At 44.8% G+C, this 57,671-nt stretch carries 51 protein-coding genes (2 of these 51 running past the window's edge); 26 read left to right on the plus strand and 25 right to left on the minus strand.

Features of this window, described 5'->3' with window-relative positions:
• Together R8G66_03575 and R8G66_03580 are read right to left on the minus strand one after the other, a co-directional pair.
• A protein-coding gene (locus tag R8G66_03575) for a carboxypeptidase-like regulatory domain-containing protein (GenBank protein MDW3191411.1) crosses the window boundary here: on the minus strand, positions 1–1,007 show its 5' portion. It extends 406 nt beyond the left edge of the window; only the first 1,007 of its 1,413 coding nucleotides appear in the window; it begins with the start codon at positions 1,005–1,007; its stop codon lies beyond the left edge, outside the window.
• On the minus strand, positions 1,004–1,558 hold the full coding sequence (locus tag R8G66_03580; protein ID MDW3191412.1) for an RNA polymerase sigma-70 factor: 555 nt from the start codon (positions 1,556–1,558) through the stop codon (positions 1,004–1,006). The genes R8G66_03575 and R8G66_03580 overlap by 4 nt, the downstream gene beginning before the upstream one ends.
• 13 nt (positions 1,559–1,571) lie before the next feature.
• Between R8G66_03580 and R8G66_03585 the strand changes: the two genes are divergently transcribed.
• Together R8G66_03585 and R8G66_03590 are read left to right on the plus strand one after the other, a co-directional pair.
• The gene (locus R8G66_03585; GenBank protein ID MDW3191413.1) at positions 1,572–2,606 is read left to right on the plus strand and encodes an AMP-binding protein; all 1,035 of its coding nucleotides are present in this window, start codon (positions 1,572–1,574) and stop codon (positions 2,604–2,606) included.
• Positions 2,599–3,282, plus strand: coding sequence for a hypothetical protein (locus tag R8G66_03590; protein ID MDW3191414.1), 684 nt, complete (start codon positions 2,599–2,601; stop codon positions 3,280–3,282). The genes R8G66_03585 and R8G66_03590 overlap by 8 nt, the downstream gene beginning before the upstream one ends.
• Positions 3,283–3,742: 460 nt before the next feature.
• On the opposite strand, the gene R8G66_03595 is transcribed toward R8G66_03590, so the two are convergent.
• The 4 genes from R8G66_03595 to R8G66_03610 are packed head-to-tail and all read right to left on the minus strand — an operon-like array spanning position 3,743 to position 7,922.
• A complete protein-coding gene (locus R8G66_03595; GenBank protein ID MDW3191415.1) occupies positions 3,743–5,920 on the minus strand; it encodes a molybdopterin cofactor-binding domain-containing protein in 2,178 nt (725 codons plus the stop codon).
• A 3-nt stretch (positions 5,921–5,923) separates the two neighbouring features.
• Positions 5,924–6,397 (minus strand): (2Fe-2S)-binding protein, encoded by a 474-nt coding sequence (locus R8G66_03600; protein MDW3191416.1) that lies wholly within the window; start codon positions 6,395–6,397, stop codon positions 5,924–5,926.
• A 4-nt stretch (positions 6,398–6,401) separates the two neighbouring features.
• On the minus strand, positions 6,402–7,022 hold the full coding sequence (locus R8G66_03605) for a hypothetical protein (GenBank protein ID MDW3191417.1): 621 nt from the start codon (positions 7,020–7,022) through the stop codon (positions 6,402–6,404).
• A gap of 42 nt (positions 7,023–7,064) precedes the next feature.
• Positions 7,065–7,922 (minus strand): AraC family transcriptional regulator, encoded by an 858-nt coding sequence (locus tag R8G66_03610; protein ID MDW3191418.1) that lies wholly within the window; start codon positions 7,920–7,922, stop codon positions 7,065–7,067.
• 759 nt (positions 7,923–8,681) lie between these two features.
• Between R8G66_03610 and gltB the strand changes: the two genes are divergently transcribed.
• Both gltB and R8G66_03620 read left to right on the plus strand, forming a co-directional pair.
• Positions 8,682–13,166 carry a glutamate synthase large subunit gene (gltB, locus tag R8G66_03615; protein MDW3191419.1) on the plus strand — a complete coding sequence of 1,495 codons (4,485 nt, stop codon included), beginning with the start codon at positions 8,682–8,684 and terminating at the stop codon, positions 13,164–13,166.
• Positions 13,167–13,168: 2 nt separating this feature from the next.
• Complete coding sequence (locus R8G66_03620) at positions 13,169–14,611, plus strand: glutamate synthase subunit beta (protein ID MDW3191420.1); 1,443 nt, start codon at positions 13,169–13,171, stop codon at positions 14,609–14,611.
• A 489-nt stretch (positions 14,612–15,100) separates the two neighbouring features.
• Here the strand turns inward: R8G66_03620 and R8G66_03625 are convergent, their stop codons facing one another.
• The gene (locus R8G66_03625) at positions 15,101–15,439 is read right to left on the minus strand and encodes a TIR domain-containing protein (protein ID MDW3191421.1); all 339 of its coding nucleotides are present in this window, start codon (positions 15,437–15,439) and stop codon (positions 15,101–15,103) included.
• 110 nt (positions 15,440–15,549) lie between these two features.
• On the opposite strand from R8G66_03625, the gene R8G66_03630 reads away from it, so the two are divergent.
• The 4 genes from R8G66_03630 to R8G66_03645 all read left to right on the plus strand — a co-directional run bounded on the left by R8G66_03630 (position 15,550) and on the right by R8G66_03645 (position 17,060).
• Entirely contained in the window at positions 15,550–16,083 is a 534-nt protein-coding gene (locus R8G66_03630) for a sigma-70 family RNA polymerase sigma factor (GenBank protein ID MDW3191422.1), read from the plus strand.
• 41 nt (positions 16,084–16,124) lie between these two features.
• Positions 16,125–16,406, plus strand: coding sequence for a hypothetical protein (locus R8G66_03635; GenBank protein MDW3191423.1), 282 nt, complete (start codon positions 16,125–16,127; stop codon positions 16,404–16,406).
• A gap of 223 nt (positions 16,407–16,629) precedes the next feature.
• Positions 16,630–16,923, plus strand: coding sequence for a hypothetical protein (locus tag R8G66_03640; protein MDW3191424.1), 294 nt, complete (start codon positions 16,630–16,632; stop codon positions 16,921–16,923).
• The gene (locus R8G66_03645; GenBank protein MDW3191425.1) at positions 16,920–17,060 is read left to right on the plus strand and encodes a hypothetical protein; all 141 of its coding nucleotides are present in this window, start codon (positions 16,920–16,922) and stop codon (positions 17,058–17,060) included. Before R8G66_03640 ends, R8G66_03645 begins: the two co-directional genes overlap by 4 nt.
• A gap of 73 nt (positions 17,061–17,133) precedes the next feature.
• Here the strand turns inward: R8G66_03645 and R8G66_03650 are convergent, their stop codons facing one another.
• Both R8G66_03650 and R8G66_03655 read right to left on the minus strand, forming a co-directional pair.
• Positions 17,134–18,051, minus strand: a complete 918-nt coding sequence (locus R8G66_03650) for a DUF5996 family protein (protein ID MDW3191426.1) — start codon at positions 18,049–18,051, stop codon at positions 17,134–17,136.
• Positions 18,052–18,167: 116 nt separating this feature from the next.
• Positions 18,168–18,869, minus strand: a complete 702-nt coding sequence (locus R8G66_03655) for a VOC family protein (protein MDW3191427.1) — start codon at positions 18,867–18,869, stop codon at positions 18,168–18,170.
• Between the two features lie 75 nt (positions 18,870–18,944).
• Between R8G66_03655 and R8G66_03660 the strand changes: the two genes are divergently transcribed.
• The 3 genes from R8G66_03660 (at position 18,945) to R8G66_03670 (ending at position 22,762) form a co-directional block, all read left to right on the plus strand.
• Positions 18,945–19,991 (plus strand): adenylate/guanylate cyclase domain-containing protein, encoded by a 1,047-nt coding sequence (locus tag R8G66_03660; protein ID MDW3191428.1) that lies wholly within the window; start codon positions 18,945–18,947, stop codon positions 19,989–19,991.
• 59 nt (positions 19,992–20,050) lie between these two features.
• Positions 20,051–21,355 (plus strand): DUF4249 domain-containing protein, encoded by a 1,305-nt coding sequence (locus tag R8G66_03665; GenBank protein MDW3191429.1) that lies wholly within the window; start codon positions 20,051–20,053, stop codon positions 21,353–21,355.
• Positions 21,356–21,451: 96 nt separating this feature from the next.
• Positions 21,452–22,762: a DUF4249 domain-containing protein gene (locus tag R8G66_03670; GenBank protein ID MDW3191430.1), complete on the plus strand. Its 1,311-nt coding sequence runs from the start codon at positions 21,452–21,454 to the stop codon at positions 22,760–22,762.
• Positions 22,763–22,843: 81 nt separating this feature from the next.
• Here R8G66_03670 and R8G66_03675 read toward each other — a convergent pair whose 3' ends face one another.
• The 12 genes from R8G66_03675 to holA all read right to left on the minus strand — a co-directional run bounded on the left by R8G66_03675 (position 22,844) and on the right by holA (position 35,311).
• Complete coding sequence (locus R8G66_03675; protein MDW3191431.1) at positions 22,844–23,044, minus strand: hypothetical protein; 201 nt, start codon at positions 23,042–23,044, stop codon at positions 22,844–22,846.
• A gap of 326 nt (positions 23,045–23,370) precedes the next feature.
• Positions 23,371–23,847 carry an FKBP-type peptidyl-prolyl cis-trans isomerase gene (locus tag R8G66_03680; GenBank protein MDW3191432.1) on the minus strand — a complete coding sequence of 159 codons (477 nt, stop codon included), beginning with the start codon at positions 23,845–23,847 and terminating at the stop codon, positions 23,371–23,373.
• 13 nt (positions 23,848–23,860) lie between these two features.
• On the minus strand, positions 23,861–24,325 hold the full coding sequence (locus tag R8G66_03685) for an FKBP-type peptidyl-prolyl cis-trans isomerase (protein MDW3191433.1): 465 nt from the start codon (positions 24,323–24,325) through the stop codon (positions 23,861–23,863).
• A 10-nt stretch (positions 24,326–24,335) separates the two neighbouring features.
• Positions 24,336–24,989: a tRNA (guanosine(46)-N7)-methyltransferase TrmB gene (trmB, locus tag R8G66_03690; protein MDW3191434.1), complete on the minus strand. Its 654-nt coding sequence runs from the start codon at positions 24,987–24,989 to the stop codon at positions 24,336–24,338.
• Positions 24,986–26,269, minus strand: coding sequence for a folylpolyglutamate synthase/dihydrofolate synthase family protein (locus R8G66_03695; protein MDW3191435.1), 1,284 nt, complete (start codon positions 26,267–26,269; stop codon positions 24,986–24,988). Before R8G66_03695 ends, trmB begins: the two co-directional genes overlap by 4 nt.
• Positions 26,270–26,282: 13 nt before the next feature.
• Entirely contained in the window at positions 26,283–27,158 is an 876-nt protein-coding gene (locus tag R8G66_03700) for a hypothetical protein (GenBank protein MDW3191436.1), read from the minus strand.
• A 5-nt stretch (positions 27,159–27,163) separates the two neighbouring features.
• Positions 27,164–27,553 (minus strand): biopolymer transporter ExbD, encoded by a 390-nt coding sequence (locus R8G66_03705; GenBank protein MDW3191437.1) that lies wholly within the window; start codon positions 27,551–27,553, stop codon positions 27,164–27,166.
• Positions 27,550–28,209: a MotA/TolQ/ExbB proton channel family protein gene (locus R8G66_03710; GenBank protein ID MDW3191438.1), complete on the minus strand. Its 660-nt coding sequence runs from the start codon at positions 28,207–28,209 to the stop codon at positions 27,550–27,552. Before R8G66_03710 ends, R8G66_03705 begins: the two co-directional genes overlap by 4 nt.
• 81 nt (positions 28,210–28,290) lie before the next feature.
• Complete coding sequence (locus R8G66_03715) at positions 28,291–29,403, minus strand: SPOR domain-containing protein (protein ID MDW3191439.1); 1,113 nt, start codon at positions 29,401–29,403, stop codon at positions 28,291–28,293.
• 98 nt (positions 29,404–29,501) lie between these two features.
• Positions 29,502–31,163, minus strand: a complete 1,662-nt coding sequence (locus R8G66_03720) for a hypothetical protein (protein ID MDW3191440.1) — start codon at positions 31,161–31,163, stop codon at positions 29,502–29,504.
• 5 nt (positions 31,164–31,168) lie between these two features.
• Positions 31,169–34,216, minus strand: a complete 3,048-nt coding sequence (locus tag R8G66_03725; GenBank protein ID MDW3191441.1) for a tetratricopeptide repeat protein — start codon at positions 34,214–34,216, stop codon at positions 31,169–31,171.
• A 78-nt stretch (positions 34,217–34,294) separates the two neighbouring features.
• Entirely contained in the window at positions 34,295–35,311 is a 1,017-nt protein-coding gene (gene holA / locus R8G66_03730; protein MDW3191442.1) for a DNA polymerase III subunit delta, read from the minus strand.
• Between the two features lie 104 nt (positions 35,312–35,415).
• On the opposite strand from holA, the gene R8G66_03735 reads away from it, so the two are divergent.
• The gene (locus R8G66_03735; GenBank protein ID MDW3191443.1) at positions 35,416–36,234 is read left to right on the plus strand and encodes a redoxin domain-containing protein; all 819 of its coding nucleotides are present in this window, start codon (positions 35,416–35,418) and stop codon (positions 36,232–36,234) included.
• 57 nt (positions 36,235–36,291) lie between these two features.
• Here R8G66_03735 and R8G66_03740 read toward each other — a convergent pair whose 3' ends face one another.
• Positions 36,292–37,392, minus strand: a complete 1,101-nt coding sequence (locus tag R8G66_03740; protein MDW3191444.1) for an OmpA family protein — start codon at positions 37,390–37,392, stop codon at positions 36,292–36,294.
• A 370-nt stretch (positions 37,393–37,762) separates the two neighbouring features.
• Here R8G66_03740 and R8G66_03745 point away from each other — a divergent pair, with 370 nt between their 5' ends.
• The 4 genes from R8G66_03745 to R8G66_03760 all read left to right on the plus strand — a co-directional run bounded on the left by R8G66_03745 (position 37,763) and on the right by R8G66_03760 (position 42,967).
• Positions 37,763–39,196: an MFS transporter gene (locus R8G66_03745; protein MDW3191445.1), complete on the plus strand. Its 1,434-nt coding sequence runs from the start codon at positions 37,763–37,765 to the stop codon at positions 39,194–39,196.
• A gap of 195 nt (positions 39,197–39,391) precedes the next feature.
• Positions 39,392–39,706: a PadR family transcriptional regulator gene (locus R8G66_03750; protein MDW3191446.1), complete on the plus strand. Its 315-nt coding sequence runs from the start codon at positions 39,392–39,394 to the stop codon at positions 39,704–39,706.
• Positions 39,703–42,369 carry an FtsX-like permease family protein gene (locus tag R8G66_03755; protein MDW3191447.1) on the plus strand — a complete coding sequence of 889 codons (2,667 nt, stop codon included), beginning with the start codon at positions 39,703–39,705 and terminating at the stop codon, positions 42,367–42,369. The genes R8G66_03750 and R8G66_03755 overlap by 4 nt, the downstream gene beginning before the upstream one ends.
• Entirely contained in the window at positions 42,362–42,967 is a 606-nt protein-coding gene (locus tag R8G66_03760) for a hypothetical protein (GenBank protein MDW3191448.1), read from the plus strand. Before R8G66_03755 ends, R8G66_03760 begins: the two co-directional genes overlap by 8 nt.
• Positions 42,968–43,067: 100 nt before the next feature.
• On the opposite strand, the gene R8G66_03765 is transcribed toward R8G66_03760, so the two are convergent.
• Positions 43,068–43,430, minus strand: coding sequence for a hypothetical protein (locus R8G66_03765; GenBank protein ID MDW3191449.1), 363 nt, complete (start codon positions 43,428–43,430; stop codon positions 43,068–43,070).
• Between the two features lie 102 nt (positions 43,431–43,532).
• A complete protein-coding gene (locus R8G66_03770; protein ID MDW3191450.1) occupies positions 43,533–44,966 on the minus strand; it encodes an NADP-dependent isocitrate dehydrogenase in 1,434 nt (477 codons plus the stop codon).
• A 147-nt stretch (positions 44,967–45,113) separates the two neighbouring features.
• On the opposite strand from R8G66_03770, the gene R8G66_03775 reads away from it, so the two are divergent.
• The 6 genes from R8G66_03775 to R8G66_03800 all read left to right on the plus strand — a co-directional run bounded on the left by R8G66_03775 (position 45,114) and on the right by R8G66_03800 (position 50,272).
• Positions 45,114–45,881: a GNAT family N-acetyltransferase gene (locus tag R8G66_03775; GenBank protein ID MDW3191451.1), complete on the plus strand. Its 768-nt coding sequence runs from the start codon at positions 45,114–45,116 to the stop codon at positions 45,879–45,881.
• Between the two features lie 124 nt (positions 45,882–46,005).
• On the plus strand, positions 46,006–47,223 hold the full coding sequence (locus R8G66_03780; GenBank protein ID MDW3191452.1) for a T9SS type A sorting domain-containing protein: 1,218 nt from the start codon (positions 46,006–46,008) through the stop codon (positions 47,221–47,223).
• A 123-nt stretch (positions 47,224–47,346) separates the two neighbouring features.
• A complete protein-coding gene (locus R8G66_03785) occupies positions 47,347–47,793 on the plus strand; it encodes a nuclear transport factor 2 family protein (protein ID MDW3191453.1) in 447 nt (148 codons plus the stop codon).
• Positions 47,790–48,287, plus strand: coding sequence for a DOMON domain-containing protein (locus R8G66_03790; protein MDW3191454.1), 498 nt, complete (start codon positions 47,790–47,792; stop codon positions 48,285–48,287). Before R8G66_03785 ends, R8G66_03790 begins: the two co-directional genes overlap by 4 nt.
• A gap of 177 nt (positions 48,288–48,464) precedes the next feature.
• A complete protein-coding gene (locus R8G66_03795) occupies positions 48,465–49,520 on the plus strand; it encodes a histidine kinase (GenBank protein MDW3191455.1) in 1,056 nt (351 codons plus the stop codon).
• Positions 49,517–50,272, plus strand: a complete 756-nt coding sequence (locus R8G66_03800) for a LytTR family DNA-binding domain-containing protein (protein MDW3191456.1) — start codon at positions 49,517–49,519, stop codon at positions 50,270–50,272. Before R8G66_03795 ends, R8G66_03800 begins: the two co-directional genes overlap by 4 nt.
• An 81-nt stretch (positions 50,273–50,353) precedes the next feature.
• Here R8G66_03800 and R8G66_03805 read toward each other — a convergent pair whose 3' ends face one another.
• Positions 50,354–50,734 (minus strand): hypothetical protein, encoded by a 381-nt coding sequence (locus tag R8G66_03805; protein MDW3191457.1) that lies wholly within the window; start codon positions 50,732–50,734, stop codon positions 50,354–50,356.
• Between the two features lie 226 nt (positions 50,735–50,960).
• Between R8G66_03805 and R8G66_03810 the strand changes: the two genes are divergently transcribed.
• The 4 genes from R8G66_03810 to R8G66_03825 form a co-directional block, all read left to right on the plus strand.
• Entirely contained in the window at positions 50,961–52,022 is a 1,062-nt protein-coding gene (locus R8G66_03810; GenBank protein MDW3191458.1) for an Mrp/NBP35 family ATP-binding protein, read from the plus strand.
• Positions 52,023–52,053: 31 nt separating this feature from the next.
• Positions 52,054–52,332, plus strand: coding sequence for a NifU family protein (locus R8G66_03815; protein ID MDW3191459.1), 279 nt, complete (start codon positions 52,054–52,056; stop codon positions 52,330–52,332).
• Positions 52,307–55,255 (plus strand): choice-of-anchor J domain-containing protein, encoded by a 2,949-nt coding sequence (locus R8G66_03820; protein MDW3191460.1) that lies wholly within the window; start codon positions 52,307–52,309, stop codon positions 55,253–55,255. The genes R8G66_03815 and R8G66_03820 overlap by 26 nt, the downstream gene beginning before the upstream one ends.
• A 161-nt stretch (positions 55,256–55,416) precedes the next feature.
• Positions 55,417–57,671, plus strand: the 5' portion of a protein-coding gene (locus R8G66_03825) for a hypothetical protein (GenBank protein ID MDW3191461.1). Its footprint extends 1,777 nt past the window's final position; only the first 2,255 of its 4,032 coding nucleotides appear in the window; the start codon lies at positions 55,417–55,419; the stop codon falls past the right edge of the window.

The following is a 57,671-nucleotide window of genomic DNA, read 5'->3' on the forward strand; positions in this document are numbered from 1 at the left end:
AACCCTTGTCGGTGCAGATTCCCATGCACCATCGACTTCAGGAAATGCCGAAGCGAACCCCGATAACTGCTTTTGCGATTTCTTCTCCAAAGCTTACGCTGCTTTTGATTTGTAACGGGTAATTGTTCAAATCTCACCTTACCATAATAGACCAAACGCTGCTCGAAGTTCTCAAAGTATTCCAACTCATAGATGATCATGTACCCCAGGGCTTCATTTCTGATTCTCAATGGGCCCGTGGCTTCCGCATAGAGTACGTCACCGCCATCCACTGTGTAGAATTGTAATACTTCGGGATTTAGAATGGAACAACGACGGGCATTGAATGATTCACCAAAAAACTCTCTCTTAAAGACGGCATAAGTCTTTTCCCAGTCCTCAGGTGTGACCAGTCTGCTGGAGGAAACTTCAATCTCTGAAAGTTCATTGGTCTTGAACTTCATGTTACCATTGACCACAATGGAGCCTGTTCCCCCCACATTCACTTCAAATATGGATTTCTCATAGCTCACATGTGAAAAAACAAGTTCGTAGGTACCAAATGGCACATTCTCAAATTTGTAAAATCCATTGGCGTTGGTAACGGCTCCAATTGAGGTGCCATTCAGAAAGACATTGACTCCAGGGACTGCTTCTCCTGTATCTGACTCCCTTGCCAGCCCCGAGATGACAAAGCCCGTAGGTCCTGTGGGGAGTTTTACTTTATCAGGAGGAATACGCTTTAAGATAATTTGATCGCCCTGAAATTGATAAGCAATCTCTGTACCTATCAGCAGGCGGTCCAGAAATTTGGATAGTCGTTCGTTTGTTGCTTCACATGAAAACAAACTTCCAGCAGGAATCAAACTTGAATTATAGGCGAAATAGTAACTGGTCTTGACACTTATACTGTCCAGGATAACCTCCAGCGGCTGATCTACCACTTTGAGCGTGATCGTGCGGTTGGATTGTTGACCATACAGCACCGTACAACAGCACAGCAGCACAACGACGCACAGGTTCCTCATTCACGATCAAGTTTGTAATCCTTGAATTTTTCCCTGAGCACACGCAGGGCTTTGCCCATTTGAACTTCCACGGTTTTCACGGATATATCCAGATGTTCAGCGATCTCCTGGTATTTTAAGCCTTCATATCTGCTCAATTTGAAGATCTCACTACAACGTGGGGGCAAATTATTTACCTCATCGAGGATTCTTTCCTGAATGTCATCGGCATTCTTATGGAAGTATTTATCCTCCGCAGACTCTTCCATGTAATGCACCACATATTGACGATAAGCATCTTTGACTTTCTCATGCTTGAGATGATTCAAACAGGTATTGTGAACGGACCGATACAAATAACTTTTGATGGAAGAATCCAGGGCTAGTTGTTCGCATTTTTCCCAAAACTTCACAAAGACTTCCTGAACGATCTCTTCGGCATTTTCGCGCATGTCCATGAACCGCATGGCATAGGAGACCATGATGCCATAGTATTCATTGAAGACAAGTTCGAAAGCACGCTTATCTTTGTTTCTGAGTCGTTCGACTATTATCGCTTCTGTTTCCGCCAAAATTTATGGTACAATGATTATCACCATTCAGGGCCAGCAACTGACATCCGATCAAATAGGTAATGGAAGGTTCGAAAAAAAAGAATTTTCGCAAGATTCACAACACCTGTTAGACTTCATTCAGTCTTGGACAAAAGGAAAAAGAGTTTTCACCTTTGAAACTTCTGGCTCCACAAGCAAACCTAAGAAAATCCAACTTACAAAGGAAATCCTAGTATATAGCGCCAAGGAGACATTGAAATATTTAAATTTTGATGATCGGCAATCCAATGCGTTCCTCTTACCTATTTCGCCGAAATTTATTGGTGGTATGATGGTGGCAGTCAGGGCGTTGGTGAGTAATTCCGACTTGACTGTGATAGATCCTCAACTGACCGCCTGGCCCGAAGGATCGTACTTTACCGGTTCTTTTGTGCCTTTACAAATTCAAAAAATTTTACAATCTGAAAACCGGATACTGGAATCCATTGACAACATACTTATTGGAGGTGCCGCTTTAGATCCCGCATTGGAAGAAAGACTACTAGCTGTCGGAACCCGATTTTATCACACCTATGGCATGACAGAAACAGCTTCTCACGTAGCGCTCAGGCGGCTTGGCGAAAGTGCTTTCCGAGCCATTGGCGACGCACAATTTGAGCTGAATAACGAGCAACAGCTCACCATATCAGGTACGGTTACCGGGAAGGCACCTCTTACCACCAATGACCTGGTTGAAATTCAGGACAAACAAACCTTCATTTGGAAAGGTCGTGGAGATTTTGTGATCAATTCCGGCGGATTTAAAATTCAACCGGAACGAGTTGAAGCTATACTGTCAGAACAATTGGATGTGCCCTTTGTGATTTCTTCCATTCCAGATGCTAAATTTGGCCACAAAGTGGTGTTGATTGTCGAAGGCCATGAACAACCCCTTCATTTTGATGAGCTACATTCGTATGAAAAACCCAAAGCCCTGTTTTTTGGACATCAGATTGCCCGAACAGCCTCCGGCAAACTGGACCGCAATCAAACCAGAGCAAATCTTTTGAAGCAAATCAATGCGTGATCTCAACATATCCTTTCTAACCCAACAAGTACCCCCTCCTTTCGCTCACGGATACACCATACACATCTACCAAAAGGGCAAGGCCTGGGAAGTCCGGTTCCAACTGGAGTACGTTCAACGAGAATCGCTATCTGAAGAAGAAATCCTGGAAGAAGGATTCACCGGTGAAGATGATTTTGAGTGGTCAGGAATACTGCCTGAAGTTTGGGTTCAAGTGCTGGACCGGTTGCTAAAAGCCACTGAATTTAAAGCCGCACAACCTGAAGAAGCATTGAATCACCTGTTTCTGGAATATACCAACAATGGAAAGTCAGGTTTTCCGACCAATTTTTCAGATTGGGAATACATGCTTGAAGAGTTGATACAGGCCATATATGAACTGGCCAAAAGAGAGCATCCTTTCTTTTTAAAGTTAATCAATACCAAACAAGGAATCGACCTACAACTACATGCCAAGTTTGCCACCCGAAGTTTTGTCCTAAAAGGAAATAAGCGTCCTTTTCCCTGGGAACAATTAAAAGCAGTGCTGGGACAAATAGAAAACCTGGACATCAATGAAGTACCGAAAGCTAAAGCCGGTAAGAAAGGCTATTGGCTCACTTTTGATAACGAGCAGTTCTTCGAAATTCGATCGGAAGCCGGGGCACAGGAGTTTGTGGAAATGTTGAGGGGCTAAGGCTGTTTCCAACTTTGTAGCTGTCAATCACCAATCTTCTACTGCGCTGATCCATACCTGAGCACAGGTGCAAGAGCGTTTTGCTAACTTACAGAAGCCCCAAACATACGTGCAAAAGCCTTTTGCAGACCTGCAGAATGCCCAAACACGGATGAAACAGCGTTCTGCATGTCTACAGAACCGTGAAATATTCGCGCTCACTTCTGTCATGCTAGGAAAGGGTGTGAAAAACAATCAATGAGTATAAAAAATCCCTGTTAGGGGCTTAGAGCCCTAACAGGGATGAATATCGCATTTCGATAAATAAAGTTGTCAGGTTGAGCCTGATGTATTCTAATCTCTTTGTTTAGATCTAATCAAGACAATTCCGGCATCTACTAATCACGTAAAAGAGATTCCGGTATTTTTTGACCTCATCTATAAAACTTAAGATCAAAAAAACCGGAATGACGTGATTTTATTATGACAACTTCAACGGCATATCCGTCAGGCGCTGGCCGGTAATTCGATATACCGCATTCGCAATTGCTGCTCCAATTGGACCTAGAGGCGGCTCTCCAACGGCACCAGGCTTGCCTGTTCCGTTGATGATCTCCACATCGATTTCCTTCGGCGTATCACGCATCAAAGCCATACGATACGGACCATAGATCACCGGACGAAGTTCACTTCGCTCTACCTGCATCTGCTCAAACATCGATGCACTGATTCCCATATTGATGGAACCTTCGCATTGTGCTTTCACCTGGTCAGGGTTTACTGCGAATCCTGGATCCATGACGCAAGTCACTTTCTCCACTTTGATCCGTTTTCCTTCAACAGACACCTCGGCTACCTGCGCACAAGGTGTACCGGCATCCGTAGAAGCCGCAAAACCCATTGCCCGATTCCCAGAAGCTTTATCCTGGTAACCGGATTTTTCAGCAGCGACCTGGATCACTTTCTTCAATCGACGGCCTCTTTCATCATCACCGATATGTGCCAGGCGGAAATCAACTGGATTTTTACCCGCCTGTTGGGCCAGTTGATCCATGAAGCTCTCGATAGCAAACGTATTGGCCAGTAAGCCCAAACTTCTCCACCAGCTCGTCGCAAAAGGCAAGTCCGTATGCCAGGACACGGTCTGTAATCCAGGAATGTTTCGATACTGAATCATGCCCCCTCGAATTGCACCCATATCCGTACCAATGATCGAATTGGCGAACCCTGGCAACAAAGCGGAATTATAGGCCACATCTCCACTCGAAAACTGATGTTCCAATGCTTCTATACTTCCCGAATCATTCAATTTGGCCCGCATGACGTGATGGGTCGGCGGACGGAATGTATCATTCTGAAATTCCTCCTTGCGGTCAAAAAAGCACTTTATGGGCTTTCCTACTGCTTTACTCATGACCGCTGCCTGCACCGCATGTGGCGTATGCAATCGGCGGCCGAATCCTCCTCCAAGGTAAGTAGGAATGACATTTACATTTTCTTCGTCTATGCCCAATCGACTGGCGACCTCCTTACGGGTCATGGCTACCACTTGCGTAGACATTTCGATGGTGGCTTTATCACCTTCTACTGAGGCAACCGCTCCATTCGGCTCAATTTGCGCATGCGCACCAATAGGGCTGGAAAATTCCAACTTCAGGAAGCCATCCGCATTGGTTTCCTCGGCATCATCCAGGGTAGAAGCCGCGCTTCCCTCTTTCTGAATGACCATGGACTCTCCTTTACCCACCTTCGTCATTTCAACGATATCATCGGTTGCCCAGTCCTTCTGTGTCACCCAATCTACTTTGATCTTGCGTTTGGCATTTTCTGCCTGGATCAAGGTTTCTGCTACCACACCCACAAAATCGTCCTCGAGCACCACTTTCACGACACCAGGCATGTTCTCAGCGCCCCCTGTATCAGCCCCGTTGAACTTAGATCCAATCTTTGAAGGCCTTACCACAGCCCCATAAAGCATATCAGGCATGGACGCATCCATTCCAAACATGGGCGTACCGATCACCTTATCTACCAAATCAACCCTCGGTACAGGTTTTCCCACGTATTTGTATTGGCTAACGTCTTTCAAGGGTGGTGTATCAGGCACATCCCATTCGGTCACCCCTGCTACCGTTTCACCGTAGGTCATGGTTTGATCACCTGATGAGAAAACACCGTTTTTGTTGGTCACACCGTGGGTCTCTACGCCCATCTTTTTCGCTGCCTCCGCTCTGAGCATTTCACGTAGCGTTGCCGATAGCTCTCTAATTGGTTGAAAAAGACCTGCAACAGTAGTACTTCCTCCGGTACTCAATCCATCGATATTTCCAGTCTCCGTGGCCGCATGTTCAATCTTGATCATCTCCATGTCCACCTCCAGCTCATCTGCTGCAATCTGAACCAGGCTAGTGAATGACCCTTGCCCCATTTCAACCTTTGGACTGAACAGTTTGATGGTGTTGTCCGCCATGACCTCAAACCACATGGAGGGTGAAGAAACATCTCCCAGGTAAGAAAGCATGTCCGGATCTTCCAACACTTCATACAACCCTCTTCGGATACCATTTCTACCGAGATAAAGCCCTCCCAGGGCCACACCCGTTCCGCCAAGCAATGTCCTGACAATGAATTTCCTTCTTGAAAACTTCTTTTCTCCCATGACTTAGCCGATTAAGGTGTTTGATTTGATCTCTGCCGCTCTTTTGATGGCTTTTCGCATACGATAGTAAGTCCCGCAACGACACACATTGATGATGTGATTATCAATGTCCTCGTCCGTCGGATTCGGTATTTTCTCCAAAAGTGCTGCAGTGGCCATCATGAATCCAGGTTGGCAGTATCCACATTGGGGTACGATTTCCTCGATCCACGCTTGCTGTACCGGATGCAAATTATCCGCATCCCCCAGCCCTTCCACCGTGGTGATCTCTTTGCCTTCGGCATACTTGACCGAATAAGAACACGACCTTACCGCTTCTCCATCCACATGGAGGGTACAGGCACCACAGGCCGCTTTTCCACAGCCAAACTTGGTTCCTTTCATGTCCAACACATCACGAACCACCCACAACAGTGGCGTGTTTCCGTCTACATCTACAGATTGTGATTTGCCATTGAGGCGAAATGATACTTTCATCGTCTTAGTCCTTAGTATTTTCATCTGGAATGATGGCTCCGGCATCAATCCATGTTTTAACAGCTTCTATATATTCTTCCTTACCTACTGGTGGGATTTCACGTGGATTCCCTTCCGAATCCACCCCTGGTTCCCAGGCCCACAAAACCAATTCATGTTCGGTGAGGTGGTGCATGATGTCATCCGCTGACCGGTTACCATTTTTGGATCGGTCCATCATCGAGCGGGCGATCTCATAACGATTGAGTCCTTCCCAGGCCATGCTAGGTGGTGCCAGCGCCCAGTGGGGTGCACCAGGTACACCCGAATACTCATTGTTGGAATCCGCATGACATTGCTGACAATTGGTGGCTGAACCTGTTCCATTGGTACGTGTGATCCCCAAATGATGCGGATGCCGGTCATCTGACTGCTTGGGCACATTGTCTGAAGGGTGGCAATTGACACAACGCTGGTGTTCCAACACATCCATCATTTTATGGAAAGCTTCATCCGCCTCCGGGATTTCCATGGTCATTTCCGGTTCCGCTGGCGTAACTGGTTCCTCCGTGATGTGGATCCCAATGGCCGAGGAAAACAGAACCACCAATCCAAACAGGGTGATCCAAATGGTTTTATGTTTCATAGATTTGATTTGAGAGGTTAGCAAATTCAATTTAATCAATACTTATGGTTGGAAAGTCGCTTGACCCAACTTTTCAGGTGAGGCCTTCACCAGAGAAGGCACCATCCCAAATTCTTTTTTGAATGCTCTACTGAAGTGTCCCAGGTCTTCAAAACCCGTTTGCACATAAATATCACTGGCTTTCTTGCCAGATGACAACAAGTCAAAAGCAAATTGCAATCGCTTTTTCATGAGCCATTTACGTGGTGTTTCCTTAAATATCTTCCGGAACTCTCGATTGAACGAAGACAGACTCCTACCCGACTGACGCGCAAACAACTCCAATGGCATATTGTACATGAAATTGTAATTCATATAGGTAAGGAGATCCGCTGCTTCATAGATCGCATATTCACGAAAAGCCATGGCCGCGTTCTCATCAGAATTCAGAATAGCCACGAGTGCTTTGTAGGTCTGTTCTTCAACTTTTTGTCGGTCAAAATCCTCATCCTGTTCAATGGAAGTAATGACGCCCTCTATAAAAGCATTCAAATCAGGCGTTGCCGGCAAAGACAACCACTCTTGAGTAAAAGGTGGCACTTTTGATGATAATAACAGGTCCTTTACAATCCTTTCCACAAACACATTGGTCAGCATAAAGGTGTATAGGTTCGCTTCCTTCTCAGCAGGCGCAAAGGTTTTGTGCATGGTACCTTCGGAGAACTTACGGAGAATTCCAAATTGTCCGGGCCCAAGGTTATAGTTACCATCTTTTGACTCAACATGCAGCGTTCCGGTCTTCATGTAGACCAGTGCATTTCCCGGTAAATAGAACGGTACTTTTTCGTCAGATGTCGCATGGCATGATGCAGCAATGGTGATCTCACCACACTGCATCAATTTCATCACGTGATCACTCATGCTACGAAAATATGGTACTCCGTCCGCCTTTACTTGTCTGTGCGTGTCAAAAAGAAATTCATTTCAAAATTTGATTACTGCTCTTCGTTACAAATACCTTATAAATTCAGCGTTAGAAGACCAGATTGGCACCCTACCATTTAACTAGCGTTGAAGTTTAACTCGGCATTAACCACAGCTTGCTTGCACATCAAATAATACTAGAAAATACTCATGAGGATTAATCAGATGGGAATGTCTATTTACCAAAATATATTCCCCGAAGTGACGTATTGCAAAACATGAAATGAACAAAAATGATTTAAACTTATTCTACAGAAAAGATGATTGATTATCAAAATTCAATTTGGATAATACTTATGATAAAAAAATACGTTTTTTCATAATTTAAAATACAAAATACTGATTTTCAGTTTATTATAAAAATAAATTTGACTGTGAAAAATTACGTTTTTTCATTTTGCTCAAAAAAACCATCTACTTATAGAATTTAATTAATCACAAATTAACCAAGCTTACTAACCCGTTAAAAACACGATTAAATCAACTTTTTGAAAAGTTTTAAGAATGCGGATTTTTTCAAAATATTTCTTAGAAATCGATATCTTATTGAAAGAATAGCATTTTCCATCCATTTAGTTTCTCTGAATTACCAATCTTTCAAAAATTCCCTTTCCTATAGGGCTTATAGCCAATTATTCATTGGTGAAACGTCTATAATTTAGCTATTCATTCTGTGCTTAATACACCTGACTGAATATGGAGAGTAACCAAGGACAAGGGCTTTACTGCGAAAAATTAGAACATGATGCCTGTGGTGTCGGCTGTGTCGTAAACATCAACGGCAGAAAATCTCACAAGACCGTCAAAGATGCCCTGACCATGTTGAAAAACATGGAACATCGAGGAGCGACTGGAAGTGATCCCGAAACTGGTGATGGTGCAGGCATCCTTATCCAGATACCTCACACTTTTTACAAACAAGAATTACGTGAGTTGGCGATTAACCTTCCCGACGAAGGTGAATATGGTGTTGGGATGATCTTTTTTCCGCAGCACTACCCTACTCGCGATCAATGTCGCAAAGTGATGAACAATGCGATCCGTAAGCTGGGTTTTCAGCTACTGGGTTATCGACCTGTACCCGTAGACGGCAATGTTCCAGGCCATGAATCCAAGTCGGTGGAGCCATTTGTGGAGCAAATCTTTCTACAAAGCAAAGATCACCAACTCCAACAAGAAGATCTGGAACGAAAGCTTTTCGTATTGAGTCACCTGATCACCAACGAAGTAAAAAAGGAAGTTCCGGCTGCTAACGATGAATTTTGCATCACCAGCTTATCGACCCGGACGATCATTTATAAAGGACAGTTGAAAACAAACCAGGTAGAAACATACTATCATGATCTGGTCAATCCGGAACTGAAATCTGCCCTGGCCATCGTTCACTCTCGTTTCTCAACCAACACTTTCCCTAACTGGAAACTGGCTCAGCCTTTCAGTCACATCGCCCACAATGGCGAGATCAATACCATCCGGGGGAATGTGACGAAGATGCAGTCCAAAGAAGCTTTGATGAGTTCTCCGTATTTCACGGAAGAAGAACTCTCCTGGCTTTTGCCCGTCACTGATGCTGGCAATTCGGATTCGGCGAATTTGAACGCACTCGTGGAATTACTAACGCTTGCTGGCCGGTCTCTACCACACGTGATGATGATGATGGTACCGGAAGCCTGGCAGGATAATGAACGCATGCACCCGTTGCGCAAAGCGTTTTACAAGTACCACGCCGCCTTGATGGAGCCCTGGGATGGTCCTGCCGCATTGTTTTTCACCAATGGTAAACAAATCGGCGCTACGCTCGATAGAAATGGCCTGCGTCCCGTAAGGTTCTGCATCACGACCGACAAGCGACTGATCATGGCATCAGAAGCGGGTGCTTTACAGGTGAAAGAAGAACAGATCTTACAGAAAGGTCGATTGCAGCCAGGTAAGATGATCATGGCTGATCTGGATGAGCAAGAAGTACTGTTCGATAATGAGATCAAGAAAGCCGTATACGAAGGCAAACCTTACTTCGACTGGATCAAAGAAAACCGGATCAAACTTCGGTTGATGCCGATTCCTGATCTGGAACCCAAAGTCATTGAGCCACATCGCTTGCTTACCCGACAGATCTCTAACGGGATCACTGAAGAAGATGTCAAGCACATCATACTTCCTTTCTCACGCACAGCCTCCGAACCACTTGGTTCTATGGGAGCAGATATTCCGTTGGCCGTTCTGTCTAAGCAAAGTCAGCATGTGGCGAACTATTTCAAGCAATACTTTGCGCAGGTAAGTAACCCTCCGATCGATCCTATTCGGGAACGTCTGGTGATGTCGCTTTTCACCCGTATTGGTGAATCACAGAACATTCTGGATGAAACGCCGGAGCACTCCCGACAAGTACACATTTCTCAGCCCATTCTTTCCAGAGACGATTTCTATCGCATCAAGGCACTGGAAAAAGAAGGGTTTTACTACCAGGTCATTGATGCTACGTTTGATGTCGATGGTGGTGAAAGTCTCTTCCATGCAGTCAATCGCATCTGTGAAGAATCGGAACGAGCCATCAGCGAGGGGATCTCGGTATTGATCATCTCCAACCGAAAAGAAACGGATAAACGTGCACCAATTCCAGGCTTGATCGCCATTGGCGCCATCCATCATCACCTGGTTGATCAGAAACTTCGTACGAAGGCAGGACTAATCGCCGAATGCAGTGATACCTGGGAAACTCACCATTTTGCGACGATCATTGGTTATGGTGCCAGCGCGGTATATCCTTATTTGGCCTACGATACCATTCGAAATGCGCATGATGAAGGTCAACTAGATAATGAACATCCGGTTGAGCATTATTTCGAGAATTACATCAAGGGCGTTGGCAAAGGCTTATTGAAGATCCTTTCTAAAATGGGGATCAGCACCTTGCAGTCTTATCAGGCGGCTCAAATTTTCGAGTGCGTTGGTTTGGGAGAAGAAGTCATTGCCAAATGCTTTAAAGGCACCATCAGTCGATTGGATGGTCTTGAATTTGCGGATCTGGAAGAAGAGGTACTGGTCAAACACCGCGCTTCATACGCAGCAAAAGGCGCATTGCTTGAGACAGGTGGCGTATATCAGTGGAAACGCAAGGGTGAAAAGCACCTGCTCAACCCCAAGACAATCCACTTGTTGCAGAAATCTACGAAGCTGAAGGATTTCGCCCTTTTCAAAGAATACACGGCCAGTGTCAACGATGAAAGCGCGGAGATCATCAATATTCGGGACCTCTTTGAGTTCAAGAAAAGAAGGTCGGTTCGGCTGAGCGAGGTAGAACCTGCCGCCAACATCCTAAAACGTTTCGCGACAGGCGCCATGTCTTTTGGTTCCATTTCACATGAAGCGCACTCCACCCTCGCCATTGCGATGAACCGTATCGGTGCAAAAAGCAACAGCGGCGAAGGCGGTGAAGATGTGGCTCGCTTCGAGAAGAAACCCAATGGCGATTGGGAACGATCCGCCATCAAGCAAGCAGCCTCCGGGCGATTTGGGGTAACCATCGATTACCTCAATAATGCCGAGGAATTGCAAATAAAAATCGCGCAGGGTGCCAAGCCCGGTGAAGGTGGCCAATTGCCCGGCCATAAGGTCGACGAATGGATCGCCAAGGTGCGTCACAGTACGCCAGGCGTTGGACTGATCTCTCCTCCTCCACACCACGACATCTATTCGATCGAGGATCTGAAGCAGTTGATCTATGACCTGAAAAACAGTAATCCTGATGCGAGGATCAATGTTAAACTTGTTTCTGAAGCAGGCGTTGGCACCATTGCTGCTGGCGTGGTAAAAGCCAAGGCAGATGTGGTACTCATCTCTGGTGCCGATGGTGGCACAGGCGCAAGTCCATTAAGCTCCATCAGACATGCAGGTCTTCCGTGGGAAATCGGCCTGGCAGAAGCACACCAGACACTGGTAAAGAACAACCTGAGAAGCCGCACGGTAGTGCAGACGGATGGTAAGATTATGACGGGCCGAGATCTGGCCGTAGCAACGTTATTGGGTGCAGAAGAGTATGGCATCAGCACCGCAGCTTTGATTGTTGAAGGCTGCATCATGATGCGTAAATGTCACTTGAACACTTGTCCGGTTGGAATTGCTACACAAAAACCAGAATTGCGAAAGCTTTTTACCGGTGATCCGGACCATGTCGTGAATTTCTTCGAGATGCTGGTAGAAGAATTCCGTGAGATCATGGCGACCCTAGGTTTCCGAACCGTGAACGAAATGGTAGGCCACTCAGATGTCTTGAAGCTGAGAAAAGACATTGATCACTGGAAGATCAACAAACTGGACCTTACACCTATCTTACACTACGAGCGGGCTCCTTCTCATGTGGGCACATATCGACAAATCGATCAGCATCATGGGTTGGAAAAAGTACTGGATCAGCGAATGATCAAAGACTTGAAAAAGTCCTCTCCTCCTTTCGAATTGAAATACCCGATCAAGAACACGGATCGATCCACCGGAACCATGCTTTCTGGCTTCCTGACCAAAAACAAGGTCATTGGCGATCCGATCAACATCCATTTCGAAGGTTCAGCTGGTCAGAGTTTTGGTGCATTCCTGGCTCCTCGATTGCAATTTGTATTGGCCGGTGAAGCCAACGATTATGTAGCGAAAGGACTATCTGGAGGCCGGATCGTGATCAAGCCACATGCTGATTCGAAATTCGTACCGCATGACAACATCATCATTGGTAACGTCTCACTGTATGGCGCGACCTCCGGTGAAGTTTACATCAATGGTCACGCGGGAGAACGTTTTTGTGTTCGAAATTCCGGTGCTGAGGCGGTCGTAGAAGGCATTGGCGATCATGGTTGTGAATACATGACGGGTGGCCTGGCCATCATACTGGGTCGCGTAGGCAACAACTTCGGAGCAGGCATGAGTGGTGGTATTGCTTATGTGCTGGACACAGACAATTCCTTCGATCAGCGGGTCAACCCTGAAATGATTGGAATTGAGTCATTGACAGAAGAAGACATAGCACTGGTCAAAGGAAAGGTAGAAAAGCACCTGGAATTGACTGGAAGCCCATTAGCCGGGCAATACCTGAATGATTGGTCTGAGATTGTGACCCAATTCAAGAAGGTGATGCCAAATGACCTGAAAAGAGTATTGGAAAGTAAGAAACTGAAAGATAAAGTAGCGTAATCATGGGAAGTATTGACGGATTCATCAAAGTAGACAGAAAACTCCCCGAATCAAGGAATGTCGAGGAAAGGGTATCGGACTATAAAGAATTGTATGTTCCGCATTCCGATGAGCTGACCAAAGAGCAAGCCAGCCGGTGCATGGATTGTGGCGTTCCTTTTTGCCACAGTGGCTGTCCATTAGGCAATTTCATTCCTGATTTCAATGATGCGGTCTATCAGGAAGATTGGGCCAAGGCTTTAGAGATCTTGCTTTCGACGAATAACTTCCCGGAGTTCACGGGACGTATTTGCCCGGCTCCTTGTGAAGGTTCCTGCGTCCTTGGCATCAACAAGCCTCCGGTAGCGATTGAGCACATCGAAAAGTCGATCATCGAGAAGGGTTTTGAATTGGGTCTGGTCACTCCTAACCCACCGACAGAACGCATTGATAAGAAAGTAGCCATCGTGGGTTCAGGTCCGGCTGGATTGGCAGCAGCGGATCAGCTGAACAAATCAGGCTATCATGTGACCGTCTACGAAAGAGATCCCAAGCCCGGAGGACTCCTGCGATTTGGTATTCCGGATTTTAAACTGGACAAGTCCGTGGTGGAGCGACGTGTCTCCATCATGGAAGCAGAAGGCATTGCATTCGTGACCAATTGCCATGTTGGATTTGACATCACCGCAGCAGAATTGAACAGCCAACACGATGCGATTCTGTTGGCGGGCGGTTCTACCATACCTAGAGATCTTCCCATTCCTGGCAGAGACCTGGCAGGCATTCATTACGCCATGTCCTTCCTGACGCAGCAGAACAAGCGCGTATCAGACATTGATTTTCAAGAAGCTGATATTTCCGCCAAGGACAAGCATGTGATCGTGATTGGAGGTGGAGACACAGGAAGTGACTGTATTGGGACCTCCAATCGTCACGGCGCCAAGTCCATCTTACAATTCGAATTACTGGATAAACCTCCAGTTGAAAGAGCGGTGTTGAATCCCTGGCCTGAATGGCCGATGGTCCTAAGGACTTCCAGTTCACATGAAGAAGGTGTGGATCGATCCTGGTCCATCATGACCAAAGAATTCATCGGTGAAGGGGGTAAGATCACCGGCCTGAAGACGGTCAAGATTGAATGGAAAGACAGTCGTCCCGTAGAAATTGAAGGTACAGAAGAAGTACACCCTTGCGACCTGGCATTGCTGGCCATCGGTTTTGCGCACCCACAAAAAGAAGGTTTGATCGAGCAATTGGGTGTAGAGCTGGACCCACGTGGCAATGTCAATACCAGAGGGTATGAATCTTCCGTGAAGAGTGTATTTGCAGCTGGTGACATGCGTAGAGGTCAGTCGCTAGTTGTATGGGCTATCTCTGAAGGTCGAGAAGCTGCTCGCAACATGGACCTGTACCTGAAAAAGACCAGCAATCTCCCGTCTAAGGAGCTGAGCGAGTATCAGTTGTAGGATTTATAAACCTCATAGGTTTATCGGAAAGACGCAGTTTAAAACCTATGAGGTTTTATCGTTTCCTGAAGTTGCAAATTTCAGGCAGTGTAGAATTTCCCATGGAGACCTTCTGTGATGGCATGGAGTGCATTATTATCACCATAAAGACTTAATAACTCCCATGGAGACTTTCCAGGGTGGTATGGAGCCATTTGGTGTAGTTATGAAGGGTTTGATAGCGTGAATGAGCGTTTAGGAATAATAATGGTTGCCAACTTTCTATTTTCCTTCCTTCCAAGTAGAAAGATTAGCCCTTAGTCAATTAATTTATCTTGGTTCTTATTGCCATCCAATACCTGATCTGTTTTTACCAAAACTTAGATAGGAATTATCAGGATTTACTTTATCCCTATTAAGAAAAGCTGTGTGTATCCATTGTTGTACATGATTAGGATTAGTGCTCCAATGATAAAGCCTCCCATATTTATTTTTGACATTATCACACAATCATGGTGGTATCAAGTTGCCTCTGACGTTATCCTTAGCATAATCAGGATGTGACGGCAAAAATATTCCAAGAAGACCTGACCGTGAATTATATAGAAACCTTCGAATTGAGGCGCCGATTTCCCAATCCACATGCTTTCTTGCCCAGGTTTCTTTTCCAATTAGTACAACAGTAACTGTACTATCTCTCAGATATTCATCTCTTATTTTTTGCCGAACAGTTTCTACCTTCAAATTGCTATCAATATCTCCGATTTGTACGGATTTAGATATCATATCTCGATATGCCTGGTCATTATCATGATGATAACTTACGAAAACCTTATGTCGATTACTCATAAAAACAACATTTATTAAAGCTACCGCTTTTACAAAATGATTCCAAAGATTCATTCTTGGCTCGTATCATCATTACATTTCTTATTTGCCAAATCCCCTATCTTACCCTCATGTCCACGGGACGAAAAACATCCATTACTTCGGTCATTAAATCCTACAGCAATCGGCTGTTTGGGTTCATTCGGGGGCGTGTGCGCTCGGAAGAGGATGCCGAGGATATTTTGCAGGATGTTTGGGTATCACTCAATAATGTGATCGACCTGGGGGGCATTGAGAATATCGGGGCGTGGCTGTTTCAAAATGCAAGGAACCGGATCGTAGACGGCTACCGAAAGCAAAAGGAAGATACATTGGATGATCCCCTATCGGAGGAACTGGATGCACTTTCGATCATGCCGGATGAATTTCCGGATGATGAATTCTTTACTGATTTATTCTGGCAAGAGTTGATGGCCGCGCTGGATGAGTTGCCTGAAAAGCAGCGAGATGTCTTTGTTTTAAATGAACTGGAAGGCCTGACGCTACAAGAAATCGCAAATAGTAAAGGAGAAAGCCTGAAAACCGTCATTTCTCGAAAGCGCTATGCCGTGCAAGCCTTGCGAAAGCAATTACAAAATTTTTATGAAGAACTTAACGACCTTTGAATATGCCTGGATCTAAACACTGGAGAAAAAGAATCCCTTTCATGATTGTCTTCGTCCTGGGTTTTGCTGCGTTGCTGTCCTTTTTGGTCATGTGGTTGTGGAATCAGGTTTTGGTGCCGGTCACAGGCGTAAGTGTGGTCACTTATTGGCAAGCGGCCGGGCTGTTACTATTGAGCAGGATCTTGTTTGGTGGATTCAAAGGTGGCCCCTGGAAAGGTGGACCGGGTCGGCGTGGTGGGCCGGGTCGTTGGAAGGAGAAATGGCAAAACATGAGCGAGGAGGAAAGGGAACAGATGAAAACGAAGTGGAAGGAGAAGTGTTAATCCCTCACGAAATTCTCACAAAACGATAGTAGGTAATCCTTTGTTTGAGATTCCCTGGTCGGGCACCCCGCCTGCGCGGGAATGACGGTTAAATGAATATGACCATATCATTCATCAAACCTTCATTCAAAAAAATAAAAAAAATTCCTTGCATTTAAAGTAATCCAATTTCTGGTTCGTCTTCCTGTTTGATAATCATTTAAAAAGTGAAAAACACAAGAAGATGAATCGACAAATAATAAAAACTATTTTAGGAGGTGCCTTACTAGGTGCGGCATTGTTCTATATCCCATTCTTTGTATTTAAGGTACTGGTGGTCTTTGCTCTATTCGGGATCGCGGCGCGATTTTTCGGTCGTCACAGAGGTTACCGTGGACCTTATGGCTGGGCGTATGCGGATAAAATTCGCAACATGAGTGATGATGAGTACACGAACTTCAAAGAGCGCATGTCTCATCGAGGCAGATGTGGCCATTCTCATCATCAGGCAACTCATTCAAACACAGAAGAAGCATGAAAAAGTCAACCCGATTGATCGTGGCTTTGGTTGCAGCAGCCATCACGTTTGGAAGTTTGTTTGCTTTTGTTGGAACGGACCACTGGGAAAAGTACCGCCATGTACACCAGCACTGGCATCAGCATGAGGATTGCTAATTTTTGACCACAAAAAATCCCCCGAAAATTGAATCGGGGGATTTTCTTATTTAGTTTTTTAAGAAACCTTAGTTCAACTTTTCTCTAATTTCTCTCTATCCCAATTCGAAGTATTGACCGCCGCTTCGTAGGTAGTTTGCAGAAAGTCATGCAAGGTCTTCTCGGGATCATCAGACTTGATCACATCCTCATACTTCAGGAAAAACTCACCCATTTCCGGGCTATAGAAAGTTTCCGAAGGCAGTACTTTCTGCTCCCCGAACCCTTCTCCTGTCGGATAGGAATAGGCATAGAATACAGGCATAGGAGAATCTTTCGAACCTGGCCAGAATCCTGCACTGCTCACTTCTTGTGAGTATGCTTCCTGCATCACTTCCAGGGGCATGTTTGGCATTCCGCCTGGATGTTCCGGTGCACCGTGTCCTGAGAATCGCGTCACCGCCAGATCAAAAGCGCCCCAGAACAAATGAACCGGACTTGCTTTACCCACAAATTCTGTGCGGAACTGATTGAATACCCCATTCACCTTTAGCATAGCTTGCCACAGTGCAGTAGCCATTTCGGGATCGTAATCCGTATGTTCCGTATTCTTTGCAAACGGAATCGCAGGTTCCATTTCATTTGGGCGCGCATGTAATTTGGGTGTCACTCCTATGCTGTTGAGCTTCTCCATCAGTTCTTCATAGAATGAAGCCACTGTTCTTGGTTTCAGATCCATGGTCAATGGCGCCGCATTGGAGCACTGGATCAACAGCTTGTGCCGCTTGAAGTCAAAATCTATCTCGAAAATGCGCCCTTCATAAGGGATGCCATGTGTAGAAAATCCAGTGGACGACACATAGAGCGTGGTGTGCCACGAATGGTTTTGCCAGGGCATGGTTTTCAATCGCACTTTTCCGACGATCTGAAACCATTGATGTAAGGTTTCTAAAGTTTCCTGATACTGTTCAAATTCCAGCTCAGGCCAGCCATTGTTCATATTGGGTTGCATGTCAATTCTTTTTTGACACAAACATGACGCACAAAATGAACCTTTGCATTAAGGTAGATTAACAAATGTGTCTCAGATCAAGATTTCATTCATCGGTCTGGCATACTCAAAAAGACTTACTTACGCCAGTCGACCTGCAAGTCAGGTACTTCTTCTCCTTCAAAAGTGATCCCCGTTAACCTCGGACGCTTTGTTTCCTGAATGATAGGAATTACACTTATCAATCCTGTAGACGTGTTGAAATCCGCCCCCCCCGTTAGCCCAAGCAAACGTAAAAACTGCTTCAAGGCCTTTGCGCCTTCCATCTGCATGCTGGCTATCCTGGAAATCCCGTTAGGATGATCAGTGGGATCGTTCATGCGGGCTGGATCGAAAAGGTAATCGATGAAAAAGAGATGAGCCAGTTTAGAGTCTTCCGGAAACGACAGGTACCTCCACCATTTACCATTGGTCTCCAGGAAAGGAATATGCATCCCTTGCAGTAGGTGCTTCAGTGAATCATGATCATGTCCTGTTAATGCCAGAAATACCCCTCCTTCCCCCTCGGTCAATAGCGATTGGTATTGCCTGGCCAATGGATCTGTAGCCGTACCTTTTACGGTTATCAATTCAAAGGAACTTTGATTCGCAAATTTGATATGCGCATTGAGTAATCCATTGTCATGCAACCTGCCTTCTTTGATCAGAAATCCTTTATCGATGAAGACTGATTTGGCACTATCCAGGTCATTTACTACTGCAATGACATGATCTACTCTTACTTGACCAACTGCAAAGTGAATGATCCCCAATAAACCAATGCATACAATCCATCTCATTTCAAATAAAGATAGTGATTGAATGTTTGTCTCTTCCCTGCAATACCGCCATATTCGCTAAATAGCGATTGTTTCTTGAAATATTCTACACGCATAAGGATCAAAGTAGTCCGGGATTATGTCATCGGCTGGACCGTCGCTTTCCTTTTTCTCTCTATCGTAAGAGGAGTCGGCACAGAAGAACTGGGCAGCCTCCAATTCGGATTTACCGACAGTCTCCTCATGTCCTTCACACTAGGGCCGATGATGGGCTTGATTTCCGGAATTGCGCAAGTATGGGCGGAAGAAAAGTGGTATCGGCGTGTTCCTATTCGTCGTTTATTGTTGATCAGGTTCGTTTACGGGATCTTGTTCCTGGGTTCGCTGATCACGATTGCCTACTTTACTTATCAGGCCTTTTTCGGCACGGACATCAGCCTGGTCACTTTTGCTTTTGATACCGGTAGTGGAGCTATCTATTTCTTCGTGATTGTCACAGATTTTGTACTGGTTGTGATCCGACAAGTCAGTGTCATGCTCGGTGAAGGAAACCTGGGTAAGCTACTTCAAGGTAAATTTTACCACCCCAGGGAAGAAGATCGGATTTTCATGTTCCTGGATTTGCAATCTTCCACTTCTCACGCAGAAAAACTCGGACATATTCAATACAGTTCCCTTATTCAGGATTGTTTCAATGACCTGGGAGTGGTCATGGAAAATGAGGCAGAGATCTATCAATACGTGGGTGATGAAGTGGTCCTGACCTGGCCCTTTGATCGTGGAGTTAAGCAAAACAATGCTATTCAGGCATTCTATCGATTCAAAGATCACCTGAATGCAAAAGCGACTGATTATGAATCCAAATATGGGATCATCCCCTTTTTCAAAGCCGGACTCCATGGAGGTACCGTCACTGTAACTGAAATTGGAAAATACAAAAAGGAAATTGCTTATCATGGCGACCCGATCAATACTGCTGCAAGGATTCAAGGGCAATGCAACGCTCTTGGTGCCGAATTGTTGATCTCCAGCGCACTCATGGAATCATTTGATCAGGAACCTTACTTAATCGAAAACGCAGGTCATATCCATTTAAAAGGGAAAGAACACCAAATGGAATTGTACAAAATCACGAAAAAATAAAATTTTCATACAGGGATTTCTCCCAAACGTTGTTATCCATCTAACCAACCAACCTAATCATGCGGAAACAACGAAATGCCTGTAGGGTATGGCATGTATGGGGTTATCCTCTATTCATGGCATCACTTGTCTTTTCGTGCGTATATCCATACGAGCTTGAGATTTTTGAAGATGCTTCGGCGTTGGTGGTGGATGCCACACTGACCAATGAGACCAAAGCGCATCTCGTACAACTAACTTTTACCGAACGCTTGGACAGCTCACGATTCCGTCCGGTGACGTCTGCTGCAGTCAACTATCTATCCAATGACGCGCGGATCCCATTGAGAGAAGCCAAACCCGGCCAATACATCACAGATTCCAGTTTTGCCGGTATTCCCGGACAGGCGTACCAACTAGAGATCACCCTCTCGAATGGGCAACAATACTTATCAACGGAAGAAACGCTCATCGCACCTGTGGAAATAGATAGTATTTACGGCAGGTTTTTGGTTGTGCCGGCAGATTTCAATGAAACGAATCTGGATGGCGTGCAGATTTTCCTGGATTCCCATTCGGATGCTACAGAACATCACAATTTTAGGTATGAATTCCAAGAAAGTTATGCGGTAGATGTCCCCTATCCTTCGAAGTATGACCACCGAGGATCAGTCTCAGAAGGGAACTTTGAAGTATTCCTACGCGAGCGACCGTTAGGTCGGTGTTATCGCAAAAGACAACAATCCCGAACACTGATCAGCACAACTCGAAATTTAAGTGAAAACAGGATTTCCGAATATCCACTGAAATTCATCAATGAGTGGTTACCAGACCTGGCCTATGATTATCGAATTGGCGTAAGACAGTATACCATTTCCGACGATACTTACGATTTCTTTCGGCAACTTAGGGATATCAACGAATCTCCGGGGAGTCTATCAGATCGACAATTAGGTACCCTTACTGGAAATATCAAACCCCAGGAAGGAACGACTCTTCCGGTATTGGGATACTTTGAAACAGCAGGCGTTTCTGAAGTCAGGAGGACATTTAGTCGCCATGATTTCATTGATGATGGCATCCAGACGTTTGATTGGGTCTGCCCGCTCGATAGCATCTGGACCGGATGTACGATAGATTATGAACTGTCAATACCATTTCTTTTTGAACGAGAAGAAATTGTTGATATCATAGGTGAAGACACCATCACCAGAAACGTACCCTACTTTGACTGGGGTCGACTGGACGGAGCTGTAAACGGAGAATGCGAATGGGTCATTACTGATATCAGAGGACAGTTCGCCTTTGTTACCTGGGGCTACTGTGGCGACTGCACATGGCATGGACTTTACGATAAACCTGAAGTCTGGGAGGACCTCCCTTAAAATGCACATCGTAGCACTTCATAAACGATCCTATCCACATGATACTCCTAAAGAGAAGCTATCACTAAGCTTCTATTCACGAAAATTCACCCAATCATGAGGAAACTACTGAAAGCTTGTGAGGAGTTGAAACAATGGAAGGTCTGTATATATCCTGCGATCATCTCACTACTTTTCTTTTCGTGCGTCTATCCATACGAACTTGAGATTTTTGAAGAAGCTTCTGCGTTGGTTGTGGATGCTACACTGACCAATGAGACTAAAGCACATATGGTGCAACTTACTTTTTCCGAACGCCTGGACAGTTCATCATTCCGCCCAGTAAGTTCTGCGGTTGTCAATTATCTATCGAATGGCCAGCGGATCTCATTGCGAGAAGCCAAACCAGGCCAATACATCACGGATTCTAGTTTTGCAGGTATTCCTGGACAGACTTACCAATTAGAGATCGCACTCTCGGATGGACAGCAATATCTATCCTCGGAAGAAACGCTCTTAGCTCCAGTGGAAATAGATAGTGTTTATGGCAGGTTCGTGGTGGTCCCTGCTGATTTCAATGAAACCAATCTGGATGGTGTGCAGCTATTTCTGGATGCACATTCTGATGCTACGGAACACCATAATTTTCGGTATGAGTTCCAGGAAAGTTATGCGGTAGACGTGCCGTACCCCTCGAAATATGATTATAGCGGAACCTTAAGTTCCTTTCAGGTATTTCCCAGGGAACGTGATTTAGGCCGATGTTATCGAAAAAGGCAACAGTCAAGGACCCTGATCAGTACCACGCGCAATCTCAGTGAAAATCGAATTTCTGAATACCCTTTGAAATTCGTCAATGAATGGCTGCCCGATCTGGCCTATGATTATCGCATTGGTGTCCGACAATACACCATCTCCGATGACACTTACGATTTCTTTCGACAATTAAGAGACATCAATGAATCAGCCGGTTCTCTGTCCGATCGCCAGTTGGGCACACTCAAAGGCAATATCAGTCCACAGCCCGGCACAACCATGCCCGTGTTGGGCTATTTCGAGGCTGCTGGGGTGTCGGAAGCAAGGCGCACACTTAGCTACCGGGATTTTCTGGACGATGGCATTCAAACGCAAGAGTGGATCTGCCCCTTGGACAGCATCTGGACCAACTGTGTGGTGGATTATGAAGTGCCCGTACGAGTCATATTCCAACGAGAGGACATCAGGATCGAAAATGGAGATACGATCACAAGAATTGCTAACTTTTTTAATTGGAGTCGATTGGACGCATCCCTCAATGGACCCTGTGAAGGTGAAAGGGTCATTACTGACATCAGAGGAAATTTCGCTTTTTTTACCTGGAAATATTGCGGTGATTGCACCTGGCATGGGCTCTATGATCGACCGGAAGTATGGGAGGTAGTACCCTAGAGAATGAATCAATCTGACTCCTGCTGATCAACATAATGCTTTACTGATCCCAAAGTGATTACAGAAAGGCCCTTGCCTAATCTAAATTTCTAAAATCTCGAAATCCGCGCCTTTACCAAACTGTGTAAGCTGGCTCATCTTGTAAGTCTCGAGGGTGGTAAGATCTTTCAATAAGAAGTCTCTGGGAAGGATTTTCTCCAACCGAAACTCAAGCACTTCTCCGAAGTTGGTGAGTCGATATTTCTTACCAGTCCTTAGACTGCTATAGGCCAATCCTTTCATAAGTGCTCGAAGTTAATGAGGGACGATAAAAAAACGATTAACAGACAAAAGTGTTCGATCAATTTTCCGTAAATTCTGAATCAAGTAATATTTCTGAGCAACTCCTAACTGAATGTAATTCTTAAGATCTAATATGTCGGTAAGAAAATTGAATCATCCTCTGTGGGTTTAATGAGGTTTGAAGCACCATCTCCCGTCCCCACTTTTCCATCGATGAAAAAGGCAAAATTCTATAGGTTCCCCACCTTGGAGCAAAAAAAGCCCTCTAAATAGAGAGCTTATTGATATCAACGGACTTGTTTAGACCAATTAGGACCAAACTTTCATCAATTGGTTACTTCCATCAATTGAATCGTGAAGATCAGGTTGGCATTTGCTGGAATAAATCCTGGAATCCCCTGGGGTCCATAAGCCAGGCCGGAAGGAATGTACAGTGTAATATCGCCACCTTCTTGTATCAGCGGAATACCAATTTGCCAGCCTTCAATCAAATTATTTAATTGAAAGGAAGTTCCTTCATTCGAATCAAAAACGTCCCCATTCAGCAATGTCCCTTCATAACCCACTCGAACTGTACCGGTCAATTCAGGAGTTGGTCCATTTCCCTGTTCTCGAATGACGTAGCGTAATCCGCTTGGATCTGTCTGAGCTGTAATGTTATTATCAGCGAGGTATTCATCCAGAATCTCGAGATCTATCGCCATCTGCTCTTCAAACGATACGAATATTACTTCTTGTTCCTTCAAACAACTACTAAGGGCAACCAATGTGCCCATACAAATCATCAGTAATTTACTTTTCATCTCAGTGGCTTAATTATTCCCAGATATCAATGATCTCCACGGTAAACGTAATGACCGTATTTTGAGGAATACTCCCAGATTGAGTGCCTCTGGTGCCATAGGCCAATCCTGAGGGAATGTACAAGGACATTCTTCCACCTTCCTGAATATATGGCAGTCCGATGATCCACCCTTCGATCATGTTTGAAAGTCGGAAGGTAAATTCCGAGTTGCTGTCAAAAACTTCTCCATCAAGGAAGGTTCCTTCATAAGCTGCAACAATCCCGCTGGCAGGCTCGGGAGTTAGACCTTCACCCTGCTCGTGGATGACATACCTCAATCCACTGGCATCAATCTGGGCGGTAATGTTATTTGCCGCAAGGAAACTATCAATCAATTCCGTATCTACAGCCAATTGTTGTTCAAAGGTGAGTTCGTCATCGTCTTTACACCCCACCAAGGACCCTAAAACAAAAAGACAAAGTATAAATCGCTTCATTCAGTAATGATTAAAATTGAAATTTCATGTATTTGATTTTTTCTCCTTTGTCGGAGAAAAGTTTCTCGTATTTGGTTTGGATGCCAAAATGCTCGGACATCAGGTCGGATTCGTACAAGTCATGGGTGTAGCTCAAATTTCGTACCGGAAATTGTTGCTCCAGGACTTCAAGTGTCCAATCGAATAAAGGCGTATTATCCGTTTTGAACTTGAACCAACCATCTTTTTTCAAGGCGTGTTTGTAAAGATTGAGGTATCGCGGAAAAGTCAGCCTTCGCTTTTCATCCCTGTCTCGAGGACGAGGATCAGGAAAAGTCAACCACATTTCAGACACTTCACCTTCTTCGAAAAATTTCTCAAAATAATGCAGTTGTGTTCTTAAGAAAGCCACGTTACCCAACTTTTCATCTTCTGCCATTTTACTCCCCACCCAGATTCGGTCACCTTTGATGTCGATCCCGATAAAATTTCGATCTGGATATACCCTGGACAGGCCAATGGTGTATTCCCCTTTCCCACAGCCCAGCTCAACGACTAAGTCGTTTCCATTGCCGAACATGGTACTTCTCCAATTACCCTTGATCTTTTCGAATAGTTCCTTTCCCGGTTCCAGCACGTTTTCCCGTGCAAAATTCTCACTGTATCTTTTATGCTTTTGCCTCACAAATCATTGATTTCTGCGACCACAAAAGTACTGCCACAAATTAATATACAATCATTTTCACCCGCCTGAGTCTTCGCTTCTGCCATAGCAATATTAACATTAGCGAAAGCTGCTCCGTGCATCCCAACATCCATTGCTGCTATTTTCAAAGCACTCAAAGGAAGTGCACGCGGCACCTGACTTTGTGTGAAATAGTAGATCGCATCTTTGGGCAGTATGGTTAGAACCGTCGACAGGTCCTTTTCCCTCACTAACCCCAGTACAATTCGCAATTTATCGACAGGCCATTGCCGCACCTGATGAAAAAGCGCTTTCAACCCCTGCTCATTGTGACTCACATCTGCTACTACCAACGGGTTTCGGCTCAAAAGCTGCATGCGGCCTTTCAATTGGAATTTTGCCAACCCCTGACGAATAGCCTGTTCATTGATTTCTGCGTATTTGGGTCTCAATTTCTCCAGGACCTCCAACACACCCGGCAGATTGTCCAGCACATAATCTGCCGCACTATTCACTTCCAATGATTCGTACATTAAGGTTTCACCGACCTGCAAATCAATCGTTTGTTTTCCTATTGGTCCTTCTTTACTTTCCCATCGGTAGCGATCTCTCGATACGATCAATTCACTATCGAGCGATCGGGCTTTCTCTTCAAAAACATGTATAATCTCTGGCTGATCACTGCCCAGCACCGTAGGAACATTTGGTTTGATGATCCCAGCCTTTTCCCCAGCAATGGCCGCAAGCGTATTTCCCAGCATGTCCATGTGGTCCATGCCAATTTTGGTGATCAAAGCAACTTCAGGAGTGATCACATTGGTACTATCCAGTCTGCCACCTAATCCTGTTTCAATGATCGCTATGTCAACTTCTTGCTTACTGAAATACCAAAAAGCCATGGCTACAGTAATCTCAAAAAACGATGGCTGGATGGTTTTGATCTGTGGCTGGATCAATTCAGTGAATGCAATGACTTCCTCCTCATGAATAGGTTGACCATTCAAAGTGATGCGCTCCGTGAAGGACTTGAGATGTGGTGAAGTATAGCAGCCTGTATGATATCCCGCCTCGATCAGAATCGCATTCAGCATGGCTGCACTGGACCCTTTCCCATTGGTACCGGCAATATGTATGGACTTGAATGTCTGCTCCGGATTACCTAAAGCCTCCAATAATGCACGGGTATTGGTCAAGTCTTTTTTGAACGCACTTTTCCCCACCTTCTGGTACATAGGTAGTTGCGAAAAAAGAAAGTCCAGGGTTTCCTGATAGGTCTTCAATGCTCGGGGGCAATTACTTTGATTTGATCACAAAAGTAATTTTACCTGAGGAAGTAGGAGCAGTTTTATAGGTAGAAGTCTTACTGAATGTCAGCCGCTCTACCGCTTGTCGGTAATATTTCTCAACCGAAGGAGAAACGGTACTCAGAATTGGAATAGTCTTGATGATATACCCTTCATCGTCAATCGTGATCTCGTAGACTATCTTTCCAGTCTCTTGTGAGTCATCATAAGGAGTCGGCTCAAAGTCCCAGATCCAGCCACTGAGTTCCAGACTGGCACCCTCTTGCCCGGTCACGTTACCATACAGGGCTCTTTCATCAATTTCAGCCTCAGGATCTCCTTCCTGGCCGTCCTTATTAGATTGTCCGCGATTATCGCTGGTCTCCGTTTCTTCAGGCAAAGCCACCTCAGGCTGTTCTTCTTGGGGCTCTTCAACAGGTTCTTCTACTACAGGCTCAGGAACTACCTCCGTTTCCGTAGGCGCTTCGATCACTTCTTCCACAACCTCTTCCACCGGTTCTTCAGGTGTGTCTTCTACTTCCTGGCTCACCTCTTCGTTCTCCGCGACTTCTTGTTGATCAGGGCTATTGATATCTTCTGTTTCTGCAGGTTGATCGGCCGGTTCAGTCACTTCCTGGACCTCCTCCTGTACCAGCTGTTCTACTGGAGTTTCCGGTTGAGGCGTTTCCTGAACGGGTGGCTGAGTAGGAGTAGCGGGTCGTCCAGTGTCCTGTAATCCAAAACTTAATTCGATACCGTATTCAGGAATGGGCGGAAAGGGTTCTTTCCAGGCGACCAAAAAGTACAGCAAAAGCAAGAACACCAGCTGGATACCACCGGTGATCAGTGCACTTTTTCGATTATTCTTTTGTTCTTCCTGATCCATACCGCTTAATTGGGTTTTGTAGCGATGGACACCTTCGCTTCCAGAGCTGTTGCAATAGATGCAACTGCTACCATATCCTCAACGGGTACCGATTTGTCACAATGCAATACCACTACCCCTTCTTTCCCTTCGAACGCTGTTCTTAATACGGCTTCCATCTGATTAATGTTTACCTGACGGTCATCCACAAAGTATTTCCGCTCCTTGGTAATGGTCACGCTTACTTTTTGCATTACGATAGTAGAGCTCTTGGAAGTCGGGAGGTTTACCGGCAAACCAGAGGGCGTTATAAAGGAGGCCGTAAGCATGAAAAAGATCAACAACAGAAAGATCACATCCGTCATTGAGGACATGCTGAAAGCAGCATCGATCTTATGTTTTTGCTTCAGGTTCATTTGGTAGGCTCTTGTAATAGATCAATGAAGTCGATGGAATTGTACTCCATGCTATGGATCAGCTTTTGCACCCTGGTGATCAGGTAATTGTATCCGAGATATGCCAAAATTCCTACGAACAGACCCGCCGCAGTAGTGATCATGGCTTCATAGATCCCGCTGGAAAGCAATTTGGGGCTTACGGCACCTTCCTCTTGGGCAATCGCAATGAACGCCTGGATCATACCCGTAACCGTCCCCAGGAAACCGATCATGGGCGCTGCACCGGAAATGGTCGCCAGCATACCCAGGTTCTTTTCTAATCGGTAAACTTCGATCTTTCCAATGTTCTCGATGCTCACCTCAATATTTTTAAGCGGGCTTCCAATGCGCTCCACTCCTTTTTCAATCATACGAGCTACTGGCGTATTGGTCTGAGCACAGAGTACCCTTGCACCTTCGATATCCCCTTTAGAAACTTTCTCCCGGATTTGATCTTTGAAATTCTCCGGAGTTTGTGAAGATTTCTTGATCACCAGCAGACGTTGAATAAAAATATAGATCGCAATAATCCACAACAAAAAGATCGGGATCATCATGTATCCGCCTTTCAGCAGTAACTCTAACACCGTAATGGCCTCCTGATCGGCCACCGTTGTATCAACCTGTAATAACATACACTCGTTTTTGACTATTACCTAAAACGAAAAAGGGACGATCATTATGATGTCCCTTTCCATTATTTTTTAAAAATTTTATTAATACCGGAGTGCCCAAATGTCATCTCCAAACTCTCCTTTGTAATTATTGACTGCATTGTTGGCATCCGCAAAGGTGCTATAGGAGGCAATCGCTACCCGGTAAAACCGGTGGTCATCGAATGGAGGAATGATCGTTGGACTCTTGCCGTCATCAGCCAGTTCCTGCGCGTAATCTCCAGCGAGATCTTCGTCGACAAAACTTCCGATGATGACATAAGCCTGACCTGTTTTAGCACTCAACCTGGTGATCTCACCTGCTTCCACGGTCAGTGGTTGTGGATCTGGTTTCACTTGTTCAGGCTCGGGCTTAGGATCTGACGGTACTGGCTTAGGATCCTCTTTGGGTGGTTCCGGTTTTGGTTTAGCAGGCTGCTCTTGCTTAGGCTTTTCCGCAATCTGCTCATTTCCTCCTGTTCGGAAGAACGCAAACCATAAAGAAAGACCAAGAACCGCTATCACGACCGTACCGATCACCACAATGCGGGTAAAGGAATTCCTGCTTTGTGGGTCGGAGTATTTGAACTCCACTCCTTTATTCTCTCGTTCTGCCAATTCTTCGGCACTCAAATCTTCTGAGCTACCAGAAGAACTTCCTTCAGATTCGAAAATATCAGCACCTGCCGATTCACCTTCAAAGTCCTCGTATGACTCTTCTTCATAGAAGTCGGTATCCTCGTCATCTAACTGAAGGTCTTCTTCAGAGATATCACTCAGATCTATGTCGTCAAAGTCAACGCCTTCCAGGTCTTCATCCGAGATTTCAATGTCATCAAGGTCTTCTTCACTGATATCTCCAATATCCGTAGAATCCTCTGAAGCCTCAGGCTCACTATAACTTTCATCCAGATCCAATTCTCCGGAAACATCATTGTCTTCTAAATCAATGAGTTCTGGTTCAGGTTCGGCAGGAGCATCTTCTATTTCAAGCTCCTCTAGTGATTCATCCTCACCATCAACTTCTACCTCAAGATCCAGTTCTTCTTCGAGAGGCTCATCTTCATCATCCAGTTCATCATATTCCAGATCCGGAAGACCAAAGTCCTCATCATCATCGAAGTACTCGTTTTTCCTTTCTTTAGGTTCTTCTTCGTTGGTGCTGTCGTCGGCCATATTAATATGTTAATCCAAATAGCTTCAATTAGGTCGTCAATTTAGCAAAAGTTTCAGTATTGGATTAGAGCAGATTACGAAATTGTTACGCAATTTGATCAGAACCGATACCGGAAACCTGCTTTAATCGCGATTCTACGCGTCGGATAATTCAAAAAATACGCGTAGGATTGGTTAAAAAGGTTTTCTCCCTGCAAAAATACAGCAGATTGTTCATTTATGCGATAATCCACTTTTAGGCTTAGATCGGCAAACCCTTTGAGGTCGACAGGTTGAAAATCAACTGGTGAAGGAGCAATGATCCCGTTAACAACCTTCAGACGAGTTGTAAGCAACCATTTATCGAACCTTTTGACACCACTCAGGTCGAATACGCTTGTGGGCCTATTCCATGCCTCCACTTCACTACCAGGCGAATAGTCGAAGTAACTGAAGCCTGCTTTCAGTTCAAACGACTCATTAACATGGTAATTAAGTCCTACATGGTATTTAAATACATTGAGTTCGGCTGTATCATAATCCATGGTAAATCGGGAACTATCGATGAGTGAAGGCTCAAAGTAAATGGCATTTTCAATGTCCCTGATCTCTACGCCCGCTTCTACTTCCAGATTTGGTAAAATGGCTCCTTTCAACACCCCATAAAAAGGCACCTTTTCAACGGAAGTTCTTAAACTCAGGCTGTCCTCCACGAACGGGTTTTGCGGATACAGATCTAATAACCGGTTGAATCTGATCCGGTTGTCTATTCCTCCCGTGATGCTCCATGAGCCGCCAAATGGAACGCGCAACTCCATCACTGCTCCTACTTGAGTTTGTGTAGCTGTATCTGTATCACTAATGGCATTCGCCTGTAAGCCTATCTTAAAATCAATCGTATTGATTTTGGTACGGTACCACGGTTCAAACGAAAATACGCTTCGCTTGAGAGAGGTGCCACTTTCATAACTACTGGTAAGGCCCCTAAAATCCAGGCCTACACGATTCTTTTTATCTACAGAAAAATCAGCTCCTGCATCTATGTCAAAATTTGATTCATTGGCGAAAGCTGATTTGCCTATTTCAGCGGAAGACACGAAGGAAACTTTTGGAGCTATTCGGTACCTCAGTTTATCACTGATACCTTTTCCGGATAGCACCGCTTTCAGCTGAAAATCTTGCGTTCTGATCCGGTCTGTCAAAGTTTGCTCTGTAGGATTGGCAAAGGCCTCATCGCTCAAACCATAAAAATAATAGCCGGTCCGATTGAATTGAGGAGCAAAACTAAACCGTGTATTTTCCGATTTCCAGGCAATGCGCATACCCAATTGTGTCAGGGACGAACCGCTTTCCTGATTGCGTACAGGCCCCTCCAGAAAGCTCTCATGGAATAAATTGGCTCCAAAAGTCCATTCATTCTTCTCTTGCAAATGCGTAAAACTCAGCAGCGGGGATATATAATTACCAAAGCCCAGTATGGCTTCATTGGCATAAGTCTTATCTTTTTTACCTTTCTCCAAAGACAGTGTCCTGAAAGTGGGCACATATTTCGGCAAAGCAATTTGAGGGGCATTGATCGAAAAACTAACCGGAGGTGGTTCTTTCGATAATTCTTTGATTTCTGTTGTTTGAAACAGACGACTGGCTGTAGGTAGCACAATCTTACGCTCTTTCTCGATCAACACTTCCGCACTCCGGATTTCACCACTATTGGGCAGGCTATCATTGGCTTGCCCTAACGCAGAAAATCCAATGATCGAACACAAAAAAATTAGGGTCAATCCTCTCATTTGATACTATCCGCTTCGTTAATGACCTGTTCTGTCGAATCTTGTTCTTGTTGCAGCAACTCAAGCTCTAACGCCTTTATCTGTTCCTGTTTGGTTGCTGCCTCCAGCTTCAATGCTTCATTGGTAGACTTCTCCAAAATAGAATTGGCCGTAGCCTCCGCCTGCAAGAGTTCGTTCAATGCGATATAATTATCAATCAACAACAAATAGCCACGATCTGTCCAGTTGGCATAGGACGCAAACTCATTGAGTAATTGAAAAATGCTCTGGTTCGAACCAGCAAAATCCTCTTCTTCAGCTTGAATAAAACTGTACTGGTATGCTGCTTCAGCCCCTACTTCATCACTGGATTCCTGTCGCAATTGATCGGCGATGGCTTTTGCTTCCGCTATTCTATCCTGCGTCATGAACAACCTTAGTTTCGTCAATTGTGCAAGATGCTCCCCATTTATCGGTTTCCAGTTTGCTGTCAGAATCTCATCCGCGAAATAGATGGCGCTATCTGCATCAATGGCCTGAAAAGCATTCATCAACCCTTCCCGCGCCAGGTACTTTTCACGGGGGTTGCGCGCTGCACCGCTCAGGAGTTGATAATTCTGAACTGCCTCCCTGCCTCTCTCTAATTTCAATAAAGACTTTCCGCGCTTATCTAATACACGCTGATAATAATCGTAATTGGGGTATACCAACAGGCGATTGAATTGGGTCACGGCCTGTACATAGTCGAAAGAACGGTAGTAGCCATCAGCGAGGTAATAATAGGCATCCGGCAAAAAGTTACTTTCCGGGTAGTCTTTCACAAACTGATCCACCAAAAAGCCCAATTGTGCATATTTCCGATTAAAATAATTGGTTTTGATCTGCTCAAAATCGATACTTTCCAGGCTGGAATTATCCGGATTGGCCTGCTTGTATTGCGCCAGCAACTCGCTAAACGAAGCTACTTCAACACCACGTTTTTGCAGGTCTTGCAATCCAATAATGGCATCGCCTGCTGCAACATGGTTAGGAAATTCAGCAATCACCCGAGCAAAATCTTCTTCCGCTTTCTCCAGTTCCTCCAAGTTGGCCTCACAAACACCGCGTCTGACCAGTGCATAGGGCAACAATCCACTGGACCCATATCGCTCAATCACAATAGAAAAAGTTCGAATAGCTGAAGCAAAATCCGCATTCTCAAACCACATTTGACCATTCTGGAAAGCGGCATTGTCAGCAAGAACCGAGTTTGGATAATCCTGAATCACAAACCTGAGTTGCAGCTCTGCTTCTGCCAGGTCCTCTCGCTGATAAGCAACCAACCCCAACTGGTAACGCAAATAATCTTTGCGTGGATAATCACCGTGAAGCAAAGTTTCATATCCCGACCGAGCCTGATCAAATTCCTTTAAAGCATACTGACAATCGGCAAGTCTTAACTGTGCATCCTGATAATAGGCATGCTTTAAATCCACCGTAGACAAATAGGCCTGAAATGCATTTGCGGCTCGTTGATAAGCTTTTTCATTGTAAGCAATGTACCCCAACCCGTAATGCGATAGTCCTTTCAACAGTCGCACTTCCCGACCCCCACCGAGGTTGAGCACGGATTGATAGGCGCGTTTAGCTGCGGCAGGGTCTTCGCTCGCCACATAAGATTCTGCCATCCAGTAATGCGCCTGCGCCACCAATTCCGGATTAGGTGTATAACGCAATGATTTGCTCAGAAATCGTCTGGAACGCTCAAATTTGGTTTCATTGAACAATTGTTGCCCCTTTCTCAAAGTGACTTGCTGGTAGGCAGTTCGGGTAACAGAGGTTTGCCGAGGCAAGCTTTCAATGTGCGCAATGGCCTTTTCGTAGTTAGATGTTCTGAGATAGGCTTCTGCCAATAAATCAGTGGCTTCGGATTGCCAACTTGCATCTGGGTAATCTTCAAGGTATTGCTCCAGATCCGTAATGGCCTCATCAAAATTACCAATCTTGAGTTTCAATTTTCCCGGCAAAAAAGTGGATTGCTCTTTTATCTCAGTATTAAAATCAAAGCGAGAAGCTTGTTCAAAAGACTGAGCTGCAAAATTGTAATCCTCCTGGTTTACATAAAGCTCGCCTAACCGAAAGGCACTCAACTGACCTATCTCAGAGTTTTTAAGTGCGGCTATTTTGTAGTTATCAATGGCTTTATCTGACTGATGCAACTGGTCGTAAGAAAATGCTAGTTTGTAATACGTGCTCACTTCTACCCCTTTCTTGGCTAAATCAATAGATCGCTGAAAGTTGTCAGCCGCTAGTTCGAAATTCCTTTGATCAAAATATACTTCCCCCAGCAAACGATACAGGGCAATTTTCGTCGCCCGGTTGCTCTTTTCTATTTTTTGTTTCGCATAAGCAACCAGATCATCCCTCCGGTTCAATTGAAAATACACATTGGCAATCATCCCCGATAATTGTAGGGGATTTTCTTCATCTGCGATCAACAGGTAGCGAAGTGCTTCTTCAAAAGATTTTTGCTCATATAAGATTGTTCCGGCGTAGTAGGCAGATTTTATGCGGTATTCATCCTGATAAAGAGTGACTTCCTTGAACTTCGTAAGCGCTTTGTCCCGATCTCCGGCGGCATAGCTGCAATAAGCCACAAAATATTGCGCACGGATATAATCCTTTTGTGCTACAAATTGCCGGGTGATCCCTTCATAAAGGTCACTTGCCTTTTCATATTTCTTTTGTGCAAATAATTGGTCGGCCCAGGCCATTCGGATAAGATCGGTTCTCACACCGGGCGCTCTGTTGTCGAGGTAATCATCTGCCAACGCTGTACTACTCGGTAAAAAGCCATTGAGGCCACTCAAAACCTGAAGATATTTGACTTCTTCGAGTTCATCAGATTGAGGAAATTGTTCCGCAAAATCGGTAGCACGCTGATGCGCAAGCGTCCAACTCTTCTCCGCGATTAAATCTCTAATGAGGTCATAACTTCGGTCTTCGCTTGCTTGCTGACCGGAATTTTGTGCCCCTGCGATCAGGGCGAACAACCAAAAAATTGTAAAAGTGAGGTGCTTATTCACACTTAACATGCCTGTTTAACTCTGCTATAACGAAGGAAATATAGAAATGATACATGACCGAACTACTTTCTGAAAGCGTTAGCTCATGAGCTTGAAAACCAACTCTTTCAAAAGGTCGCCATCATCCGGCACCAATTGATTGACGCCTTTACTTGCCAAATCGGCATCACGTATGAAGCTGATGTTTCTCACTACCACAGGCAGTGGATAATGTGAAGTCGCACGGATGTACTCCTCTGCAAAGAACGGGTGAACGCCAATCACTTTAGCAATGGTGTTCTTATCTCGCTGCGGGCTGTGATGGATCAATAACAGCTTAGAGAAATAGGAAAACAAATTGAAAATGGTCAGCACCATTGGATTATTGCCGGGGTTTGCGGCAAAATAGCGAACGATCTTCTGTGCTTTCAAGCGGTTTTTCTGACTTAGGGCTGTCTGCAATTCGAATATGTTGTACTCCTTACTGATGCCTACATATTTATGGACCGCCTTTTCATCGATAGGTTTCCCATCTTCTACATTGAGCAACAGCTTTTCTATTTCATTCGAAAGGCGCTGCAAATTGTTTCCGATGTTTTCTGCCAATAACATCACCGCCCTTTGATCGATTGTCACCTGCCGGGCCCGGGCGTAGCTTTGAATCCACCCAGGCACCTGATTGTCATAGATGCGTTTGCTATGCAAGAATACCGTTTGCTTTTCGAGGGCTTTGCCGACCTTGGTCCGCTTGTCCATCGACTTGTATTTGTAGCCAAAGACAAGAATGGTAGATGGAACCGGATTTTCCAGGTACTGCATCAGCAGTGATTGGTTGGTGTCCTTGTTCCAGCCTCGCAGCTCCTGTGCCTCCTTCACGATCACCACTTGCTTCTCTCCCATCATCGGAAACTTTCTGGCCGTGGTAATGATCTGCGGAAAGTCCACTTCCTTGCCATACAGCACATACTGATTGAAGCTTTTTTGGGACTCATCGAGGGCATTTTGCTCAATGTGATCAATGATGTTGTCGATAAAAAAAGGCTCGTCTCCCTGCAAAAAGTAAACGGGTGCGTATTGCCCCGCCGCAACGGCCTTCATGATCTCGGCATAATCCATGGCTGTAAAGTTAGGAGTTGGTCGTTTAGAATTGAATGATTTTCTTTTTCTTGTGTTACAAATAATTTTTATGGCGACTTAAATCCAGCTACGGCTGAATCCTTATGCAACCCAAACCTCATCCTGGCAATCAATTCCCCGATTTTGAACTACCGGACCAAAACGGAAAGATCAGAAAATTATCCAGTTATACCCGACAAAGTGAAGCCGATCGTCGGTATGGCTTTAAAGATGGTTATCCGGTCATCGTGATCTTCTCTAGAGGATTCTTTTGTCCGCGAGATCAGCAACAGTTTCGGTCCCTGGTGCCCTTTCAGGATGAATTGAATGTAAACTTCTGCAAGTTGGTATCAGTCAGCGCCGATGAACCGAAAGTGTCCTCTGCCTTCCGGGCGGGATTAGGCGCACAATGGACTTTTTTCAGTGATACTGAAAGGAAAGTGATCAAGGAACTGAATATCCTCGATGAAACGGAAGGTGAATATGCTTATCGCTCCCTGCCTTACACCTTTGTCCTAAAACCCAATCTGGAAATTCACAAAATATACAATGGCTGGTATTTCGTCGGCCGTCCAACGCTAGAAGAATTACGTCAGGATTTACGTGAAGTCATGCGCCAAATGGATTATTATTCCTATGAAGCATTCAATTCGGAGCATGTCAAAAAGATTCGCATTCCTCAGCAAACGTGGCTGGAAGAACAACCCGCTCCTACTTCAGTAGGTGTAGTCGATTCCTTTGACCTCAGGACTGGTAATGGCTATATCAAACCCGCAGATTCCGGAGAACTGATCTTCTTCAATTTTACCGCCATCCCCGGAGAGGGATATCGCACCATAAGACCCGGCACAAGGGTCCAGTTCGATTTGGAGCAAACTCATACCGGGTTATCCGCATTTAATGTCCAACCAAAAGGCCAATAAATAAGAAAGCCTGCGGAGCATCCGACAGGCTTTCACTTCAATCAATAAAACTATAGACTAGAATACTTTAAATTCAGTTCTTCTATTTGCCAGGTGTTCATCTTCAGAACATTTCACTCCATCGGCGCATTCATTCAGTAATCGTTCTTCGCCATATCCAACTGCCAGCAATCGCTCTTTACTGATTCCTTTACTGATCAAATACTCAACGACAGATTTTGCTCTTCTCTCAGACAATGCCTGATTACTTTCTGAGCTTCCTCTGGCATCTGTATGTGACCCAATTTCTATGATAGCATCAGGGTTATCATTGAGGAATTCCAGCAAGTTCTCATTAATGATATTGATCGAATTGGCAGTCAATTCAGCACTTCCAACCTTATAGTTGATAGGCAATACAATACCTCGATCCGGAATGGTGCATGGCACTTCTCTCCATACAGTGAGGCCACCTCGCTTCTCCAATACACGTCTGGTATACGCGGTATATTCGGCAGGCACTTCCACTTCTCTGGTCGTTTCATCGCTCACCAAAACGGTTCGCTCAATTTCCTTGGTTACTTCAGGAATCACTTCCGTTCTGTAAGAAGGCTCTTTTACGACTTCCTGCCTTTCCACAACAATATATTCTCCCAAAACTCTTTCTGATTCAGTTGTTTGATCTTTGGTCTTTCTCTGCACTGGAATATCTCTGGTAACCGCTGGAATCTCCACATAATGAAGTACTCGGCAATCCTCAGGATCAATCGATGGGCAATCAGGATCTTTTTCACCGGCTACCCATCGACCAGACTTTGACTTCACTTCCACTGTCTCGACTTCATCTTTGAAATCTTCGTCCAGCACTGTCAACTTATTATAAGGATCTTTCACCCAAATGGTATCATAAACAGTTCGGTATTCTGCTTCCTCAAAAATGTACTTTTTGGATTCTGGTTTTACCACTACCGTTTCCGTCACGGTCTTATATTCAGCAGGAACAACTTCAAGTCGAGTGTAGGCATCTTTTACTTTGACTTTAATCTCTTCGACTCGGTACTCATCAGGAGTGACACACTTGGCATAACACTTTCCTGGCTCAGGGTCTTCTGGAAGACCATCTTGTGCATAAACACTCATGGAACAAACCATGAACAATAGGATTACAACGTTTCTCATGTCTAATTTTAGGTTAGTAAGGATGATTATTTGGTCCAAAACAATCATCAAGAGTGCCTTAATCTGTCAGATATTCGTCGGATCAGCCAAAACACTCGACAGACTAATTCTTTTTCTCGAACAACCTTTTTGCACCACAACTTGCGATGAACCTTCGTACATTATCGCTTCAAATAGGTCATGAATCCATCAGGGCTAAATACATCAGATCAATTAAATTGTAAGTCCGATTAAGCGAAACAGCCTTCTTTCAGCACAATGGAAGTACATCACGACTACATCACACCTATTCTAGGCGTTTTATCAGCCTTTTAGCTGACGTTTTTTTATTAACATTAGACTTCAAGATTAATTAGACAATTAATTAGACATGACCCAATCTACTGCTTCAAAAGTTCCCTTTGGCCAGAAAGTGGCATTCGGGATCGGCATGCTGGCTAATCAGATGTTTCCCGCCATTCTCGGTATTTTCATGGTTGTTCTCGTCCAGGACCTGGGTTTTCCCGGTTGGATGTGGGGCGTCATCTATTTCTTCCCCAGAATATTCGACTGTTTCACCGACCCTGTGATGGGATTCATCTCGGACAACACCAAATCCAAGTGGGGTCGACGAAGACAATATGTGCTTATCGGCGGACTAATCATGGGTGTGGCCTTCATAATGATGTGGCAATTGTTCAGAGAAAACAGCCTGGAGTACAACTTCATTTATTTCATGTTATGGTCATTTGGTTTCTATATCGGTTTGACCATTTTCAGTGTGCCTTACGTAGCCATGGGCTATGAAATGAGCGACGATTTTCATGAGCGTACCAGTATCATGGCTGTTGCACAATGGGTCGGACAGTGGGCCTGGGTGATCGCCCCCTGGTTCTGGGTTTTCATGTATGACACGGATCTCTTTTCATCCGCAGATGTGGCTACCCGAGAGTTAGCCGTGTATGTAGCTATCTTTTGTACCATTTGTGCGATTGTACCGGCGGTCTTCATCAAGAGTAAATCCACCCTGGACGAAGACTATGTTCCAATGACACTAAGCAATATTGGTGGTCCGATCAAAGATATCATCAACGGTTTCGTGGAAGCCTTTTCCATTAAGCCTTTTCGTCAATTATGTATTGCTACGTTTTTGATCTACAATACCTTCTTTACGATTGCCAGCTTCTCCTTTTTCATTGTCGTTTACTACTTATTCAATGGAGATGCAGAGGCGGCCGGTGTATGGCCTACCCTTTTCGGAAGCGTAGGAGCCCTTGTGACCACATTTATTGTGATCCCTATCGTAGCTCGGTTGTCCAAGACCATGGGCAAAAAGAAAGCATTCATCCTATCGCAAGCGATTTCTGTACTGGGATATATTTTATTGTGGTTCTTATTTATCCCTGGTAAGCCATATATGTTCATGATTGCCTTGCCATTCTTCTCATTCGGAATCGGTAGTTTATTTACGCTCATGATGTCCATGACTGCTGACGTAATCGACTTGGATGAACTCAATACAGGCAAAAGACGAGAAGGCATTTTTGGAGCCATCTACTGGTGGATGGTTAAGTTTGGATTTGCGATTGCCGGCGGACTTAGCGGGGTTATCATGTCTGTCGTAGGGTTTGACTCTAACCTGGCTGTACAACCTGAAGGAGCCGTATTTGGGTTGAGGGTATTCTATTCAGGCTTTCCGATCATTGGTACCATCATCGCTATTTTGGTGATGTTGAAATATGACGTGACCGAAGAAAAAGCCACTGAAGTTTCTGCACAGCTCAAAGCCAGAAAAGCACAGGCTGCGCAGGCTGAAGCAGCGTAAATATAGATATAATCATGAAGAGATATGAATGAGTGCTTCGGCACTCTTTTTTTTGTCTTTGGCGTTTAATTTCCAGCGGAGAAATTAAAAATAAGAAAATGATAACCTTTTGACCGTTAAAATGGCATAACTTCTACAAGTGTTGAAATAATCAGCACTTTTTCTTTACCTTTAAGTTCTACAAGTATTGAACAAATGCAGCAACTCGGATATTTGGAAGAAACAGTGTTATTGATCATTCTCAGCATGGAAGGTTATGCCTACGGTTTTTCAGTCTCAGAAGCCTATAAAGATCATACGGGCAAAACCATCTCCATCAGTGCCATTCACAGTGTCTTATCAAGGCTGGAGAAAAAAGGATTGATCAGTTCTGAAATGGGTGGAGCCTCTGAAGATCGCGGAGGTCGTCGTAAGCGATTATTCTCCCCTACCAATCAAGCCAAAGAGGTGATTCAGGAAATTAAGAAATCCAGACAGGCTCTTTGGACACAGATACCTGGCCTCACATGAAAAAGCGTCCTACTCCTCCTCGACTGGCCAGTTGGTGGCTACGGCAATACTGTTCCGAAGACCTGGTCGAGGAAATCCAGGGAGACCTCCTGGAAGCTTACTATTTCCGTCTAAACATTCATGGTAAGCTTCAGGCAGACCTACGCTATTTCCGAGATGTGCTACAATTTTTTAAGCCTTATTCATTCGAAAAGCACTCCAGAAGTAAACAATTCATTCCTATGTTCAGCAATTACCTGAAAATCTCCATACGAAACATCTTCAAACACAAGTCTTTCACGGCCATCAACTTGATTGGATTAAGCCTTGGCATCACTTCAGTGGTATTGATCGCCCTCCATATTCAGCATGAATTGAGTTATGATCGTTCTTTTCCCGATTCAGAAAACATCTACCGGCTGGTCAATGAGTATCGCGACCAGACCTACACCTGCATGAATTTTGACGATTATTATGGGTCAGATTCCGATACGCAGCTCAGACTTTCGGATCATATCAGGAAGTACGATGGCGTTGAAGAAGCTTGTCACTTTGTCCCCAATCTGAGTGCCATTGGCCCTAATCGGCAATGGTATTTACGTGCTAATCAAAAGGAAATGGTGATGGATCAATTGCTCTTTACCAATACGGGACATGCTTTTCAATCTATCTTTCCCCAACAATTTCTTAAAGGTAGCCCTGCCGATGCCTACGGCGATTATCAAACGGTGGTATTGACTGCTGATGTGGCAAAACGCATTTATGGTACTGACTGGTCCTTGAAGCATCTAATCGGTCAATTCATTGAAATAGGTCAGGAATCCTTCGAAATCGGAGGTGTTGTGGCAAATCCAGTAGCGAACACGCATTTCAACTTCGATATGATCATTCACCAGCAAAATATCCCAAGTTGGGGAGCATACACGTATTTCAAAACCAGTCCGGCTACTTCTGGTAACGCTATTCTGGCACAAGTTAACCAGGACATTGAAACGGTTTACCCTGGCTATACAGCGGATGTATTAAGCAAGGGCGTGAAGCTGGTATCCTTACACGACATCCATTTCACCGACAACATGCTATACGAAATCAAACCAATCGCCAACAAACAATACCTGGCCACTTTTGGATTGATCGGAGTTGTGATCCTGTTGATCATCTGGACAAATTATGCAAACCTCTCTGTTGCCTTGTACACTGGTCGGCAAAAAGAATTGGCCATCAGAAAGGTTATGGGTGCTCGAAGTAAGGATGTATCTCTTCAAGTCACCTTTGAGGCGTTTTTGTTGGCATTAATGTGCTTTCCATTCATTATCGTATTACTTTACGTCACGCTCCCCTACGCAAATAAATTACTGGGAATAGCAATTGCGGAATCCTTAATTTTCGAGGCTCCCACCCTTTTCGGCATCACTGGACTGCTGCTGGTCACTGGGATCATCAGTGGACTTTACCCTGCGGTGGTTTACAGCCATAGATCCGTTCAAGCCATGGTTACCAGCAAGTTGAATACAAAAAAAAGTCGTGGTGCTTTACAGTTCAGAAATGTGCTGCTCACGGCTCAGTTCTTCATGTTGATCGGATTGATGAGCTTGTCTATGATCATCATGAAGCAGATGCAGTATGTGCAGCACAAGCAATTGGGGTTTAATTCAGAAGGGGTAGTTTATTTCGACATCAACGATGCGAACAAGTTTCAGCTCCTAAAAACTGAATTGAAACAAATGCCTGCAGTAGCAGCAATTGGTAAAGGCATGATCCCCGGACAGGACATGTACAATCAGCTGACTTACAAAATGCGGAATGGCCCAACCACTTTCTCAGACGGCACACTAATCGAAACTTCATTAGGCAGCATGCAAGTCTACGGGATCGAATCAAGGGCTTTTGAGCGATTAGATACGGATGCAACCATTTTTGTGATCAATGAAACCGCTGCAAAAAAACTTGCCAATGACCTCAACATTAAGCCGCAAGAATTGATAGGACAAACGATCATCACAGAGCCCGAATGGGAAAATGAAGAGTTTGGCCAGGGCGTCCCCTACGTAATTGCTGATATCATTGACGATTTTGACTATTTCAGTCTGAAATATGCATCCCAGCCGCTACTCATCGGTGTGAATAATCGGCCCGATTCCTGGACTTACAACATGATCCTTCGGGTTACTACGGATAATTGGCCAGGTACGCTGCACCAATTGGAACAAGCGTACTTAAAAGTCGAAACCGAAAATCCCTTTAACGTTCAATTCCTCGATGATAATCTGCAGGAACTTTATGCAAATGAAAGAAACGCAGGTATCCTGACAGTATTATTAACTGGTATCTGTGTCGTGTTGGCTGTCATGGGATTGATTGGCATTGTTGGCTATTTCACCTTTACACGAAGAAAAGAAATCGGCATCAGAAAAGTTTTTGGAGCTACGATCCAGCAAGTCTTCCGATTGATTTTCAAAGAGTATGTCATGATGCTGATCATCGCGACTTTACTCACCCTTCCCATCTCCATTTATTTGGGAAATGAATGGTTGACTGTATTTGCTTACCGCATATCCCCGAGTTTTGGGTTCATCGGCATGGTCTCCGGAAGTGTTACCTTATTGATCGTCTTGCTGGTGGTGGTGATACAATCTTACCACACGGTAAACAAGAATCCTACAGAAACTTTGCGGTATGAATAAGGGGAAAATCTATTTCATGCTGTTTTTCATAGGTTTCGGAACAATGGCTCAGGACACCCTGGAAACCACCTATCCGGGCACCACTCAACGATGGATCAAGCGATTCGAATCAGGGCATAAGATCGATGAAACGATCTACTATGATAATGATCAGATCTGGATGAAGGTACAGTATGTCAACGGTCAGGAAAAGTGGAATTGGTATCATGAAAATGGTGCTCCTTATTTTGAAGCGACCATCAAAAATGATTCACTCCAGGGATGGTATCAAATTGGATATAAAAACGGACAAATCGCCGAAAAGATCATGTATCAAAACAACCTGGAGAATGGAGTGGCATTTTTTTATTACCCCAATGGTCAACTGGCCATGCGTGGAAGCTATGAACAAGGCAGGATGTTAGAAGGTTGGCAATGCTTTGATCTTGATGGGCATCCTGCTAATGGGGATTGGCAATGGGCTTTCGCAGCGGATACCTCCAAGCTAAGAATGGAAGGAGTTGTTTTGAATGGAGCAATGATTGGGGAATGGACTTATACCTCTATTGGTAATCTGGCAACGGAAAAAGAAAAACAATTCAATGTTACTTTCCGATAAAGATGTTTTTCAATCTATTCAATAATGGTTCGGGGGTCCCCGCTCCGGCACACATTACCCACTCACATGCGATCAACCCCCAGAAGTATCTGATTTTGGCCTAAGCCATGACTACTTCCTTTTCCAGGATCTCCCATTCCAGGATATAGCTTGCCGTGCTGTTCTTTTCTACCAATATCATACTGTTAGAGTACTCGCCAGGGTCGTCATTCACAAAAAATCGGAACGTACCCAGGAAATCATTTCTACTCAGGTAATCGAAATCCCATAATTCAATTTCGTTCCAGCCTTCTTCTACCTCCAAAGTCACTTTGACCGGAGCTATGTCTCCCGAATCTACCCGATAGTAAATGTATCCTTTCGGCCATATCTTCTCCCCCTTGTGTTTCAGGTACATTTCGTCCTTATCAATCTCATCCGGGAGTGTGCAATGCACGCGATTCAATCTGATCTTTCTTTTCATCTCTTTTCTCTTGGTTTTGATTGTTATATGTTGAATAGGTTAGGAATGAAGGGCGTCCCTAACCGAATGACGCCCTAACACCAACCTCTACCACATGAAGTCTTATTGTCCCTGGCCAAGCGAGTATCCTCGCACGCCATCAAATTCATATAAATTCTCTGTTTTGATCACGTCAATACCCTCATCCAGTGCCTTGGACAGCACCTCGGGAATGCTCGACTTTTCTGCCGGATGACCGTTCTCCACTTCAAAACGGCAGCGCCAGTGATCGGTACAGAATGTTTCTTCAAATCCTTCAGGCCACACTTTTACGCCCCGGTTCGTGATCATGCTAAGCTTAACATCCGATTCCAGGTTTTTCAATTTCATGGCCAGCTCATCTACTCGGCCTCCATCCCAGTCAACAAACACGTCCACTCCTTTCAGGACTTTCGTTGCTTTAGGCTTACGCTCATACGTTGGGACTTGTATCTGTACATCTTTTGCAAAAGAGGCTGCCTTGATGTGCTCAGGTCGCTGCCCTAATCGCTCGATTACCGCTTCGGCAAATTCTTTGGTCCCTACCTTCCTCTGGCTGATGCCTTTCTTGTAGATATCTGCTGTGTGTATCCCTTCTTCGATGGTAGCAGCCCATGCATTGACAACTTTTTCAGCCACATCCTGCTGTCCGATGTGATTGAGCATCATCACCGCCCCTCTCAAAAGACCAGAAGGATTTGCTATGTTTTGTCCGGCAATATCGGGAGCAGAACCATGAATGGCTTCAAACATGGCACAGCTTGCACCAATATTGGAAGAGCCAGCCAAGCCGACTGATCCTGAAATTTGTGCAGTAATATCGGATACCACATCCCCGTAAAGGTTCGGCATCACCACTACATCAAAAATCTCTGGTGTGTCCGCCAATCGGGCGGCTCCAATATCGATGATCCAGTTGTCAGATTCAATCTCAGGATATTCTGCAGCTATTTCTTTGAATACGCGATGGAACAATCCATCGGTGTGTTTCATGATGTTGTCTTTGGTAAAGCAGCTTACTTTTTTGCGGTTATACAGTTTCGCATATTCGAAGGCATACCGTACGATCTTTTCGCACCCTGGTCGGGTGATCAATTTCAGGCATTGCACCACTTCGTTGGTTTGCTGGTGCTCTATACCCGCATACAGGTCCTCCTCATTCTCACGGATCACCACCACATCCATCTCGGGATGCTTCGTGCTGATGTAGGGATGAAAACTGTTGCACGGTCTGACATTCGCATACAAACCAAGCGACTTACGCATGGTCACATTCAGGCTTTTGTAACCTCCGCCCTGAGGAGTGGTGATTGGTGCCTTCAAAAAGATCTTGTTTTGACGGATGCTGTCCCAGGCTTCTTTACCGATCCCACTGGAATTCCCTCCAAGATAGACTTGCTCTCCTACCTTGATCTCTTCCCACTCAATACGTGCACCTGCGGCATCTAAGATCTTTAAGGTGGCGTCCATGATCTCAGGACCGATCCCATCTCCTTTTGCGAATGTTACTTTCTGCATGAAATTTTATTTTTGGGTTTTCACGCAAATTGCGGGCAAAGAGTTTATAAATCATATTTTAAAATTTTTATCAATTACATTAATTGATATTTATACTTAATTCTCTATATCGCATCAGAAAGACCAATAAGCACCTAAACGATCAAAATGAACCAGAAACACGCCATCTTAACCAATTTCGTACAACATGCCGCTGAAATTCCCGAACAGACAGCAAACATGGAAGTTGTGACGATCGGTCATTTAACAGTTGTGAACAGTGGGCTGCCGTGTGACACCTTCAACACGATCCATGTGCAAGGGAATTTCACTTCAAATGAATTGGAGCAAGCTTTAGAACCCTTTCAAAGCCAGAACCTCCCTTTTTGCTTATGGATCAGTCAGGAATATGTAAATGATTCAACCATTCATGACCTGCAGGAAGCAGGGCTACATTGCCAGGCAGAGGAAGCTGGCATGATACTGGACCTGACTGCCTATGAACCAATATCCAGCGATAAACACCAAAATATCCGTAAGGCTACTTCGCCGGAAATGATCCGTGAATTCAGCCAGGTAATTGCCAATAATTGGTCTCCTCCCGATCAGGAGGTCATCAACTTCTATGAGAAGACAGCTCCGGAATTCATACAACTTAAAGAAAGGGTTTCATTGCTAAGCTATTATCAGGATGGAGAAGCGGTGGCCACGGTAGAAGTTTTTGCTACGGATGATCAGGTCGTGGGTATTCATGGGCTGGCAACCTTAGAAGACACCAGAGGTCATGGTATTGGGTCTGCTTTGATGACCAAAGTGCTGAACGAAGCAAAAGCTGAGGGGTATTTATGGGCCGTATTGCTCGCCACTTCCGACGGTGCTGGCATCTATCAAAAACTTGGCTTTCAGACATTAACGACGTTCTATGAATATGCCTAAAAGCAGGGAGAATATACATCGCTCAACTCAGTATAGAATACTAGCTGTATCGTTGTTGCTCATCGCAACCTTATGTACAAACGGGCAAGAGTTCCAATCCTTCTTTACCGGCAATTCAGACGATATGATTACCGAACCCAAAGGAGGCATTTGCTTGATGGGCGGTGCATCCGAAGATGATGAAGCCATGCGATGGTTTTTAGAAAAAGCCAATGGCGGAGACATTCTGGTACTCCGGAGTAGTGGATCTGATGGGTACAATGAATATTTCTACTCTGAATTAGGCGTGCCCGTCAACTCGGTTGAGACAATTGTTTTTAACCAGGCGGCCGCAGCCAATGACCCCTACATTTATCAAAAAATAGCACAAGCTGAAGCAATCTGGTTTGCCGGAGGCGATCAATGGAAATACATCTCCTATTGGCGCAACACGCCTATTGATGAGTTCATCAATATAGCAGTAAAAGATCGGAATATTGCTATTGGCGGTACAAGTGCCGGCATGGCGATCATGGGCCAATTTTATTTCTCGGCCGCCAATGGCACGATACGATCTGAGGAGGCATTGGCTGATCCTTATGACCAAAGGATTACGGTAGATTCTACCACCTTCCTACAGAATGAGAATTTAGAAAACACCATTACGGATACCCATTTTGATGATCCTGATCGAAAAGGCCGATTGGTAACATTTATCGCCAGGATATTGGCTGATTATCGCACCAATGTACGAGCCATTGCTTGTGAGGAGTATACCGCGGTTTGTATAGAGCCAGATGGAATTGCGCGTGTTTTTGGAGGCTTTCCCGAGGAACAGGATTTTGCCTACTTCGTACAAATCAATTGCGTGCAGTCTGATAATCGACCTGAAACTATCTTATCCGGGGAGCCGCTACATTGGGAACAAGGAGGTGCCGCACTCAAGGTCTATCAAATACCTGGAACGGCTACGGGTACTAATACCTTCGATTTAAAAGATTGGATCACTGGTAATGGCGGAAGTTGGTGGAATTGGCAAGTAAAATCCGGTACCCTGGAAGAAAGACAGGGTGGTGAATTGAATTGTGATCCGCTTTCCACTGACGGTTTTGGCAAGGAAATGAATATTCAATTAACACCTAACCCCACCTCTGGCGAATTGGTGGTCGGTGATTTACAACCAGGCCTGGAATTAACTGATCTGAATATCATTGATGTTCTGGGAAGGCAACAGCCATTGAAGGCGACCAAAAGAACGCCGACTGAATTCCTGATTGACATGAGTGGATATGAAAATGGCTTGTATACCCTACATATTGCACAAGACCAACAAGTCAATTCGGTCAAAATCCTGAAAAAATAAAACTTTCACACCTACCAGTTCACAAGTAAAACCGACCGACTGCCAACAAACCCCTGCCAATTCACGACAAACTGACTACCGGATAAGCCTTCCAACCCGTGTCATCTTTAAAAACTATTTAAGATGATGACACTAAAACTCTTTATATCTACTGTACTCATGTTGGGTGCCTTTACGTTCGGGTTTGCCAACTATGCCAACAACGAGGAAGCTTCCGTAAGCGAGATCAAAGCGGTAGCAGAACAATTTATCGAAGTAGTCGATAAAAACGATGCCGAATCTTTACGTCAGTTGTTGCACCCGGACATGATCCAATACACCTATCTGGGAGACAAACTGATCCCTTTCAAAGGGGCGGATTTTGCTCAAATGGTTGGCGACAAAAAACTGGGTGGCGTTCCTCGAAAAATCAGCCACAAATCCGCAAAGATCATTCGCGACAACACAGCACTAGTCGTCATGAGTGCAGTCAGTAGTGAATATGACTTCATGTACCAGCTGTCCTTAGCCAAAGTCGATGACGCATGGGTAATTGTGGGTATTCTCGTCGATGTAAACAAAGTGGGATGAGGCTCCTGATCCTGGCATTATTTACGGCTCCCTTCTTTCTTCCGGAACAAAGGGGGCCGGTTCATGTCGGAGGCATGCATATGTCTTATGAGATTACGAATGACTCAGTGACTATTTCGCTAAGTGCACCGACCACAGGCTGGGTAGGCATTGGCTTCAATCAGGAAAACAACATCTTAGAAAGCGATTTGCTACTTTTTCATGTGATCGAAGGCAAGGCCTCCGGGCTTGATCTATTTGTGAAAGGAATAGGTGATCCAAGAAAAGATACCGATCTGAACGGCCATACGTCCTTCCGCATGTTGGAAGGCAAAGAAGAAAATGGCCAAACTGAAGTACAATTCAGAATAGCCCTGGACAGTCAGGACCCTAACGATTATCAACATACTCTATCTGAATCTTTTTGGTTGATCCTCGCCTATTCTGCCCATGACGATTTTGAACATCACTCACTGATGAGGCGACATGTTCCATTCGTTTTCGAACCAAAATAATTAATTCAATTTTGACAGATTAGAAAATTGTTAATAATTACCGCAGCGGCGGACCACCCCAGCCCTAAAGGGCGGCCCATAAGATTTTCGACCTTCCCCCTTTAAGGAAATGAAGCGATCCACGCACGGGGGTAAAAAGGTAATCTGTCAAAGTAGAAGTAAATTGACCCTAGAAATATGCTGACCCGTCGAAACTTATCTATCAACTTCCTGGTATGGTCACTGGTGGCATTGTTCACCTCGACGCAACTCTATTTACGTAGCTATCAATCAGAACCTGAACTGGCCAACTGGTGGCAGCAGTTTCAGGTGCAATTGCTCGTTTGGTGGGTCTGGGGATTCATCACACCCTTCATTTTTTGGTTGGTCACCCAATTTCAGATCGGTCAACGCAACCTGTTTCGTAACGCAAGCATTCACCTGATCTCCTCTATATCAATTGTGGTTTTTTACCTGGGATGCTATTCGCTGATCTGGAACCTTATGACTTCCAGCAAAGTAACACTTGAAAGCTTTGCTTCCATCTATGTCGTACTGTTCCTGGCCTTATTTCATTGGCACTTTTTCATTTACATCGCCATATTGGGATTTGTGCATGCAAGGGAATACTACCGAGAAGTGAAGGCCGAAGAATTGAAGAATTTGAGCCTGGAGAAGGATCTGATTGAAACGCAGCTTCGGATGCTCAAAATGCAGTTGCAACCGCACTTCCTATTTAATGCCCTTAACAGTATTGTCAGCTCTATCCATCGCAACAAACTGGATACAGCCATTGATATGACCACTGATTTGAGTGAACTACTCCGAATATCTCTCGCAGAATCTGACGTCCAATTGGTCTCCTTGCAGAAAGAATTGGATCACTTGAAAACGTATTTAAGAATCGAGCAACATCGCTTCAAAGACCTGGAAGTATCCTTTGAGGTAGAACAACAATTGACCGACCTGAACATTCCCAATTTCATTTTGCAGCCGCTGGTCGAAAACAGCATCAAACACGGTATTTCGCAGAAACAAAATTCGAAACGCATCAACATCGGCGCTAAAAAAGAAAAGGGGCAGTTAATAATATCCGTTTTCAACGAAGGCCCACCGTTGAAAAGTGAACAAGTGGAAGGAATTGGGTTAAGTAATATTCAGGAACGGCTGACCAATGTGTATGAAGGGCAATCTAGTTTTCATATCCATTCCGTGGAAAATGGCGTAGAAGCAGAAATAAGAATCCCTGCATGAGAAAAACTGTATTAATTGCCGACGATGAAGAAGATGCACGGGAATTACTTAAAGTTCACCTGAAGCGCCATGATCACCTGTCATTGGTCGCAGAAGCCCAAAATGGTCAGGAAGCTTTAGAAGCAATTCAAAAATGGAAACCGGACATAATCTTGTTAGACATTCAGATGCCGGAACTAAGTGGCATAGAACTGGTCGAACAATTGAAGGAAACTGCTCCCCCGCAAATCATCTTTGTTACCGCGTATGACCAGTTTGCCGTCAAGGCATTTGAGTTGAATGCAGTAGACTATCTCCTGAAACCTTTTAGCAAAGATCGATTTGATCAAACGTTAAATAAAGTGACTAATGCCACGGAAAAGCAAGATTTACAAATGCTCATGGCAACCCTTTCTCATACCATTCCAAAGAAAGAATATCTCGCTCGTTTTGCTTTCCGGGATGGACCTTCCACCCTCTTTATTCCGACCAATGAAGTGAGCATGATTATTTCCGCAGATCAATATGTTGAAGTGTTTACTACCGAAAAAAAGTATTTGATCCGACTCGCAATGGACTATCTGGAACAGGTTCTGGACCCTGCTGTGTTTTTCAGGACTCATCGTTCCTACTTTGTGAACATCAACTTTGTCACTTCAATCGAACAATACGAACCGCGCAATTTTCTGGTCCACTTACAGGGCGATTTACAGGCAAAATTAAGCAGGGATAAAAGGGACGCATTCAATCTGAAGCTATCGGGGCATGTTTGATCATCTAGTATAGGTCATATAAATAGTGCGATCCAAAATTGCTACACATCTACCACCATTTCTCCAAAACACGTTAATTACCTAAAGCTTTCTCTCCAGCTTATTCATGTTTGCTCGGGTAACGGATCGTGCCAAAGCCAGGTTGGTTTCGGCTTTGCTGGTTGCCACGTATGCCATGTACTTCCCATCTTCTGTTACTTTGATGATGTGATACTGCGTTTTCAATTCGATGAGAATGTGGTCAATGGGTTCCGATAAATGAAGGGCATTGATTGCTTTGAGTTTTGCTTTTACCACTTCCACATTGTAAGCACTGGCCACCTCCGGATTGAATGATGGATCATTACTATGCATTCCCAGGGAGGCACCGGTTGCTACATTCACAACTGATACAGCAATCAAACCAGGAATGTCTTTTTTGATCGTATCGATAAAACGATCGACTATTTCGGAATCGGCCATGAGTTAGGGGATTTAATTGAAAGGATATACGAAGAAAAGAGGATTCTGTTAGGCTGAACCTAACAAAAGGAATGAGTGGGAGTTTTTCGAGGTGAAATTGCTAAGATTAGAAAATTTATCGATCATAACTTTTACATATACCCTCATTTGAAACCGAATGACCATAATCTTTGTTGGCCTTACAACGCTTGATTAAACTTGCGCCTGAATTCCCTGTGAAGAAGCGATAATTATGACAAAAGAGGCTGTATTGAAGGCATTGAGTGAAGTGCAGGATCCGGACTTGAAAAAGGATCTGGTCACGCTCAACATGATCCAAAACATCCATATCAGTGACAATAAACTGGCGTTCGACGTGGTATTGACCACTCCGGCTTGTCCGTTGAAAGAACTGATCAAAAAGGATTGTGAAAAAGCCATCGAAAAGCACCTGGGCGAAGTTGACTTACACATCAACATGACCTCTGCTGTCACCACTGCTCGAAACGATGCACCAGTTCTTCCGGAAGTAAAAAATATCATCGCGATCGCTTCGGGGAAAGGTGGCGTTGGGAAATCCACGGTATCAGCAAATCTTGCGGTTTCGTTAGCAAAATCAGGCGCTAAAGTAGGGTTGATCGATGCAGATATTTTTGGTCCATCTGTTCCGACCATGTTTAATTGTGAGCATGAACAACCCGGTGTTACTCAGGTAGATGGTAAAAACCAGATCGTACCGGTTGAGCAATACGGGGTTAAGCTCATAAGTATAGGATTCTTATCTCCCGCTGAAAATGCAGTAGTTTGGAGAGGTCCGATGGCAAGTTCCGCTTTGAAACAATTCATCGGCGATACGGTATGGGGACCTTTGGATTATCTATTGATTGATCTGCCTCCGGGGACTTCCGATATTCACCTGACCATGGTACAAACCGTCCCCGTGACTGGTGCCATCATCGTGACCACACCACAAAAAGTCGCCATTGCGGATGCGCAGAAAGGGCTACAGATGTTCAAGCAGCCCACTATCAATGTACCCGTCTTAGGGGTCATAGAGAACATGGCGTACTTCACGCCTGAAGAATTGCCCGACAATAAATATTTTCTTTTTGGTGAAAATGGTGGTGAAAACCTGGCAAAAAAGAACGAAGTACCGTTCCTGGGACAGATCCCAATTGTACAGGCGATTCGTGAGAGCGGCGACAATGGATACCCTGCAGCATTAAAAGATGGGGTAACCTCGGAAGCTTTTCGTAATTTAGGGGCAGCAGTCGCACAACAGGTAGCTATAAGGAACGCTACGCTCTAAAAAACGACTCCAGTTGAAATGAAGGTTTGATATGAACGAGGAATTGTCACAAAACATAGAACAAGCCCTGGATAGCATCAGGCCTTATTTAGAGGCAGATGGAGGCAATGTCAAAGTACTAAAACTTGAGGAAGGAACGTTATACCTTGAACTACTGGGCAACTGTGGTTCGTGTCCTATGTCGACCATGACGCTGAAAGCTGGCGTGGAAGATGCGGTCATACGTACGGTTCCCGAAGTAAAAAAGGTAGTAGCCGTTAACTTAACCGCAAGCGATGACCCAAATGCGAAATTGCCTTTCGCGAGCTAACAAACATCTATTCACAGGCATATTTGCCCTGTTCTTTTTCCTCCTTTGTCAGAAAAGTGAAGGCCAAAGCCGATGTGCTGTTTCTCACGACTCTTATCATGAAAATCCTGAACAATTCGAAAACTGGATTCACGAACTCAGAAAAGTACCACCAGCACATCGTACCGAAAATACTGCTACACGGATCCCAGTCGTTTTTCACATCATACATCAAGGCGAACCACTAGGGGAAGGAAGTAATCTCCCACTTGAGCGCATCGAGCAACAAATGACCACCCTGAATCAGGACTTCCGAAGGTTGAACCCTGATACCTTGGCAACACCAGCAGCTTTTTTACCCGTAGCCGTAGATACCCAAATCGAGTTTGTGCTGGCCAGACAGGACCCAGACGGCTTACCTACGAATGGCATTACCCGAACCCGTGCCAGTCTGTCGACTTATCGATTTCAGGATGATGACATCCTAAAAAGTGAAGCCTACTGGCCTGCAGAAGACTATCTCAACATTTATGTATCCAATCTGGACGGCTTTTTAGGTTGGGCTACTTTCCCTTTTTCTGACCTGGTGGGAATTGACGAGATCAACAATAACCGATTGACCGATGGGGTCGCCGTAGATTTTGAATACGTAGGTTACAATCCGGAAGCAAGAGAGTTTGAAAGTCTTGGCCGTACGTTAACACACGAAATTGGGCATTTCTTTGGATTGAAACATGTCTGGGGAGACGGAGGCTGTTCGGAAGATGATTTCGTACAGGATACTCCCCTTTCCAGCACCAGTTACCAGGGCCAGTGCCCCACCGACGAAGTGGAATCCTGTTCTTCAATAGACATGTATTCGAACTTCCTTAATTACACCGACGATGCTTGCATGAATTTGTTCACTTTTGGTCAAAGGGGTCGCATGGCTTTAGTCTTGCAAAACAGCATACGTCGAAGTTCATTAAGAGATTCCAGAGCACTGGGAACTCCGGTAATGCAGGCCAATGATCTTGGAATTACAAATGTCGAAAATCCGGAAGACCTGTTTTGTGATACCTCGTTTTCTCCACAAGTTGGCATCAGAAATTTTGGCACCAATACGGTAACGAATGTTGAAATCAGCATGCTGATAGACAATGTAACGTTGCACACTTTGAACCAGGAACTGGAATTGAATACAGGAGCCACTACTACCCTTACGTTTCCTTCCGTCAATTTCGAGACTAGTGCGAATCAAGACCTGACCTTTCAGGTCGTCAGCATAAACGGGGTAACCGATGAAAATTCAAGCAATAATCTCCTTGAAATTACCGTACCCCCTGCTACCCGAGTACCATTACCTTATTTGGAGGATTTCGAATCGATCAACACCCTGATCACAAGGACCGAGATCAGCATTTCCGACCACTGGGAACGAGCAACGGCACCGTACCTCACAAGCACGGATGTCGCTGGGCAATTGAACTTCCATGGAAGCCAACGCAGACTTGGCGAATTTCATTATTTGTTGTTACCCAACCTGGATTTAACAGACGTCAATTCAGCCAGCTTATCCTTTCGATATGCGTATGCTCGATTAGGACTCAGCGATTCCAAAGATGGCTTACTCCTGATGGCATCACGTGATTGTGGCGTCACCTTTGATCAGGTACTTTTTTCAAGTTACGGAGAGGAGCTGGTCACCATTGATCGGACAATCACTAGCGCATTCACCCCTACCGGACCTGACGACTGGCAGGAAGTGGAGTTGAACATTACTTCGATCCTGGATCCAAACCTGAGACTCGCATTTGTCGGACAAAACGGATCAAACAACAACATCTACATCGATGACATTCAAATCATAGAAACGGAGCTTCAGGCTTACGATATTGGTATTACGAATGTCACACAACTTCCGGTAGTTACCTGTACCAATTTCATTTCGCCCAGAATCACGGTGGAAAATTTTGGATTTGAGACCATCAACAACTACAACTTACAATATGAACTCGCTGCCACTTCGGGACAATCTAGTGTTTCGACGGAACTCGTATCCGGTGGCGTCGAAGCAAATTCAATCGCCGTTAGTAACCTGGAGGATGGCACTTATACAGTGACTTTATCTTCGAATGCACCCAATCAAGAAACAGATCAGGATCGCTCTAACAATACCTACACCAGGAATTTTGTTATCAATAGCGAATCAGTCACCTTACCCTTTCGGGAAACCTTCGATCAGCCGGATCAATGGGTAACAGTTAACCCCACCGGAAACGCTATTTGGACACAACAAGATCAATCTGTGCAGGCTGCCGCATTCGCGACCGGAGATCTGGGTTCTGCCCATTGGTTGGTCAGTCCTGTTTTAAATACCGGAAGCTTGACGGAAGGCACCCTTCGTTTTCGAATGGCACATGCGCAAACTGGCGTGGCCAATGATCGACTACAGGTATTGTTATCGGTCAATTGTGGACAGTCTTATGACCAAATCATCTTCGACAAATCCGGAGAAGCCCTTAGCACGACCACAGCTACAACCGCTTTTACACCGACAGAAGAAGATTGGCGTGAAGAATCTATCGACATCAGTCAATACATGATTTGGGAGGAGATCAGACTCGCTTTTGTATTTACCAATGGTGGTGGCAACCACTTGTACATTGATGAAGCCGAGGTATTCCCGGTGAGACCTTCCTTTTTAAGATCATTCGAGCGGTCCATTGAAGTTTACCCAAATCCTGCGCAAGACAACTTTGCGGTCACGCTTGACATGCCACAAAAAGACGATATCGTCGTTTCTTTGGTAGACCTTTCGGGTAGGATCATTGCTCAATTCCGTGAGCCTAACGGACTGAACCAAACCTATCGGTTTCAGGTCGCTGACCTGGCCGGTCTTTACATCTTACGGGTTGCCGGAGAAAATTTCGAAAACTCCCGTCGTGTGATGATCAGAAAGTAGTGGTAGTAAGCCACAAGTGATTATCTTACCCGATCAAGTCTTTTAGACCTCTGAATCATATTAAACCCGGTCAAGCCGCGTATAAAAAACGGCATTGGCCATACAAAACTGATCTAATAAAACGTCGGACTCGCCATATCGTCAGCTGGATCTTCCGGTTTGTGTACAAGTCCATTCTTGTGCTGGTCATCCTGCAAGTATTACTCTTCATTGCCGGAGGTATCACCTTTGGTGTCTACAAGGAGGAAATTCACCATGGATTGGAATCTGCTATGGGAGAAAACCTGTTTCGAGGAGACTCCATGCATATTGGCACATTGGATTATGCCAGCACATTAATGCTGGCTCCACAATTGGAGCTGGAAGAGGTGAAGATCTGGGGGTTGGGAGCTAAACACCTAACACCTGCTTTCGATTTGGGAAAGATCGAAATCACGCTAAGTTGGCATGAAATCCTGACGATGCTATGGGACGCCAGCGAATGGTCCCGAACCAGGCCTTTCGTCAACATCAAAAATGAACGCGTAAGGGTCAAACTGAAGGGCATGAAAATCATCGACGGGACACTGACCATGACCCGGACCAGTGAAGGACATAATCACCGGCTGTTCCGTCCGCCAATGGAAAAAATCCTCCAATTTGCTTCGGGAGAATTGAAAATGGCTGGTGGATTTCGCATCAGGAAATTCGAAGCTGAGAACTTTCACCTGGATTATTACAAAGATCGTAGCAGCAACCCTCAGGAAGCACTTCCCAAGCGGTATGATGTCCAATTCGATTACATGAGCATGGACATGTCTTCTGATCCCGAACGTGCTTATTTTAACGATTTCTATGCCGAGGGCACGATTAATTCCATTCGGGTCAAAGACAATGAAGGATTGGTTGGCAGGACCTTCAAAGCAGATGGTGATGCAGAATTGATCAAACTCTCCATCCCTCAAAAACTGAATAACGATACTGGTTTTGATCTGGTCAGCGATAATTTCAATGTGACCTTCAACGACCTTACGGCAACCACACGGGGCATTCTTTCTACCCTGAACGAACGCATGCGAATGGACATTGATTTCCAAAGCAAAACAGGAACGGGTACCCGAAAAAATGAGGCCCTTTTGTCATTTTTGGAACTGACCCTCTCTGATCGTTTCCTGGACATCATCAGAAGTTATGATCCTTTGGGAGAATTGACATTTGTTGGGAAGGTGTACAACAAAGACAATGCATATGGAGGCCCGATTAAAATTGATCTGGATTACGATGCTTCCGCGACCTCTTTTCAATTTCGATTCTTCGAAAATGGTAAATCTCACCGCATCTCTGACCTGGAATTGTCGGGTGAATTTGAAGTCGGTGGTGACAGCCCCTCCTACATCACCGCTGACATCACCAATGGCGAACTTTACCCCGGACAACCTTTTCAGGGCCGTATTGTACTGGACAATGTATTTCGCAGGGAATTCATGGATTCCATCCAACAACTGGCGCAACCTCCTCTGGCGGAAGTACAATTCGAATCCAATCACGTGGATTTTAAGCGTTTGTTAGAGTTCCTGGAATTTGATGCCTACGACCAGGCCGAAGGTTTCATTGATTTTCGGGACTTTCACTTTTCTGGTCCGATTGCCAGTCTGAGCAAGTCTTATTCCGACTTGAATTATGGAGGTGAATTGCGTTTTGACAACCTGACCTTCGACAAGTCTATTCCAAAGTTACCCTTCCCCTTGCATGTGGAAGAAACAAACGGAGGCATTGTCTTTGCAAAAAACAGTGTCAAACCCAAGATGGCTTTCACGTTTAACCAGCACCCTATCGCCATCAAATCAGGCATTATCCGTGATTTCGTTCCTTACATATTCAATGAAGACCGTGATCGGCTCACCTTGGAGAATTTCAGCATTGAGGTAGATTCGGTTGAGATCAAAACCTTACTAGAAGAATTGGCAGAACTCAGTGCAGACAAAAATGACTCCTTATTAGTGGACTTTGAGCAAATCAAATCCGGCTACCAAACGGTCGTGAATAACCTGAAGATCAAAGATCTGGAAATCACCATTCCACAAGTAGACGTCAGCGAATTGTACCAGATCAAAGATGTGGCGGGCATATTTCCAATGGTTGGCCCGATACAGATGATTAATAAAATCAACATTGATGATGGCATTTCACTGGAAGTCACAAATCAAATTGGTTCAGACAGTATTCAAGTCAGTCAACGCATCCAAATGCTCAATGAAAGATTAGTCGCGGAAACTGAACTGAACCTGGCGATTGCGGATATCAATGATTTTGGCTGTCAAATCGGTATTGAAGTGCCTTTAGGAGGGCATTTATCTGAACCACTTTCGTTGGAAGGACAATGGCAGGTCACCAACTCCTGGGGGCCAAATGAGATCGAAACTTATCTTTCCGGATC

The sequence above is a fragment of the Cytophagales bacterium genome (assembly GCA_033344775.1).
Lineage (GTDB): Bacteria > Bacteroidota > Bacteroidia > Cytophagales > Cyclobacteriaceae > JAWPMT01.

Excerpts from the sequence above, each read along its gene's own strand:
- R8G66_03585 (MDW3191413.1), top strand. The coding sequence starts at position 1,572 with ATGATTATCACCATTCAGGGCCAGCAACTGACATCCGATCAAATAGGT.
- R8G66_03590 (MDW3191414.1), top strand. The coding sequence starts at position 2,599 with ATGCGTGATCTCAACATATCCTTTCTAACCCAACAAGTACCCCCTCCT.
- R8G66_03595 (MDW3191415.1), bottom strand. The coding sequence starts at position 5,920 with ATGGGAGAAAAGAAGTTTTCAAGAAGGAAATTCATTGTCAGGACATTG.
- R8G66_03600 (MDW3191416.1), bottom strand. The coding sequence starts at position 6,397 with ATGAAAGTATCATTTCGCCTCAATGGCAAATCACAATCTGTAGATGTA.
- R8G66_03605 (MDW3191417.1), bottom strand. The coding sequence starts at position 7,022 with ATGAAACATAAAACCATTTGGATCACCCTGTTTGGATTGGTGGTTCTG.
- R8G66_03610 (MDW3191418.1), bottom strand. The coding sequence starts at position 7,922 with ATGAGTGATCACGTGATGAAATTGATGCAGTGTGGTGAGATCACCATT.
- gltB (MDW3191419.1), top strand. The coding sequence starts at position 8,682 with ATGGAGAGTAACCAAGGACAAGGGCTTTACTGCGAAAAATTAGAACAT.
- R8G66_03620 (MDW3191420.1), top strand. The coding sequence starts at position 13,169 with ATGGGAAGTATTGACGGATTCATCAAAGTAGACAGAAAACTCCCCGAA.
- R8G66_03625 (MDW3191421.1), bottom strand. The coding sequence starts at position 15,439 with ATGAGTAATCGACATAAGGTTTTCGTAAGTTATCATCATGATAATGAC.
- R8G66_03630 (MDW3191422.1), top strand. The coding sequence starts at position 15,550 with ATGTCCACGGGACGAAAAACATCCATTACTTCGGTCATTAAATCCTAC.
- R8G66_03635 (MDW3191423.1), top strand. The coding sequence starts at position 16,125 with ATGATTGTCTTCGTCCTGGGTTTTGCTGCGTTGCTGTCCTTTTTGGTC.
- R8G66_03640 (MDW3191424.1), top strand. The coding sequence starts at position 16,630 with ATGAATCGACAAATAATAAAAACTATTTTAGGAGGTGCCTTACTAGGT.
- R8G66_03645 (MDW3191425.1), top strand. The coding sequence starts at position 16,920 with ATGAAAAAGTCAACCCGATTGATCGTGGCTTTGGTTGCAGCAGCCATC.
- R8G66_03650 (MDW3191426.1), bottom strand. The coding sequence starts at position 18,051 with ATGCAACCCAATATGAACAATGGCTGGCCTGAGCTGGAATTTGAACAG.
- R8G66_03655 (MDW3191427.1), bottom strand. The coding sequence starts at position 18,869 with ATGAGATGGATTGTATGCATTGGTTTATTGGGGATCATTCACTTTGCA.
- R8G66_03665 (MDW3191429.1), top strand. The coding sequence starts at position 20,051 with ATGCGGAAACAACGAAATGCCTGTAGGGTATGGCATGTATGGGGTTAT.
- R8G66_03670 (MDW3191430.1), top strand. The coding sequence starts at position 21,452 with ATGAGGAAACTACTGAAAGCTTGTGAGGAGTTGAAACAATGGAAGGTC.
- R8G66_03675 (MDW3191431.1), bottom strand. The coding sequence starts at position 23,044 with ATGAAAGGATTGGCCTATAGCAGTCTAAGGACTGGTAAGAAATATCGA.
- R8G66_03680 (MDW3191432.1), bottom strand. The coding sequence starts at position 23,847 with ATGAAAAGTAAATTACTGATGATTTGTATGGGCACATTGGTTGCCCTT.
- R8G66_03685 (MDW3191433.1), bottom strand. The coding sequence starts at position 24,325 with ATGAAGCGATTTATACTTTGTCTTTTTGTTTTAGGGTCCTTGGTGGGG.
- R8G66_03700 (MDW3191436.1), bottom strand. The coding sequence starts at position 27,158 with ATGGATCAGGAAGAACAAAAGAATAATCGAAAAAGTGCACTGATCACC.
- R8G66_03705 (MDW3191437.1), bottom strand. The coding sequence starts at position 27,553 with ATGAACCTGAAGCAAAAACATAAGATCGATGCTGCTTTCAGCATGTCC.
- R8G66_03710 (MDW3191438.1), bottom strand. The coding sequence starts at position 28,209 with ATGTTATTACAGGTTGATACAACGGTGGCCGATCAGGAGGCCATTACG.
- R8G66_03715 (MDW3191439.1), bottom strand. The coding sequence starts at position 29,403 with ATGGCCGACGACAGCACCAACGAAGAAGAACCTAAAGAAAGGAAAAAC.
- holA (MDW3191442.1), bottom strand. The coding sequence starts at position 35,311 with ATGGATTATGCCGAGATCATGAAGGCCGTTGCGGCGGGGCAATACGCA.
- R8G66_03735 (MDW3191443.1), top strand. The coding sequence starts at position 35,416 with ATGCAACCCAAACCTCATCCTGGCAATCAATTCCCCGATTTTGAACTA.
- R8G66_03740 (MDW3191444.1), bottom strand. The coding sequence starts at position 37,392 with ATGAGAAACGTTGTAATCCTATTGTTCATGGTTTGTTCCATGAGTGTT.
- R8G66_03745 (MDW3191445.1), top strand. The coding sequence starts at position 37,763 with ATGACCCAATCTACTGCTTCAAAAGTTCCCTTTGGCCAGAAAGTGGCA.
- R8G66_03750 (MDW3191446.1), top strand. The coding sequence starts at position 39,392 with ATGCAGCAACTCGGATATTTGGAAGAAACAGTGTTATTGATCATTCTC.
- R8G66_03755 (MDW3191447.1), top strand. The coding sequence starts at position 39,703 with ATGAAAAAGCGTCCTACTCCTCCTCGACTGGCCAGTTGGTGGCTACGG.
- R8G66_03760 (MDW3191448.1), top strand. The coding sequence starts at position 42,362 with ATGAATAAGGGGAAAATCTATTTCATGCTGTTTTTCATAGGTTTCGGA.
- R8G66_03765 (MDW3191449.1), bottom strand. The coding sequence starts at position 43,430 with ATGAAAAGAAAGATCAGATTGAATCGCGTGCATTGCACACTCCCGGAT.
- R8G66_03770 (MDW3191450.1), bottom strand. The coding sequence starts at position 44,966 with ATGCAGAAAGTAACATTCGCAAAAGGAGATGGGATCGGTCCTGAGATC.
- R8G66_03775 (MDW3191451.1), top strand. The coding sequence starts at position 45,114 with ATGAACCAGAAACACGCCATCTTAACCAATTTCGTACAACATGCCGCT.
- R8G66_03780 (MDW3191452.1), top strand. The coding sequence starts at position 46,006 with ATGATTACCGAACCCAAAGGAGGCATTTGCTTGATGGGCGGTGCATCC.
- R8G66_03785 (MDW3191453.1), top strand. The coding sequence starts at position 47,347 with ATGATGACACTAAAACTCTTTATATCTACTGTACTCATGTTGGGTGCC.
- R8G66_03790 (MDW3191454.1), top strand. The coding sequence starts at position 47,790 with ATGAGGCTCCTGATCCTGGCATTATTTACGGCTCCCTTCTTTCTTCCG.
- R8G66_03795 (MDW3191455.1), top strand. The coding sequence starts at position 48,465 with ATGCTGACCCGTCGAAACTTATCTATCAACTTCCTGGTATGGTCACTG.
- R8G66_03800 (MDW3191456.1), top strand. The coding sequence starts at position 49,517 with ATGAGAAAAACTGTATTAATTGCCGACGATGAAGAAGATGCACGGGAA.
- R8G66_03805 (MDW3191457.1), bottom strand. The coding sequence starts at position 50,734 with ATGGCCGATTCCGAAATAGTCGATCGTTTTATCGATACGATCAAAAAA.
- R8G66_03815 (MDW3191459.1), top strand. The coding sequence starts at position 52,054 with ATGAACGAGGAATTGTCACAAAACATAGAACAAGCCCTGGATAGCATC.
- R8G66_03820 (MDW3191460.1), top strand. The coding sequence starts at position 52,307 with ATGCGAAATTGCCTTTCGCGAGCTAACAAACATCTATTCACAGGCATA.